Genomic DNA, 51,445 nt, shown 5'->3' on the forward strand with positions numbered 1-51,445 from the left:
CCTGTCCACCGACCCCGTCTACGGAGGCGGAGACAACCGCTACGGCTACCCCGGCGACCCCATCAACCAATACGACCTCAACGGACAAGCCTGGTGGAGCAAGCTCGGCAGGGCCCGTAACTGGAAGATCTGGGGACGTGTCCGAAACGGATGGAATCGTGGCTGGTCTGGTTTCAAGCGCGGTGCGCGATGGGCTGGCGGTGAAATTCGATGGCTCAAAAACAATCGCTGGAAGGCCGTCGACTACATGCGCGCATACACCGCGCGCGGAGCATTTCTCGGATCGGCCTACGGGGCGTACCGATGCAAGCGCGCCCACAGGTTCCCGAACTGCGGCTCCTACATCGGTACCTACGGAACGATGGGAGGGCTGATCGGGTTTGGTTACGGCCTCGGCAGGGGGCCCATCAAGGCTGGTCAACTCGCCTGGAAGCGCTGGAAGAAGTGGAGGAAGAGGTAGGTAGCGAAAATCAGCGGACTGAAGGGTAACTGCAATCACTCTTCATTCTGCTGAGGCAGGATTCTAGGCAACGTAGGGGCCCCTGTACGGGGCCCCTACTTGGGGAAGCAGAGGAAATCGATCGTGGCTCAATGGGAAATCGTCGCCGTCCTTTCCGGAGACGGGTCGAGCAATCGGGCAACTATTCGCTCGATCGAAAGCTTTGAAGGGGATGCCGCGTTTGCGGAAGGGCAACTCCTGAAGGTGGTGAATAATTATTCCGATGACACCTGGAAGGTGACCGGACGTAAGGTATTCAAGCACTCAGATCGGTCTTACTTTGTGCGAATTGATGGGTTGACATCGACCTATCGGTACTTGATTCAGCTTTTCGAACTGATCACTGATGGTGAGTCCCCAGGGTTCCCCGATAAGTCCGCATAGAGGAAGCGCCTCTATTGCGATCATTGTTTTAGAGCCGTTCGGCCAGCGCTGCTCCCTGGCTGGGCAGCGCCGTCCTGTTGCCACGTTTAGTGGCCTCTGAGTCGCGGGCCCCGGCCGGCCGATCTCGCCGGACTGATCGGCGTCCTCATTGCGGCCGACACGCTGACCTCGCCGGGGCCGCCCGTTGGCACGGCCGAATGCTCGCCCTAGATGATCTGCCAGGAGCGCAGACGCTCGGCGATAGCAAAGGAGTCCAAGCGCAGCAGGCGGACATCCATGATCAGGTCTCGCCAGAGCTCGAACTTGGTGTCCACGGTCAGGCCGTGCATCTTCAGGTACGCGAGGACGAGCGCGTGTCCGAGCAGTTCGTTTCGGTGGGGGAGCGGGCGGAGGACCACGCATTCCTCCAACAGGACAGCGGCCCGCCAGAAGGCGTCAGGGCGGTCCTGGTCGTACCGGGGCGGATCGACCTTGTGGCGAGCGGCCATACCAACCAGGATCGAGAAGTCGTTGACGGCTAGATCGCCGCCGAGATCCTCCTGACGCTCCAAGATCCAGCGATAGTCGATGTAGAACTCGGCAGGCACGGGTCAGGCCGCCCGCGGAGCATGCTGAGCCGGGGCAGGTCCACCGAAAGCCTCGTCGAAGGCAGCGACGGTCGCTGGGTCGGCGATCACACGGCGGAACTCCTCGGCGCCGATCGCAAGCGCGCGTTCACGCTCCTTCTCCTCGGCAACGCGGGCGAGGTAGTCGCCCAGCGGCACGCCAGCGTCGTCGGCCAGCGCCTGGAGGGCGGCCTTGGTACTGTCCGGGATCTCGATGTCGGCCATGCGTCGAGTATGCCCGCCGCCGCGCGCCAGGGGTATTCACCTCACATTGCGCGGTCTTGGCTGCTCGTTGAGGTGATCGGCAGGGCTGCACTGGGCGTATGGGGCCGGCTGCTGGCCTCCACCGTCGCTGCCCACGCGCGGCCGAGCGCCCTCCTCGCCTTCGTCTGCATAGACCAGCCCTGCTCGGATAGCAGCGATTGGCCACGCTCAGGTCCTGAGTCGGTCCTCTGCACGTCGAACCAGATCAGCCTCATGCTGTCCGCCAGGTCTGCCGCGTAGGCCGACGCCTCCTCGGCCCTGCTCCAGCCCATCCCGACGTTTCAGGAGTCGGTGATCGCGCTCCGAAGGTAGGCGTTGGGCCGCCCATCGAGCCGCTGCAGCAACGTCTCCGCGCGGGACTTGACGAGCCCCTGCCGGTAGCTGGGCGGCAGCTGAGCGTACACGGAGGCCGCCATGTCGGCGGCCTCCGTCGGGTCGCCGTCCATGCGTAGGCACGCGGCGATGTCCATGGCGATCAGGGCCCTCGTCATCACCGACGGCGAGGTGGTGAGGTCGAGCGCGTCGTCCTGCGCGTCGTAGGCGGCCGTGGTGTCGCCGAGGAGCGTGAATGCTTGGGACAGGTGCACGAAGTGCTTCTGCCCCGGGTAGCCGAACCACGTGTCGGCGGCCTCCTGGCCGTCGAGCCGGTCGGCGAGGTCCCGCACGTCGCGCACCGCGGCCTCGGCTCCCTCGGTGTCGCCGATCGCGGCGAGGGACCGGGCCGTGACGGCGGCCGACAGCGCGGCAGCGGCGGTCGGTGCCTCGCCGGCCTCCCGCCGGGCCTTGGCGGCGATCCTGGCGGCGACCTCGGGGGCCCCGTAGTTGAGCGGCACCATCGCGTGCCGGGCCAGGACCCAGGCGGTCATCCGGCGGTCGCCGGACTCGCGGGCGGCTTGCTCGGCAGTGTAGAACCAGCGGAACGCGTCGCGCTGGTCGCCCCGGTCGTGCTGGACGATCGCGACGAGCCCGGCGATCCCCGCCGTCGTACGGGCGAGGTCCGCGCGGTCTTTCGCCGGGTGGGGCCGGTTGAGGACCTGGCCGAGGAGGTCGAGGTCGCCGTGCATCTCGGCGAGCACGGCGTCAGGGGAACGGCCGTGGTAGCCGCCACGGTGCCGTTCGAACGCGGACTCCAGGTAGTCCAGGTCGCCGCTGCCTGCACCCTTCAGGCCGCCGTCGATGCCCTCGCGGGCCTGCGCAATGCCGGGCAGGACGGAAATTCCCGCCGCCACGGCGGCTACTTCTATGAAGCGCCTTCGGTTCACGTCCTCGTTCTCCTTGCCATGGCTACGCCGGTACTGCCGCGAGGCGAGTACGGCACGGCGTACGTCTTCGACCGTGATCCCGTAGGCGTTGGCGATCAGCTCCCAGGATTCCGAGGTGGGGATGCGTTTGTCGTTCTCCCACCGCTTCAGCCTCTCCGGGTCGAACCACCGGCCGCCCTGGGCGGCCTCCAACACTTGAGCCTGGTCTTGCTGGGTCCGGCCGGCGTCCTTCCGGAGCCTCCGGAGTAACGCGCCGATGCCGTCCGGGCACATCATGGTCCGCCCCTCCCGCACGAGTCGGTGGAGATTCCATCCTGGCCCTCCAACGTGGCCCCGTGCCAAGGAAATGGCCCCCTTCCTGGCCCCTCTCTTCTTGTGTGCCCCGGCCGTTGAATGGGCGAACGCCGCCGGGCCCGGGGGTTTCTGTTCCAGCTCCCGGCCCTGGCGGCAGCCATCCGTGCACCCTTGGAGGAGGAGAGCCATGCGCTTACACGTCCCCGGCCTGGATGCCATTCTTGGCTGGATCTGGGCGATCGGCACCGCGGTCGGGTTCGGAACCGTCGCGGCCGTCGCCGTCGACGGCCTGGACGAGCCCGCTGTGGCGGCGAGTGTTCCGGACGCCGACGTGAGCGGGTGGCAGGCGTGATGAGGCCCGATCCGGAGGCCGTGTTCGCGTACGCGGCCGGGCAGGTCGAGCAGGCCGCCCACGGCTTGTGGCCGCGCGCCAAGGTCGCCTTAGGCCCGGTGGTGCCGTCGGTGACGAGCTACGTTCAGCAGGTCGACGTCGACGGCCGCCCGCTGTTCGCGAAGCTGTCCGTCCTCGGCGTCTCCCTGGTGTCGCTGCTGCGCGGCGCCTGCGGCGAGTGGCCCGAGGTCCTGCAGAAGCAGGCCGTGTACGTCACCTCGCCCGGCGCGCTGCTGGAGCGTGAGCGCGACCAGCTCCGCACCCTGCGCGGCGTGGCGGGCCTCCGTGTCCCGGACGCCGCCGGCTACGAGCGGGGTGTGCTGTTCACCGAGCCCGCCCACGGGCCGACGCTGGCCGACCTCATCGGCAAGGAGCCGGACCGCACGGCTGACCTGCTCGGCCTGGTCGTCGACGAGGTCGCCCAGGGGCTCGGTCAGCGCGGGGTGGCGGCCCGCGTGGAGAGGACGGAGATCCGGGAGCGGTCGATCACCGCGACGTTCCTCAGGAAGTTCAACGGCCTCTCGGGCGGCACGTATTTGCGACAGACTGACCATGCCGTGACGCTGACGACGGTCGTCACGCGCCTGCGTCTGGCGCAACGCGTCGCTGCTCCTCCGACCAGGGCCGTCGTGTTCGGCGACTTGAAGCCCGAGCACGCGGTGTTCCCCGACGGTGACGGGCGTCCGGTGTTCCTCGACCCCGGCCTGATGCGCGGCCGGCCCGCCGGTGACCCGGCCAAGCTGGTTTCCCGCCTCGTGCTGAACCTGATCACCCAGCCTCCGGCCGCCCGGGACGTCCGCGCGGTGCTCGGCGGGGTGGCCGCGTTCGGCGCGGCGATGACGGCCCGCTCCGACAGGGCCGGGCGGGACGTGTGGCTGCGGCAGCTCACGGTGATGTGGCTGATGGACACCACGAACATCCTGTCCACCTACCTGTCGGCCCCGCCGGGCCTGCCGCTGGCCCCGCACGCGGCGGCCGCCGTCAGCCGGGCCCGCCAGGTGTGCGACATGCTCGACCGCTCGACGGCCGCGCTGACCTCCTACCGGGACGCCCGCAGTGTGTGGCGGCTGTGCCTGGACAACGCGGCGAAGGCGGCCCTGTCGTGACGACCATCGGACTCATCGGGGCCGGGGCCGTCGGGCAGACCGTCGGCACGATGCTCGCCGCCTCCGGCTGGTGCGACACGATCATGGTCGCCTCCGGCTCCGGCCGCACCGCGGCCTCCCTGGTCACCGATCTGGAGGACATGGGGCAGGTCACCGGCTCACCCCTCCGGGCGATCCACGCCGCCCCCTCGGTCATGGGCGGCTGCGACGCGATCGTGGTGTGCCCCCGCGCGGTGTTCACCAACACGCAGACCAGCGACGTGCGGATGGCCGGCCTGCACGCGAACGCGCCGCTGATCGCCGCCATCGCCCGCCGGTTCACCGGCTACCAAGGGGTGGTGGTCATGGTGACGAACCCGGTCGACGTCATGACCCGCCTGTTCGCCGAGGTATCCGGCTGCGGCCGCGTCTTCGGCGTCGGCTCCAACACCGACACCGCCCGCTACCGGCTCACCCTCGCCCGCCTCCTGAACGTCCCCGTGGCGGCCGTGCACGGCCATGTGGTCGGCGAGCACGGCGACAACGCGGTGATCTGTGCGTCCTCGACCACCGTCAACGGGCAGCCGGTCCCCGTGCCGCTGCAGCAGGTCCGCGACGAGCTGCGCGGCCGCCCCCGGCGCATTAACGAGGGCATCGGCAGGGTACGGACCGGCCCCGCCGGGGCCGCCTACGCCGCCCTCCGACACGCCCTCGGCTTGACCGATGGAGTGATCGAACTGTCCGCCCCGTGGCGGGGCGACTGGTACGGAATGCCGTTGCGGTTCGCCGCCGGCACCCCGACCGTGTGCCTTCCGCCGCTCGACTCCGGCGAGGCCGTGCACCTGCAGGCCGCCGCCGCCAAGCTCAACGCCGCGTACGACCAGATCAAGGAGACCCGATCCTGATGTCCGACCGCACCGCCACCCGCATCGCCACGGCCGACGGCCAAGCCGTCACCGTCACCAGCCGCTCGAAGGCCGTGACCGACTGGGCGGCCCGCTACTTCGGCTCGTGGTGGAACGCGGCCACCGCCGAGCCGCCCGTCTCCGGGCCGGTCGTGTCGGCGGACGTCGCCCCGGAGGAGTTCGTGCAGATCGCGGCCGACGTCTCCCAGCAGCAGCCGACCGAGGTCGAGTACGCCGGGGCCTTGATGCTCCACGCCCGCGCCGAGGACGGCACCGTGACGGCCGTGCAGCCCGACGGCGACCTCGCCTACCGGTGGGACCCCTCGGTCCGCCGCCTGCGGATCGCGGGCTCTGGGGAGACCGCCGTCGCGACGGCCGCGTCCCGCCTGGCCCGTGAGCTCGTACGCGGGATGCTCCTCGTCGAGGGCTGGCAGATCCTGCACGCCTCCGCCGTCACCCGCGACGACGGGGCGACCCTGCTGACGCTCGGCGACAAGGGCGCGGGCAAGACCACCACGGCGATCCTCCTCGCGCGGTTCGGGTGGCGTCTCCTCGCCAACGACCGCATCTTCGCCCGCGTCGAGAACGGCCGGGTGCGGGTCCTGCCGTGGCCGTCGGCCGCCGCGTTCGGCTTCGGCCTCCTCGACGCCCTCGGCCTCTTCGAGTCCGTAGCCGACCGCCTGCGAGCCGGGGAGATGATGCACCCCACCCAGGACCAGCGGGTCACCGACGCGCTCCTGGCGGGCCGCCGAGAGCCGCTGTGGCGGTCGAGCGGCAAGGAGATGAAGCCGCAGTTCTTCCCCGACCAGCTCGACACGTGGCTCGGGATGCGGCTCGCCACCGAAGGCACGGCGGCCGCCGTCCTGTTCCCGCAGATCGTGCCCGGCGCCGAGGCCCGCCTCGTCGACGAGCCCCGCGGCCTGACGGAGGCGGACTTCTTCACCGCCGGCACCGAGGACCGCTACCCCGACGTCTTTGGCCTCCTGCCACTCAGCGGCAGCCACCCCGTCCTCGTCGACCAGCTCTCCGCCCTGCCGCGCCAGTCCCTTGCTCTGAGCCACGACACAGCCGCCAGCGCGGCCCTGCTGGAGAAGACGGCCGCCAGCCTCCTGGACTGACGCGGCCCCCTTGAGCTCGCCGGTCTGCCACATGGACAGGTGACCGGCGAAAAGGGGCGGGTCCGGCGGAGATCCCCCGTTCTCCGAAGGGTTAGGCCCGCCCCGCCTGCACCACTCGAAACGATCGAGAGGAGCACCACCATGACCCTGCTGGCCATCGAGCCGGAGGCCGGTCAGGCCCCCGAGTTCCGCGACCCCCGCGCCTACGTCAAGCCGGAGGTGTGGGACCGCGAGATCGCCCTGCTCATGCGGGACTACCCCTTCGACGAGGTGATGGCGACCCGCCTGCTCCACGCGGCGGTGTCGTACTTCATCACCGCGATGGAGAAGTGGGGCGAGGGCCTGGAGATGTGCTGCGGGCGGATCGTCGACATCGCCTGCCACGTGTTCATCCTTGACACCCGCAACTACCGCGAGTTCTGCGCCGCGAACTTCGGCGGCAAGTTCCTGGAGCACATCCCGGAGATCGCGTTCAAGTACGACGGCTCGGTCGAGCGGACCGCGCAGATCATCGCCGGCAACGGCTTCGAGGTCGACTGGAAGCTGTGGGAGGCGGACTACGCCAAGTGCGGTCCGTGCTCCCCGGGCTCCAACTGCCATTGAGCCGTAAGGTCGGCACCCATCGCCCGGGGGCGCGTCACGCGCCTCCGGGCACCCCGTTCGAGCGGCACCGCTCGGATTGGCCCACGACACGCGGGAAGACGCGAGTAGCTTGGCGGGCTCCACCGTCCGGCACGCGTCCCCGGAGGACTCTTCATGCTCAGCGCCGCCCCGACCACCCCGGCCGAGTACTGGGACAAGTACAAGCCCTATCGAGGGGAGGGAGACCAGCCCCGGCCTGCGGCCGGGGCTTTCGACTGGACCGGCCTTCCCGGCCACGGCCCCGGAGCCGAACTCCTCGGCACCCCGGTCACGGCCCTGGACCTGGGGCCGGCCGAAGGCGAGAACGCCGCCTTCCTCGCCCGCGCCGGGGTCGAGGTAACCGCCGTCGATTTCTCCGCCGTCCAGGTCGAGCGGGCCCGCCGCTTCTGGGACGGCGAACCGCGGCTCACCTTCGTCCACGCCGAGGCGTGCGACTGGCTCGACCAGGAGGACCGCCGGTTCGACGCGATCTACTCGACCTGGGGAGCCGTCTGGTTCACCGACCCCGAGGAGCTGTTCCCCCGCATCACCGCCCGCCTCGCCCAGGGCGGCATGTTCGGCTTCTCCCACCGCGAACCAGTCATCGGCCAGTACGGGGCCCAGGAGATGGGCGGGAAGTGGCTGGAGGGGCGCGAGTCCGAGCTGAGGGTCCTGCGCTGGCAGTACACGGCCGAGCAGTGGACGGACCTGCTCAAGCGCCACGGCTTCACGTCGATCCGGGCCGAGGTCCTGCCGAACCCGGACCCGGCCGCGCTCGGCACGCTCCTCGTCACCGCACAGGCCCCCGGCAGTGACCAGCACCCACGAATGGCCGCGTGACCTCCGCCACGCCCCCTCGTCACCCTCCCGACCCGGCCGCCCAGCGGGTCGCAGTGCGTTCAGAGATGTACGCCGATGCCATCGTCGGAGCTGATCGGCCGGGCGGTCGCCCGGCCGGGTCACGCTCCGCACCCAACAGGCACATGGCTGCGGCGGGCGGTGGCCTGGTGTTGCCTGCGCCAGTTCGACCAGTGCAGCAGGCTGCCGCCCGGGAACGTGTTCGTCGGGGTCAGCAGGCCACCAAGCAGGTGGCGGATCTCTGGCACTGAGGTGCTAGGCGTCGAGCCCCAACGATCTGACCAGCTGGGTGAGTTCGGCGTAGAAGAGCTTGTCCGGCGAGGGCGTCTGGGCACGCAGGTGGCCGTAGACCTCCAGCGCGACCAGGCCGTGCAGGTGCCCCCAGATCCGCAGCGCCAGGGCCACCCCGGCCGGCGGTAGCGCAGGGAACGCCGGGCGGACCTTGTCGAGCAGGCCGGGGTCGAAGTCGTCCCAGCCGAAGTCGCTGTCCCCATACACCTGTTCGGCGCCGTCCCAGGCCGTGTCTGCCAGCGCGGCGATGCCGACACAGACCCGCCGGGCGGCGTCCGGCGCGGCGCCGCCGTCTGGGGCCTGGTAGCCAGGGACGGGGTCGCCGTAGATCAGCCGGAAGCCTTCGGGGTTTGCCAGCGTCCAGTCGCGGAAGGCGTGCGCCCAGGCCCGTATGCGCTCCGCCGGAGTGCCCTGGGCGGAGGCGGCCCAGGCAGCGTCGACGGCGTCGGCGAGCGCGGTGTAGACGTCCGCGATGAGGACGGTGACCAGGTCGTCGCGGGTGGCGAAGTAGCCGTAGATGGCGTTGGCGGTCATGCCCATCTCGCGGGCGATCGCTCGCAGAGTGATCGCGTCGGGGCCACCTGATCGCATCAACTCCAGTGCCGTGCGCTTGATCTCGGCGGTCGTCTCGGCGCGCAGTCGCTCGCGTCGTCCGGTGTTTGGGGTGCCTGCCACGGGCTCACTCTACAGCGTCACTGCACTGATTGCCGTGCAAAAACTTCACGCTGTATAGTTTTTATACGGCGTGAGGCTGCTTGGTCCCGCGCCACCATTCGGCATGACCACGGCATGAATCAAGGGGAGAACGCATGCAGATTGGCGTCATCGGAGCCACCGGCACCATCGGGAGCCGGGTCGTCACCGAGGCCCTCCAGCGCGGACACCACGTCACGGCGTTCAGCCGGGACGCTTCCGGGATCACCAGCCAGCGGGAGAACCTCCGCTGGGCAAGCGTCGACGTTCTGGACGCCGCGAGCATCGGCGCTGTCCTGCCTGGCTTGGACGTACTGATCAGTGGTTTCCAGCCCGGGAACGCGGCGAAGGACTTCGCCGACACCGTCCGGCGCTCGATCGAGGACCCTACCGTCTATGCGGTTGCCGCCCAGGCCTTGCTCAAGGCCCTGGAGAGCCACCCCCGCACCCGGCTGATCGTCATCGGCGGCGCCGGCAGCCTGGAGATCGAGCCGGGCGTCGTCCACGCCGACCACGAGGAACTCATCCACGCCTCTCTCGACGGACTCGGCCTGCCCCGCCAGTACGCCGTCGCCGTACGCGGCCACCGGGAGGCGCTGAACGTCCTGCGCGCCTCGAATCGGCTCTGGACCTACTTCAGCCCCGCCGAGCAGATCGCCCCCGGGGAGCGCACCGGCCGCTTCCGCATCGGCGGCGACCAGCCCGTCCTGGACGCCGACGGCCTGAGCCGGATCTCGGCGGAGGACGCCGCGGTCGCCCTGGTAGACGAGGCGGAGCTGCCTCGCTTCGTCCAGCGCCGGTTCACCGTCGGCTACTGAGCCGGCTGCTGCCCCGGTCCGAAGGGGCACGCCTGGTCCCCGACTTCGCGGCCTGCGCTGGAGCCTGGGTGAGAGCGGCAACAGCCACCGCGTGATCATCAAGGATTGTGTCGACTCCTAAGGATCATGCGGTGCCGCGGGGCACGGCATAGAGCAGCCCGCGGGCGACGTTCGACCAGTGTCCTTGGCCGGCCCGGCGAACTGATCGCATGAACCGAGACACCCTGCAACCAGCACGGTCCCAAGACAGCGGCGAATCTGCCCGCGCAGCCCGGGCCGAGGTGGAGGCAGGCGCGGACTTCGAGGTCTTCCTGAAACAAACGGCTTCGGCCGCGCAGGCTTCGCGCACTTTCGGCCCGCTGGTCCGGCCGGCCCGTCGTTGTGCAGCGGTTCATGCCCAACAACGGCTGGGACTACAAGCTCTGGGTGGTCAGCGGCCACGTCCGCCCAGGCCCGTGAAGACGCCAACCGGGTCATTCCGTTAGGAGTTCTAAGACGCCGATTCCTCTCGGGGGCTGTCCGGATCGTGAGGGCACGGTCTCACCCTCCGACCGCTTCACCCGCGTTGTCGGCATCTGCCTCTTGGGCTCGCCGCACCTGCAGGCCAGCCTGGAACGAAGCCCGCCTTGGCGGCCGTAACTCGAACGGATCTAGAGCTGCCACCGATCGGACTCGATCACGAGCGACCTCTCGTCTGACAACTTCGGAGGTTGCTGATCTCGATGGGAGAAGTGGGAGGGCTGGGACGTCAAGGAGGCGAAAGGCGCGCATCCCACGCGCTGCCTCCAGAGCGAAACCGGAGAACGACTCACATGACGTGGTCCATGGACTGGGCCGGCCTCGTCCCGGCCGCCGCGGCCGGTGTGCAGATCGCGGCCGTCGTGGTGCAGGTGTACTGGGACCGGCGGCAGCGCTCGGTGTCCACGGCGCCCCACCGCGAAGGCGACGCCTGCCCCGCATGTGCCGACGCCTCAGTGACCCGCGCGCCCGGAATCACCGTCCAGGTCGGCGTCGCCACGCCTGCGCCGGGCCCGTCTTCGGTGATCGTGCGCGTGAGCGAGAGCGGGAAGCTGCTGCCGCGGGTGAAGGAGCACGGTCGGTGGTAGCGGGTGAGGCTTCCCAGGAGTCGGAGCCAGACCTCGCCCAGCGCCTGGTCGACTGCTATGAGACCTTCCTGGCGGCGGAGACGCTGATCTTGCGCAAGAAGTTCGGCGGCAAGCTGACGCGGCACGTCTGCCGGGACGTGGCTCACGAGGCGTACATGAAGGTCGCGGCCAAGGTTCTGTCCGGTGAGCTCGGCCCGGACACCAACCTTCCCGCATATCTGCGGGCGGCCTCGAGGAATCTGGCGACGGACGTGGTGAAGGCTCAGAACCGCGTCGCACAGCTGGACGACGCGGAACTGCTGCCGGCCGTGCCTGGGCAGGGGCAGCCCTTCGAAGCCATCGAGCCGATGGAGGAGCTGGTCCTTCCTCAGATCGACGCCATGCCGCTGACGCGGCACCGCAAGGTCGTCCAGTTCCAGAGCCAGGGACTGAGCGATGCGCAAATCGCCGAGACCCTGGGCATAACTACCGATCGGGTCCAAAAGGACCGGCACATGGCCGTGTCCGAACTGCGCGACCGACTCAGCGCGCACATCCGAGACAGCCATCGAAAGAAGACGCAACGCGGGGGGAAGGACAGGTGACGGATGTGAGCCTCAACGAGGACAGCGGCGGACGCCCGGTGCTCGAAGGGCCGGCTGAGCTGCTGACGCTCGTGACCCGGCTCTCCGGGCCGCCGGACTTCTGGGACCGTCCCCAAGGCAACTTGGGTCCCCTGACGGACACGTACAAGCTCGACAGCGAGCAGCGGGCCCGCGCGAACTCGCTGTACCGGCTCGGCTCCAAGGCTCTCCTGCGAGGTGAGCTGGCAACCGCGGCCGACCTTCTCGGAGAGGCCGCCGCAGCCGGACACCCCGGTGCCCTCTTCCGCCTCGCTGTCGTCGTCCTCAGGGCGAGCGGCGAGTGGCGAGACGAGGCATGGTTCCTTGTCGAGGAGGCCGCCCGGCACGGCCACGGCGACGCCCTGCGCCTGCTCAACGGCACCGGCGCGCACCCCACGGGCGCAGAGGGCGGGGCGCCCGCGGAGGATCCGCTGTTCCTCGACGAGATCCGCCACCAGCTGTCCGCGACACATCGCCCGGCCGTGTCGGGCATCCCGCGCATTCCGGCGCCGCCCGGCCCCCAGCCCACCCCGCCGGACAAGCCCGGCCCCGAACAGCCCGACGTCGACGGCAGGCCTCCCAAGCCGGGACTGGTCCTCGTCCCAGCCCCCGTGCTGCCCACGACCTACGGGCCGACCCCGCGGCCACAGGCCGAGCCCGATCTGGAACGGCCACGACTGACCGCCCTGATCGGAGGGCTGGCCCTTGACGTGCCGGACCTTCAGCCGCCGTCCCCTTCTGCGGCCCCGGCGCGCGGCCTGAGCGGCAGCGAACCGCCCTGGTCGGCGAGCGCGCTACGGCCCGCGATCCTCACCGACATGGCCCGCCACAGCAATACCCCTGCTGTCGTTCCTGCCCGCTGGCAACTCACCCAGCGAGCCCGAGACATGCTGATGCTCATCCACACCTCGGACGGCATCGACACCAGAGCCCTCGCCCGCCGGGCCCGAATTCCATTGGACGTCGCCGCGAGGATGCTTCACTGGCTCGCCAAGGAGGGCTTCGTCCAATCCCGGGACACCGTGCACTTCCCTGGTCCCCTGATGATCCTCGCCACCGGCAACGACCCGGATCAGACCTTGCTCAAGGACACACTCGGCGCGCTGCGCGACGAACTGGATGCCGCTGTCTACATCAGCACCTACACCGACGGCGAGATCACCATCAGGCAATCCGCCTTCAGCACCACCGCTCCGCCCGTCGAAGAGTGGGCGCCGTTCAGCGACACAGCCCACGCGAGCGCGGTAGGCAAAAGCCTGCTGGCCCAGCTTGACTTCCACGGACGGATGGACCATCTCACCCGCTATCCCTCCGTCGCACTCACCGAACGGACGATCACCAGCCGCCGTGCTCTGATCGAGGAGCTCGACGCCCCCGGCCCGCACTCAGCCCAGTTCGACCTCCTGGAGTACTCGGAGTCGACGCTGTGCGTGGCCTACTCGCTCGGGCTGCCCGGCCGAGCCTCCAGCGTCGCCCTGTCCCTGCCGGCCGGACAGCACAAGCGTCTCGTCGCCGCCGCGCGCAGCCTCAGCCAGCGCGCCACCGGGATTCTCCTCGCCAACCTGCTCGCCGACGACATGCATCCCGCTGCGAGTCGCGAGGCGGCTCCCGAGTGCGCGACGGCACCTCCTCCGACCACATCAGTACGGTCTGCGGCATCCGACCATCCCCGAGCGGACAACACAGATGCCGCGCCAGCCGTGTCCGACCCCGTTCGTGCACCAGTGAAAGTCAGGGGCGCGGCGCTGTCCGAACTGAGCAGGAGGGCGGGGTAATGCATCCAGCGGCTCGGAGCGTTGCGGGCAAACCCCGGCCTTGGCGCCGCCGGCACGGGACGGGGCGAGCGGGCACGGGGACCCGCGAGGTGCCGCGGAGAGTACGACCTCGAGCGCGGCGTCTCAGCATGAGCAGCCGGGATGCTGCTTCACCCGTACGGATGCTTCTCACGACCTGGCGAACCAGCGAGCGCGGACTGCCGTCGTTGGGAGCATGCAGATCGATGAGGAGCACATCGGCGAACCAGGTCTGGTCGTCCTGGACATCATCGCCGCTGACGAGGGGACGGTGCGCGCGGTGATGGAAGGGCTCCAGCACAAGTGGGCCACCTCAGGCGTGACGCCGCTGTGGCGTGTGCCGGGCGAGGCCGGCGTGCGAGCGAGGGTGCACGCGGACATCCGGCGTCCGGGCTGACCTCTGATGCCAACTCGCTGGTGCTTCGCGTGACCCTCGCCAACGTCACACTTTCCACATATCCGGCAGGCCGCCGGTGCGACGATCGCACTCCTCCGCCGCCGCCCCCTTTTTCCGAAAGGTTCTTGATGAGCCGTACCGTACGCATCGCCGCAATCACGTCCGCCGCACTCGGCATGCTCGCCCTGGCCACACCGAGCCAGGCAGCCTCCACCACCGGCGCTCTGATGATCACCCAAGTGCGGCCGAACGCCGCGGGAGCCGACGTCAGCGGCACCACCCAGCTGAACCTGAACGGCGAGTACTTCGTCATCAAGAACGTCACCAGCCGCACAGTCAACACCAGCGGCTACATCCCGGACATCACCACCAACACCTACGGCCGTGCCCTGCCCACGTACTACCTGCCGGCCGGGGCCAAGGCCTACGTCCACACCGGCAGCGGCCGTAACTACCGCGACAGCAGCGGCAACCACCACATCTACCGCGGCTACGCCCGCCACGTCCTGCCGAACACCAGCACCACCAAGAACCCGGACCTGCGGCTGAAGAAGCCCGGCAGCCGCGACGACAACACCTCCACCGGGAGCATCAGCACCTGCAACTGGAACACAGCCACCAACGGAACCACCTACGGCTGCTGACACGACAGGGCCCGCCAACCAGAGCTGGTGGGCCCTGCACCTCCGGCAGCGGGCCCGCGCGGCGTACCCGGGGAGCCAGGGTGGAGCACTGATTCGCTCGTCTCATCGAGCCCTCCGGCGCCCAGCGGCGAGTAGCTCGCTCGCCCACCAGGTCCACCAGATCGCTCCAGACGCCGCAGAGACGACGCACCCTACATCGCCAATGGGGTGAATCTCAGCATGACTCCCCGAGTCCCTGTGCCCGGCTTCCTAGCGGCTGCGCTGGGAGAACGCCTCGGCAGAACGGTCACGGTCCAGGAAATCGTCATGTTCGACCCTCAACGCCACGAGAGACATGAGATTGGATTTCCCCCGCGACCCATCCATGCCATCCGCGTCGACGCGACCTACTGGAGAACCGTGGACCGCCGAAAGTTCCTCCGCAACGGCTTCGCCGCCTCCGCGTTCACGACGCCCGTCACCCGGTGGCTCACCCAGCCCGCCCATGCCACCCCTCTTCACCAGCAAATCCGCCGGGTCGGCCGCGCCGACCTCGACGAGCTATGGCAGGCCGCCGCCGAAGCGCAGAAGTGGGACTCCCGGTTCGGCGGCGGCAACTGGAAGTCCAGCTCCGTCACCGAGTGCCTGCGGCTGCGGGCCGCTCCCTTGCTGTCGGGCAGCTACTCGAAGGCGATCGGCAAGCAGCTGCTGGCGGCGACCGCCGAGCTGTCCCGGGTGGTGGGCTGGTCCGCCTTCGACATCGGCCAGCACGAAGCGGCACAGCAGCACTTCGTCCAGGCGCTGAGCCTGGCCCGGGCAGCCGGCGACGTGCAAGCCGGCGCGTACGTACTGACCACGATGTCGTTGCAGACCATGCTCCGCGGCTACCCGGAGCGCGCCGCGGACATGGCCGGAGGAGCCTACGAGCGTGCCCGCAAGACCGCGGCCCCGCGCGTTCTGGCCTTCGCCAAGCTGGCCGAAGCGCGCGCCCACGGGCGGGCTGGGGACTCCAAAGCGGCCGGCGCGGCACTCGCTTGCTCCGAGACCCTGCTCGACCAGGTCCGCCCCGATGCCGACCCGCAGTGGCTGTCGTACTTCACGCACGCCCGGCTCGCCGCCGACGCCACGGAGATTCACCGCGACCTTGGGCAACACCGTGCCGCGTTCGCGTGGAACGAGCAGGCCGAGGTCATGCCCTCGGACCGCTTCACCCGCGCTGTCGGCATCCGGCTCTCCGTCCTCGCCAGCAGCCACTTACAGGCCGGAGACCTGGAACGAAGCCTCGCCGTCGGCGAGCGCGCCCTCACCGTCCTGCGCGAGGTGTCCTCCACCCGGGCCCACGGCTACCTTCGCAGCTTCGCCGCGGCCCTCAAGCCCTGGCAGAAGGAACCCGCCATCTCCGCGTTCATCGGCCGCGCCCAGACCCTAGCCGCCTGAGCACCAGCAGCAGCGTCAGGCCGACCCGCCTCAGGAGGCGGATCACCTCCTCCACGGCGAGAGCCGCCGAGGGCCCGCTCCCGTGCTGCGGAAGCGGGCCCTCGGGTGTGGTGCCGGCGTCAGGCCACGTTGGCGGCCGTGCCCCATTCCGGGTCCCGGCGTCGCCGGTTCCAGCCGGGGTCCACGCCCCAGCCGCTGTCGTGGTTCGTCAGCTGGCTTTCAGGTAGGCGCCGGCGGGCCCGGCGAGCCGCCGTCCGTTGCCGTACTTGGTGTTGATGCGGTCGAGGACCGGCTCGAGCCGGAGCGCGTTCTCGCGGACGGGGTCGAGGGTGAGCTGTGTGCCGGGGCCTTCGTCGGCCGGGCGGAGGTCCTCGGCGATCAGGGTGAGGCGGCGGATCCGGCCGCGTTCGAACGCCATGGCGTCGAGGATCCGGAAAGCGGCGCTGCGCAGGTCTTCGGTGTGCGCGGACGGCGCGGGGAGCGCCCGGGTGCGTTCGACGGTGCCGCCGCCGGCGAGAGCGACGGCGAGGGTGAGGGCGCGGGCGGTCTGCTCGCGGCCGCGGATCCGGCCGGCGAGGGTGACGATCAGGTCGAGGAGCGCGGCGCGGACGCGGACCGGGTCGATGGTGTCGATGGTGAAGGAGTGGGAGGCGCTGGTCGACTGCGGCATCCGCGCGGCGGTGACGGTGCGCGGGTCGATTCCGCGGGCCCGGGCGCGCAGGGTTCGGCCGGCTTTGCCGCCGAGGAGGCGGCAGACGACGGACTCGTCCATCGCGGCGAGCGCGCCGACGGTGTGCAGGCCGTAGCGGCGCAGGGTGGCGGCCTGGGCCGGGCCGATGCCGTAGAGGGCGTCGACTGGGAGCGGGGCGAGGAAGGTCTCGACCGCGCGGTGGTTGGGCAGGTGAAGCACGCCGGCGGGGCCGGTGCGGGCGGAGGCGGTCGCGGCGGTCGCCCAGGTGTCGGCGACACCGATGTGCAGGTCGATGCCGTAGCGGGCGATCGCCTGGACGCGGGCGCGCTGGGCGAGCTCACCCGGGTCCAAGCCGAACAGCGCCGTAGTGCCGGTCAGCTGCGCGAGGCCGGCGAGCGGCGGCAGCGGCTGCACGAGCGGGGTGTATTCGCCGAGGAGCTCCAGGATCCGGCGGTGGTCGTCCGGGGCGGTGTCCGGCCGGCACCGCACATGCCAGATCACGCAGTCCCGGTCTTCGTGTGGGCGGCTCATGCCGCAGTCACCTCCCGGTGGGCCTGCACGGTGCGGGCGGCGCGCAACAGCTCCGCGCGGCCGCCGGCCGCCGAGCGCGCCCAATACGGGTGGAAGTACACCTCGGCCGACAGACGGATCAGGCGGCGGCGGAGCGCGGTCGTGCGGGCCGGGCCGGTGCGGGCGAGCTGCTCGTAGACGGCGATCCAGCAGGTCTGGGCGGTGACGAGGTCGGGTGGGAAGGAAGTGCGCGCCATGACATGATGGAAACACATGTTCGAATTCCGGCGCACGTCGTGCCGCGTCACAGGATGGGAACGCAAGTTCTACCCTGGCGCTGCCGACCACGCGCCCGCCCGAGGAAGCCGCCCGCCATGACCAGCCCCGTCGCCCCCGCCTCCCGGAACCTCCCGCCGCAGATGTGCCCGCCGGAATTCCTCGGCCAGTGCGCGATCTGCCAGGCCGACTGCCACCGCTACGGGCCGGGCGGCAACCCGCTCTGCCAGAAGCACCAGGCCCTCGCGCCGGCCCTGCAGAAGAAGCCCGCCGCCGAGGCCGCGCCGCTCACGCCGGCGTGAGCGCGCGGTGCTCGACCTGCCCGACAATCTCCCCCAGCTACGGATCCTGGAGCGGCTGGCACTGATCATCCTGCGCGACATCCAGCTGAAGATCACGGAGGTCGAGAAGCGCGACGCCGCGATGCGGCCCGTGCGCGTGCTGCCCGAAGGGCCGGGCTGGGTCATCTCCTACCTGCGCGAGCGCGGCCGCCGCGTCCCGGCCGCCGTCCACATCGGCGACTGCGCCATGGCGGGAAAGAACACCGACCGGATCAGCCAAGACGAGGCCCGCCGCCTGCTGGCCGAAGGCATCACCCGCGGGTGCGAGATCTGCCGGCCCGAGACCGAACTCGGAATCCTCGGCTGATGCGCGCCGCCTGGTGTGACTGAGCGCGATAGTTGGCCCTTGTGCACGCTGGTTGGCCCGTGTGCGTGCCAGGTGGCCTGCGAGCATGCGGCACGGACGCGCTGAGCGGGGGTTTCTATGTTGGGGATGGTTGCGGCGTGCGGCGCCCCTGGCTGCCGGGCGGCTTCGAGTGGTCCGGATTGCCCATGATCGAATCTCTGTGCATTCGATGGCGGCGGAATGGGACGGTGTGGTGTGGGGGACTGGCGGACCAATCCGACGTTCTCGATGTGCCGGGCTCTGGTAGCCGGGGCGGATCTGGCCTCGTTCGTGGGAGGCCCGTTCGACATCCGCGCTGTGGTGGCGGCGATCGAGCCTGGGAGCTTTGACGGGGCCGTCTTCGACGCCCTTCCCTGGGGGAACTTCCCTGACGGGGAGAGGGCCCGGGAGGCCGTGCGCCTGCTGCGGGCTGGAGACGGGTGCGCACGTAACGCGATGCGCGTGCTGTTTGGTATGTGCGCCGACGACAGCAGGGCCGCGGTCGCTCTTGCCGTACCGGTCCTGATCGGGATCGCAGCCGACCCCCACCACCCACACCGCGCCGCCGCCCTCGGCGGTCTCGCCGCCCCGGCCCGCGCCCGCTACTTCGGTGTCGCCTCCCGCGACGAACTCCTTCTCCACCGCTCCGGGTCCCAGCACGAGGCCCTCGACGACTACGGCGTCGAGGTGACCGGCTACCCGGCAGGCTGGTCGGTGGCCGCCGCCCGGGCCGCGATCACCGCGGGGACCTCCTTGCTCCTGCCTCTCCTGGAAGACTCCGACCCCACTATGCGCATCGACGCCTCCTACGCTCTCGCCACCGCGGCCGACGCCGGCCATACGGTCCGAGACGCGCTTGCCACCCGGTTCGCCGAGGAGCAGGACCCCATGGTCCTGGCCGCGTTGGTCCTCGCCACCGCAGAGACAACACGCGCCCACCCGCACCGGTCGGCCACCGCGTGGATCCGCGAGCTGTGGCAGAACCCGGCACAGCCCCCCGAAGTCCGCCTCGCTGCCGCGATCGGCTGGCTCTGCCTCACCGACGAACCCGCCCCCGGCACCCTGCACACAGCCGTCGATGTCCTAGCCACTGAAGAACGCGCCCGCACCATGGACGCCCTGCCCTGGATGGCCGCCGTTGGTGGCAACGAGCCGGGGCTCCTGCGCTGCGTCCGTCGCATGCTCCACCCGGATGAGCCCGACCCGTACAGCGACGACCCCTGGGCCTCCAAGCCCTGAGCGACGAGTGGCCGACGCCTCGTCGCCCGCGCGTCTGCTCGCTTTCTGTGCATCGAAGTTGTCCGTCGGGGCCAACTACCGCGCTCAGTCACACCTGGGTGCGCCGGGCTACTCCGAGGAGATACGGCGGGCGAGGTCTGAAGCCAGCTCGCCCGCGGCCCGGCCACGCGGGGTCAGGTCGAGCGTCTCCAGCAATCGCAGGTAGCCGACTGCCGCCCGGGCTTCGGTGGCAGTCAGCACGGGCAGCCGGGGGTCATCCGGGTAGTCGCCTGCGACCGGCTCAGCAGTATCCACACAGCGAGCAACTCCCGCGCGCCGGCCAGGACACGCCCCTGCCGTAAATGGGCCAGCGATCAGGCGGATTTCCGCCGCCGGGAGGCAGCGGTCTTCTTCGCCGCCGTCTTCTTAGCGGGCGCCCTCTTCGCCGCGGCGGTCTTCTTCGCCACGGCCTTCTTCGGCTTCGGCATCTCGTGCACGGTGGCCGGCCCGCCGGTCTCGCCACGGGACTCCTTCGCCTTCGCCACCGACGCCTCGAGCGCGGCCATCAGGTCGACGACCGGCGCGGCCTCCGGCTCCTCGCCCGCGACCGGCTTCGCCTCCCGATGCTCGGCCTTAGCGCTGATGACCTCGACCAGGGCCTCGGTGTAGTGGTCGGTCAGGAAGTCGCCGAGGTCGGCCAGGTGCTCCACGCTCATGGTCTCCATCAGCGCGAGCGCGCCTTCGATCTCGTGCTCGCTGATGTCGGTCTCGGGCGGGGCCAGCTCGGCGGGTGAGCGGATCTCGTCGCCCCAGTGCAGGCCCTGGATCACGAGCGCCTCGCCGAGCGGCCGCATCAGGCCCAGGCGCTCGCGGCCACGCAGCGCGTATTTCGCTACGGCCACCTTCTCGTTGCGGGCGAGGGCCTGACGCAGGAGGCTGTAGGGCTTGGCCGCCACGGGGCCGGAAGGGCGTGCGTAGTAGTCGCCGGCGCCGTAGGAGGTCGGGTCGATCGAGGCGGCGTCGACGAAGGCCACGATCTCGATGGCCTTGGCGGTCGGCAGCGGCATGTTGGCGAGGTCCTCGTCCGTGATCGGGACGAGGTCGTCCTTCGTGACCTCGTAGGCCTTGCCGATCTGGTCCTCGGTGAGGATCTCGCCGTCGATCTCGCAGCGCTTCTGGTAGCGGATCCGGCCGCCGTCCTCGAGGTGGATCTGCCGGAAGTGGACGTCGTGCGACTCGGTCGCCGGCTCCAGGCTGATGGGCACGGTGACCAGGCCGAACGAGATCGCGCCGTTCCACATGGGGCGGGGCATCGGGCTCCTCCAGGACGCCCCCCTGGGGTCTGACCTCAGGCTATGCAGACCCGCACCGTGATCGCACGCCCCACATCGCCCGTACGAGGCCAAGCGCGGGGCCGCGCGAGCAGCGGCGGCGCCTGCACCATCGCCGTCACCGGGCCGTCCGCGCCTCCCCGCGCGGCCGCCAGACCGGTTTCCGAGCACCTCGCCGTCCCGGGCCAGCTCGCGCTGTTCATGATGGACCGAGGCTTCTCACCACTGCTGCAGCGGCCCGCGCCCCTGCTGCGGAAGACCTGGGTGGCCGGCTTCACCGCTCGCGTCCGTGCCCGCGGCTGGACCCTACGAAGGACGCGGAGGCCTCTCCTTCGGCGGCAACATCATCGAAACCGGCACCGACTCCTACCGACTCGCCACCACCCGAGCACGCGCGAACCAGGCAGCCGGCTGACAAACACGCCGAGCAGCACCGCACAGGACGGTCAGCCAGAGAACAACCGCCGCACCTCTTCGAGACGCGCACGCTGATCATCGATCCAGCCAGTCGCCGGAAAGAGGGGCACGCTGACCGTCACCTGTGACGACGGACCGTCATGGACTGATACCGCGATCACACCAGGACTCACCGGCTTGATCTTGAACTGCACGGTCCGTCCCGAGTTCAGCCACGACACGAACCGATTCCCCGCAAGCGCTCCCAGAGCTTCTTCCCAGCCATCGAGGTCATCGGACGTCACATAGACAGGGAAGCTGCCCTTGACTGTCTCGGTCTCCACGACGAACTCACAGTCCAAGACATCCCCGCCTGGGGCCGGCCGCGCCAGCACCCGCAGCGAGACAACGTGACCGCTCGTCCCCGGCGGATCGGCCAGATAAATCAGCTCGCCCAGATCGTCTTCCGCCACAGCCCCTCCCACCGGCCTCGAACGGAAGCATCATTCCTGAGCCCGCTGACACACACGGCGCCGAGGTGGGTGTTACTGATTCTCACCAACATTCCGCAGCCAGTTGATCACCTTCTGCTGCCGAAACTCCACGACAAACGTTCTCCGTTGCCACCTACGAAGCCACAGCGGGCTGATCTTCTCTGTACTCCTCGACCGCTGTCAGGAAGCCAGTGCGCTGCCAACCTGGGCAAGACGTGCGGTCGACCAGGCAAAACGATTAGCGGGGTTACGGAAGGAGTAGCCGCCATCGTTGATCGGGTAGCCGGCCTCGGCTGTTGTCCAGTGCGTGGGGCCGCACGGCCCCTGATCCTCAAGAAGCGCCGCGGCAAGCCGTTCGGGCGCCTCAATGTGAGTGCAGGCGCGCAGCGCTGCGGTTAGGCGCTCGACAGCTCCGTCGGGCACGTTGTCGTCGCCGAACGCGGGTAGCAGAAGCAGCAGCCGGGCGTGGGGATCGGTGGTGCTGCCGCCGGGCAAGTGGTTGTCCGCAGCGGCAGTCAGCTCGGCCCAGGACAGGCCGGGGCCCATGAAGTGCCCGTCGTCTTGAGCCAGACGCTCGGCCGCATCCCAGTCCGGGTGGTGCACGAGATAGTCGATGCCTTCGTCCTCCTCGAAGGCGCGGTACACCACGTACAGGGAGTGGTCGCCGGGGAGCGGCACCGTGAAGACGGGCCAGGAGTCGCCTGCCAGCAGCTGGGACTGCAGGACTCCGGCGGCCCGGTCGTCCGTGTCGCGTACGAGCTCCTCGGCCGCCTCGCTTTCGGAGTAGAAGTTGTGCAGGTGGCCCATCCAGAACAGGTGCTCGTCCAGAAGGTCGGGCTGGTGGTGGAAGGGACCGCCGTCATAGCCCGGGATCCGGGCTGGGGCTCTCTGTGGGCTGTTCGTCACGGGGTCATCATGTCCCGGGCTGCCTTGCAGGCGTCAGCTGGGGCATCTCAGGCTTTTGCGGGACAGCCCTTAGGGCGCCCCTTGCGCCACGAGGTCGACAGTTCGAGCGAATTGTCGGTGCTACCCGAATCTCTGAGGGGCCCTGTTGGGATGCATGCCTTGTGGACCAAGGTGAAAGCGGCACCGGGGAGCAGAGCCCTCCCCGGGCCGGGCGACGTATCACGACGTGGCTGGGAGTAGCTGCGAGCCTCGCTGGCGTCGTGGGCGGAGTACTCCTTTTGTTCGACCGCTTTGGGCCTAAATCCCCCTTCACCTTGGAGGACTGGGCCGAAGAGGCTAATGGCATCTGCGATCAGAACTACAGCGCGGAAACGCAGGCGACCGCTCAGGCCACGGCTTCCCTGATCGCAGCAGAAACGGCGCCGACCACGATGCCGGCCGAGCAATTCCAGGGCTTGGTCTACAAGGCGGCGGGTGACGTGGGGCAGATCGCTGGAAGCCTTCGCAAGGTCAGGAACCAGTTCGACGACATCAAGCGGCCTGAGGGGCACGGCGATGACGTGGACCAGGCCCTGAAGAAACTCGATGAGCTGAGCCGGATTGACGCCGACTACGCAGATGCCATGAGACGTCTCACCACTGGTGAGCAGGTCCTCGTGACCGAGCAGGTGTGGTTGCGAAAGCGCAATGAGGTGGCGGCTGGTGTTCAAGAGGCGTTGACGAAGCTGGGTGCCACGCAGTGCTTTCGAAAGAGCGAGTGATCGGCAGGGTCAGCCCCCGGACGGCGCCAGCCCCTTCTGGCCGCTTGGGGCCCGAATGCCGCGGCCCTACGTGGCGCGTCGGCAGCCAGACACCCGACCTCTGTGCGGGCAGCGCGGGAACGAGCCCTCGCGATCATCCGCTGCGTCAGCAGCATCCCGAAGCTGGGTCAGTCGCGGTCCCGGCCGGGCCCCGGGCGGTGAGCGGCCATGCACTCCCGCATCCACGCAAGGACGAGGAACGCCGCCTCTTCGGCGCGGGCCTCATCCCGGCCGGCGCCATCGGCGAAAAACTGGAGCAGGATCCCTGCGGCGGGCCGGGCCACATCGCCCGAATCGCACGCCGCGCACAGCTCCAGGCGGAGCGGCCAGCTCTCGGCATCGCTCTCGGGCATGACCACGCTCATGATCAAGTCGCCGTGACACAGTGAGCACTGCGGCAGCCGTGTCATGATCCTCGCCCAGATCGGCCCCCTCAGGTCTCCCCAGGTTATGCACTCCGGCGGCGGGGACGCGCGAGCAGCGTGTCCACCGGGACGACCTGGACGTCCGAGACACCCGGCCGAGCCTCGTAGCCGGCCTTGTAGCGCTCGGCCGCGGTGGGGCTGAAGCTGCCGTCGTGCGACTCGGTCGCCAGCTCCCGGCTGATGGGCACGGTGGTGTTGACTGAACCAGTCAGCGGAAAAGGGCAGGTCAGGCGGCGTGCAGTACTCGGCGGGCAGCCAGGCGGAACGCGCTCTTGGCTAGATCGAAACGGCCCGCCGCTGCCACGGACTGAAGCGTGGCGCCCTGCTCCAGCGTCCCGCTGCGGGCCAGGAGGTCAACAGGGGAGCGGAAGTGCAGTTCTCGCGAGGCCTCCACAAACGTGTTCACTGCACGAGTCAGTGCTGCGTCATACGCGGCTGCCAAGTCGGCTGGTGGCATGGGGCGACCAGCGCGTTCCCATGCCACCTGCAGATTCCGTCCGGTGTGGTGGGCCCGAAGGCGGCCGACGGTCACCTCGTAGCGCCACTGGAACCAGTCGTCGCAGTCGCCTACCACCGATGACGACACGGCGCGGTATGCCGTTTCATTGGCCGCCAAGGCGGAGATCAGCCTTCCCGCCAGGGCCCGTTGGCGGTCGTCCCATGTCGGGTCACCTTCGTGCAGTCTGGCGAGGTCCTCGGTGACAACGGTGGTTATGTGGTGTGCGTACAGCACCGCGCCCATCGCAACCTTGACTTCTTTGGCTGCCTGTTCGACCTCGTCGGGACCCTCGACCACCACCTGGGCGAAGGCCGCGGTGGTCATCCGCCCATCGCCGCCCACCCACTCGGTGCCGTCCCGCCGAGCGCGAGCCGCCTCCCCCTCGAAAGCGAGGATCGCTTCTTGGAACCGGCTGTAGACATCTCGACGGGCCTGACGGGCCTGCTGGTCCATCACGGTACGGTGCTGACCTGCGGTAACGTGCTCGGCGGAAGCAAGAGCCGCGTCCGCCTGTGCGTGGGCCGCGCGAGCCTGCGTGCGGGCGGCGATGATCGGCCCGACCCACCCCACAATCACGCCGATCAAGGCGCCACCTGCCGCGATGAGCGCGGCCATCACTCCGGAATCCATCCACATCCCCTACGCCATTCCGTACCGCTGTTCCAATCAAGACACGAGGAAGCCGACGCCCGTTCAACCGGGCACGGCGAGACAGGCGCACAAGTCGCCGCCATTAGGACGGCCCCGCCGTTCAGGCGCCGCACCCACACTGGGGATGCCCGACAAGTAGAGGAGCAATCGCTTCCGCGGTCTCAAGTACCCCTGCAAACACACGCCTTCAGTGGCTCCACCACCGGCTGGACGATGGCGACGCCTCTTCTCGGACGGGATCTGCACCGCCAGCTCATGGGCCAGGTCGCCGGCGGCCCGGCCGCCCGCGGTGAGGCCCAGCTTCGACCGTGAGCGCCACCTACACCGGCAGCATCGCCCAGGCCACCGTCCCCATCGGGACGAAGACACATCCTGCACGTCCGCGACGGCCGGTTCCCTGAACAAATCAGGTAGGCCAGTGCGAGGCTGGCCGCCAGGCCGCGCTGGACTTGGACCTGGTGGTCACTTTGGTGATCGTACGGATCGCGGAGGTGAGGTCGGCCAGGCGCCACAGGCCCGGCGGCTCAGTAGGCTACGCGGCCCCGCGGCGGGGCCGCGCGAGCAGCGTCTCCACCGCGACGACCTGGACGTCCGAGACACCGGCCGAGCCTCGTAGTCGGCCACGTAGCGCTCGGCAGCCAGCGGGCTGAAGCTGACCACGGACTCCTGCCGGCCGTCCCGGCCTTCCTGTATCCACGTGATCTTGACGCTGCGCACTGCACTGCCCGGCCGGCCAGGCCATCTTTCGCACCTGCTCCAGCACCACGGCGTAGCGCGTGTCCCTGCGGGGCGCGGGCGCGGGAGGGCAAGTTGAAGTCGCTGATCGCGGTCACGCGGCGGGGTCGACTTCCGGGTGAGTGAAGGCCACCGGCTTGCCGAGTTTGCGGGCGTAGGCGATCTCGGCGCGGGTGGAGTCGCCGATGTAGTCTCCGACGACCAGGACGCGGTCCGCCAGGCGGATCTTCGCGCGGTGCAGCCCGTCCAGCAGCCGCTTGCCCTCCTCGGCGGCGGCCGCATCGGCCCACAGCGGGTCCTGGGTCTTCATGTCGCATGCCGGCTTGACAACGATGTGGCCGGTGAACGTCAGCTCCTTGTCGGCTTCGGCCATCTCCTTCATGAACCGGGTGCTGCCGCAGATCACGACGGTCTCCGGGATCTCAAGGTCGCGCTTCGCTGCGGCGAGCTTCTCCGCGGCGGTGAGGAGCTGAGGGCGGGACGACACGGCGATTCTCCTTCGTCAGGGAGGGCGATGCTGGTCTGTCCAACGAGCGGGGCAAGGGCGGGGCGCGGTGCCGCTCCGCGGGGGCGCGTCAGCAGCCCCTCCGTCCCGAAGCGGGCTGTGGAGGGGGCGGTGCGGCCGGGATGCTGTTCACAAGGCGGCTCCGGGAATAGTCGGGTCGGCTGCCAGAACTTTGCCCACAACGTCTGCGGTGGGCGTCCACAGGCCGAGCGCGCCGTCGGCCGGAACGGGCCGGGATAGCGGGCGGGCAGCGCGGAGGGTCCAGTGCCAGAAGCCGAGCATGCCCCACGGGGCGCAGCAGCCGTTCGGGTCGGCCTCGTGGCAGGAGTCGAGGACGGCGGTGCCGATGATGGCGCCGCGTACGTCCGGGGCATGGGGCAACTCGAGGTCGGCGGCGGTCACCTTGGAGGCGTGCAGCTCCTTGCCGGCATGGATGAGGATGGTGGTGCCCAGGTGCATGCCGGACACAGGCCGGCCGCGGTTCTCGGTCGCCTTCCCTCCCCAGACGATGGCGTCGGCATACGGCTGTCGGACAGTCAGGGCACGCATCAGTGAGTCAGTCCTCGAGCGTGCCCCTGGTACTCGCCAGCGGTCGGGACAGGACGGTGATTCAAGCCTCCTGGCCCTCACCCGCTCGCCGCCTCTCGCTGCCAGTGCCGCCGCTGATTGCCTCCACCGAAGCCGCCACCGCCTCCTGATTGCGCCGTGTTCCATGACTTCGCTTCCGCAGCGGAGCCATGCCCTGCCCAACGAGCCTGGGCTGCCGCCCGTTCCGGGCGAGATGCCGCCATGGATCAGGTGGTGTGGCTGTTGTGGCGGCCGGCGGCAGGGACCGTAGCCGTGGCCGGCAGCTTTATCGGTGTGTGGAACGGACGTCGGACGGTGGAAACGGCGGAGTGAGCTCGCTTCGGACCCTTGGGAGGGACGTTTCTCCGGTGAACCTCCTCACCCGCGCGGACGATCCGTGGCCGCTCATCGAGCACCGACGGGGCGGCAGCCGGTATCCGTACGGTCGTGATCAAGAACATGGTGCGCGGCCTCGCCGCGCTCTCTCTCGCCCTGGCGCCGCTCGCCGTCCCGCACACCGCGCTCGCCGCACCCTCGGCGCCCGGCGCCGCCGACGTGCTGACCCTCGCGGCCGCGATCCAACAGATCCCGGTCGTTGACGAATCCCGGGCCGGATACGAGCGGACGAAGTTCAAGCACTGGAACACCGGCCTGGACCCGGCCGACGGCTGCAACACCCGTAACGAGGTCCTGCTCGCCGAGGCGATCGAGTCCCCGGCGGTCGGTGCCGGCTGCAAACTGACCGGCGGACTGTGGATCTCGTACTACGACGGCCAGGAGGTCACCGACCCCGGCAAGCTCGACATCGACCACATGGTCCCGCTCGCCGAGGCCTGGGACTCCGGCGCCTCCGCCTGGACCGCGGCCCGCCGCGAGGCCTACGCCAACGACCAGGACGCCGCGACCTCCCTGGTCGCAGTCTCCGCACGGTCCAACCGCCAGAAAGCAGACCAGGACCCGCGCGAATGGATGCCGCCCGCCCCGGAGGCCACCTGCCGCTACGTCTCGGAATGGGTGGCCACGAAGCTCCGCTGGGGCCTCAGCGCCGATCAGGGCGAGGCCAACGCACTCGCCCTGTACGCCGACGGACCCTGCGAGGACACCATCGTCCACTACACGCTTGCCCCGTAGGGCTCGGGTTTCAGCGCGCGGCCACGACGGTGGTGGGCGAGTCCAGCCACACCGTGGCCGCGCCGCCGGCGCGGACGGTCAGCCCGTAGCGGCCGACGTCGGGCCGCCCGAGGAGCTGCTCCCATCGCGCGTACGCGGCGGTGATCTCGTCCCACAGCGCGCGCGGGCCGCTCTGGGTGACGGCGAACTCGGTTGCGGTGCGGCCGTCGTAGTCGACGGTCGCCCACGAGCTTGTGGTGTCGTCGCCGATCTCGAGGCGGGTGTGCGTGTGCTCGCCACTGGTGTCCCAGAAGAAGGAGGCGCCGGGCACGGCGAGGCCGATGTGGAACTCAGCGTCGAGGTCGCCGCCGGCGACCGCCCACGGCGAGAGCGTGGTCGAGGAGCGAGTGTCGGCCGCCGGGCTGTCCGGCGCCGCCCCGGCTGTGGCGGGCTCGCGCGTGGCCGGGCTCGTCATCGGCATGAACGAGGCGAAGGAGTGGAACCGGCCCTCAGCGCCGCCGCCCTGCCCCGCAGTCAGACGAAGCGTGCCGTAGCGGCACCATGCCGACGTCCACGGTGTCACGATCCATCCGCCGGGCCGGACCTGGGTGAGCCAGGCGGACGGCACGTGGTCGACGGAGAACGTCGCGAGCACGGCGTCGTACGGGCCGCCCGTCGCCCATCCGTCGGCGGCATCTCCACGGATGACGGCCGGCGCGTACCCGGCGGCTTTCAGGTTCTCCTCGGCCTGGGTGGCGAGCACTGGGTCGAGTTCGATGGTGGCGACGTTCTCGTCGCCGACGAGCGCGCACAACAGGGCGGCGTTGAACCCGGTGCCCGCACCGAGCTCCAGTACCCGCGGCGCGGCCGCCCCCTGCCCGGCCGGACGATCCCCAAGGCCGGTGAGGAGTAGGGTGCGGGCGACCATCGACGGCATCGACGCCGAAGATGACGGCAGTCCGCTGGTGAACTGCGTGACGAGCGGGGCGTCGCTGTAGGCCGCGGCCAGCCACCGCTCCGGCTCGTCTCGGCGGTCGAGGGGCGCGTAGCCACCTTCGCCGTTCCGCAGCCAGATCCGCTCCGGCAGAAACCGGTGCCGGCGCACCCGACGGAACGCCTCGACCAGCCCGGCAGGCAGCGGGCCGCCGAGCTGCTCGGCGATCGCGTCGAGCATGCCCTGCACGAGCTCGTCCTCGGCGCCCCCGGCTGGGCGCCCGACGATGGCCACCGAGACTACTTCTTCTTGCCGGGGTCAGTCGGCGGCGGGGGAGGCGGAGGGGGTGGCGGCGGTACGGGCCGGTTCGGCTGGTGCCCATCATCACCGATCGGCGAGCGGTGCTTCCCCTCCACGATCTCTGCCACAGCAGCCTCCTCGAGGTCTTGTCAGCCTCAACGGTAGGAGCGGAATCCGAGATACGGCAGGGCGCAGACCAGACGCCAGTCGCCTTCCGCGCACTCGGCGGGCGCCCCCGGCTGTTACGCGGGCCCACGCCGGCCGGCCGGTGCCGCGCTTCGGGCGGTGGGCGACGCCCCAGGCGGCAAGGTCGTTCGCTCCGGCGCCCCGGGTGACGTCATGCCTAGGGCGATTGCGAGGTTCCGTGAGCACCCGAACTACAAGCGTGACGGCCAGTACGCGACGGAAGAACGACACGACTTCGTGTTCCACGCGAACTGCGACACGAGCCGCGATATCAAGATCGCCTTCCTGCCGTTCCATCTCCTTAAGGACCCCCACAACCGCTGAGAGAGACCGGGGGCGAAGTGATGCGCCCCGAGCGGGCGGTTCCCGACCTCATTTCGCGACGACTCCGACTACCTGGTGACGTGGATGCGGGCTCGGCGGGTCTGGACTAGCTCGCGTCAGCCGGAACTGACCTTCTTGGTGCCGTCGACCAGCAAGAGGCGGAGGCGGCAAGTAGAGGCAGGCCGGCCATGAAGTGGACGATGTCGGCGTAGAGGCGTAGTCGCTGGCCCGGGCGAGCTCGTGGAGCCGGTCGATGACGGTGCGGACCTTGCCGCGCTCGCCGAGGCCGCCCCAGTCAGGACCTGGCGTCGCGCAGGACATCGGCGGTGCGGTCCTCGGCGGTCACCGCTTCAGGCACCGCGCCGAGGGCCTTCTCGTTGGCCCGCGCGCTCTCGATAACACCGTCCGTGCAGCGTCTCGGTGGTGGCCGCGCAGCGGTCGAGGACGGCCGGCAGCTCGTCGATCGGGGTGAGGTTCATGTCCGCGAGGAGCTGCTGGCGGGAGACGGAGTGCGGCAGGACGTGGCGGAGCCGGTCCACCGTCCAGGTGTCACGGGCCGTCACGCCTGTCTCCTGGATGGCGAACGAATTCTGGGGCTCAGTCGCTTGGGTCGCTCCGGTCGCTCTTGGAGTGCGGGTGAGCAGGAGTGCCAGCGACTGAGGCTCAGCGACCGGGGTGGCATCAGTAGCTGGTGAAAATCTACAGGTCAGAGGCGTCGTGCTCTAGAGGCCAGCGACTGAAGCGACTGAAGTTCCTCATATCAGCTCAGTAGCTTGCGTGCGTGTGCGTGATATATAGGAGTCTTGAGTCGCTTCAGTCGCTGATTCGCTGACTGAAAGTGACCTGACCTGCAGCTTCTCTTCGAACCTGAGTGCAGCGACCAACGCAGTTTGGTCGCTGCAGTCAGGCTCTCGGTCGCTTCGGAAGCGGGGTGGACGGCGCGCCCAGCCGAAAGGTCGGCCAGGCGGGAGTGTGTTCGCTAGTCTGTCTCCGTTGTTGAGTCGCTTGAGTCGCTGATGGGGGAACGCAATGCCTGCTGACCTGCGGGTTTCCTCCAGGGACTCGACAGTCGCTACATCCGCCCATGCTGAGCCTGGGTCGCTTTCGCTTGCCCGCTGGTGCGCCAGCCACGGCTGGCCTGTTCACCCGCTCGCGCCGGGCAAGAAGACGCCTGCGGCGAACTGTCGCTCTTGTCGCGAACTTGGCCATGATCGTCGGACGTGCCCATGCCGCGTGGCGGGCCGCTGGTGCCACGGCTTCCACGCCGCAACCCTGGACAGCAACCTCATTCAGGAGTGGTGGGGTTCCCGCCCGCAGATGGGTGTCGGGGTCGCCTCTGGGCCAGCAAACCTCGTTGTGATCGACATCGACGCGCATACGGCTCCGCCGCCGACGAGGAACCGGCTCTTGCCCGGCATCGATATCGCCGAGGACATCGACGTTTCGGCAATGACCACGGGCTTCCACACGTTGGCAGTCCTGGCTGCCCTGCGTGGCCACAACAGCCCTGCTGAGGACGCCACCACGCTGAGGGTCCGGACACCGTCTGGAGGGCTGCACGTCTGGTACCGGAGCGCTGATTCCCGTCGCTGGCAGTGTTCGTCGGGTTCGAGTCCGACGAGGGCGCTTGCCTGGCAGGTCGATGTCCGCGCTGACGGCGGCTACATCATTGCCCCTGGCACTACCACGGAAGCAGGCACCTACAGGCCGGTCGGCAGTGTGCTCACACCCGCTCCGCTGCCGGCCTGGCTCGCCCAGGAACTCCAGCGCACCCACCATCTGCCTGCCGCTCATGTGCCTGCCCCACGGCCGGTGCCCGGCCGCGCCCGACAGGCCGTCCTCGCCGCCCGCGGTGGCAGCCCGGCCGTGAATGTCCTCGCGACCGTGCTGGCCGAAGTGGCTGAGTGCGCGGGCAGCGCGGAAGGCACTGGGTTTTCCGAGAAACTCAACCGTGCCGCCTACACCGTCGGCGGACTTGTCGCCGGAGGCCACCTCACCGCCCAAGACGCGCAGAACGCGCTCATGGAGACCGCCCGCCAGGCCCGCCCCGGGCAGGAGCGCCGTGCCGAGGCAATCATTCGCAGCGGTATGACCGCAGGCGCTCGTCGCCCGCTGCACCCGGGGAGCCGCCCGTGACCAGCCCTGCTGGCGGTGAGCCGAACATGCTCTTCGACTTCGATCCGCGCGCGCTCGCCGAGCAGATCATCGCCAAGTCCACCACCACCCTGCCGCCGCAGGCCTCCGGGACGAGCCCAGTTCAGGCGCAGACGGGTGCGACCGCGCACGGCCTGATCCCGGACTCCCTGACCGACCGAGGCAACGCCAAGCTCTTCGTTCGGCTCTACCAGGCCGACTTCCGTCATGTCCCCGGCCTGGGCTGGTACCGCTGGGACACCACCCGCTGGCAGGTCGACGAGGACGACTCCGTCCTGTGGGCGGCGGGTGAGATCGGCGAGCACATCGCCACCACCGACCCCAGCGGCGAGCATCCTGTCGAGGCGTTGAGGAAGCACCGCCGCCGCGCGCTGAGCACCTCGGGCATCAACGCCCTGCTCACTCAGGCGAAGTCCGCACCGGGCATGGTCCTCAAGGCCGAACTCCTCGACGCCGACCCCTACGCCCTGTGCACGCCGGCGGGCATCGTCGACCTTCACACGGGCCTGCTGCGCACCCCGGACCCGAACAAGGACTTCCACTCCCGCTCGACCACGGCCGGCCCGGCCGCGATGCCCATCCCCAGGTTCCTGCGGTTCCTCGCCGATACCTTCGGCGAGGACGCCGAGGGCACGGAGATGATCCGGTTCCTGCAGCTGCTGCTCGGATACTCGATCACCGGAGACGTCGGCGGCCAGGTCATGCCGTTCCTGTTCGGCGCGGGCAAGAACGGCAAGTCTGTCCTCCTGGACGTGCTGATGAAGCTGCTGGGCGACTACGCCGACGCTGCCCCGCCTGGCTTCTTGATGGCCCGCCCCTATGAGGGACATCCCACCGATCTGGCCGAGCTGCACGGCCGGCGCGTCATCGTCTGCTCCGAGGTGAAGCCCGGCGACAAGTTCGACGAAGCCCGCGTCAAGCTGTTGACCGGCGGCGACCGCATCAAGGCCCGTCGAATGCGCCAGGACTTCTTCTCCTTCGCTCCCACCCACAAACTGTGGCTGTTGGGCAACCACCGGCCCGAGGTCGGCACCGGCGGCTTCGCCTTCTGGCGGCGCATGCGCCTGATCCCGTTCGAGCGGACGGTCTCCGACGACCGTAAGATCGACAATCTGGCCGACATCCTGGTCGCCGAGGAAGGCCCGGGCATCCTCAACTGGCTCATCGACGGTGCCCGCCGCTACCTGGGCGGTGAGAAGGATCTGACCGGCCCGGCCAAGGTCCGTATCGCCACCACCGCCTACGCCGAGACCGAGGACCACACCGGACGGTTCTTCGACGAGGCCTGTGTGCTCAACCCTGATGCGCGGACCGAGCAGAAGACCCTCTACGACGCCTACCGGGGCTGGTGTCTGGGTGAGGGTTGCATCCCGATGAACAACCGCACGTTCGCCGCCCGCGCGCGGGAGCTGCTGGGGTTGGCCTCCCCGAAGCAGATGATCTTGTCGAATTCGCGAAAGTACTACCCTGGCATCGGCCTGCTCGCCGACGAGGAGATGGCATGAGTTCCCTGATCAGCGAGGACGATCTCCAGCACGAGGCCGAACTCGTCTGGCTCGAGGACATCACCCGCCTCGACTACGTCCGCCAGAGCCTGGACCGTCTGCCCACCCGCACCGGCAAGCCCGCCTACCACCGCGACGGCCGCATGGTCGGCTACGCCACCTTGACCGCCGGCGCGAAGGCCTCGCGTGCGTCGGGTACGTTCCGGCGTCGGGTGTTTTGGCTCCTGCCGCACGACCGTGATGCCGAACCGAAGGGCCTGTATGCCGGCTCTGCTCCGGCGGAGGCCGTTGATCCCAAGACTCTGGCTCCTCGGACGAAGGGGCGTAAGACCGAACGCTCGGAGGGCGGCCCGCCGTCCAGCGCGATGCGGGAACTCGGGATAACCCTTCCGCTCTGATCCTCGGGCTCCCTGCTTGCAGCGACCGAAGCGACTCAAGCGACCGAACTTCCGACATCACCGAACCGCCTTGGAGCGGCCCGCCCCAGGCTCGCAAGCGCCCCGGCCCTGGCAGATGGAGACCGCTCTCCGCTGCGCGCCGCTTCGGGACCCTTCAGGAAGATACAAAACCGCAGCTAGGCTGTGTGCCAGCCCGTGCCGGTATGGAGTGTGCGGGTCAGGCCCGGTGCCCATGCGCTTTGGGGGCAGTACCACCGGGCCGCCCCATCTCCCCGCGGCAACGTTGACGACCGATCAGGCACCGGTCGTGCGCCAAGGAGCTGGCTGCAGCTCCTTGCCGTGGCGATTCCTGGGATGCGGCCGCCCGTGTCCGTCAATGACGTGGTTGTTCCGATCTCGGGGCATCGCATAGGTCATCCAGTGTGCGCAGGGTCTATTGCGTCGAGGACGCCTGGCAGGCGCGCGCAGCCCGCGGTGGTCAGCGCGGCGTGCAGTTCCAGGTGGCGACGGTCGGCCGGGGTCGAGTGGAGCGGATAGGCGGCTCGCTCTGGCTGGCGCGGTGCCGCCAGGTCCTCCCAGTCACGGACGACTTCGGTGCCGAAACCCGGCCTGTCTGCGGGAATGATGGTCCGGCGGTGCGAACGTCCGCGAGGCATGCGAAGTGCCGACGCCTTCGAGGCGTGGGCACTTCGCGAGCTGGCACGGGCCAACGTGCTGGCCATGTCCCTGGTTGGGGTCCGTAACGGGCAGGGCTGAGGGAGACGTGGCCAAGATCGCCAAGGTTACGTTGTTCCGCCCGACGGGGTCCGGGACGTCAATCCACAACTCAACGCCGACAGCTTCGACTCGCTCTACCCGAAGGACAAGGGCGGACGGCCCAGGACCTTAACCCTGTCCGACCGCCGGGAGATCAAGAGTCAGACGTGTACGGTCTTTGCCTCGCCCCAGCCCCACGTGCCGATGATGCTGCCCCCGCCGCCGTAGGCCCCGACTCGGAGGATGACCGTTCCGGAGCCGGTCAGCCCGCCTGCGCCGTTGACCGTCACTCTGGTTCTGCCGGGACCGGCCTTGCTGCCACACGGCGCGCTGATCGTCTTCCAGCTTTCCCCGCTGCTCTTGTACTGGAGGGCCATGAGCGGAGTCACGCCACTTCCCGAGCAGGTTCCCGCCAATGAGCCCTTGACCGTGTAGTGAAAGCTGGTGGGGGAATCCGCGGCCACGGTCACGGTGGCGTCCACCTCGTAGGTGTTCCCGGTCTCCCAGTTTTGATTGATGTACGTCAGTTTCACGGTCTCGGCGGCTGCTGCCGTCCCTGGCGTGTAGGCGCCGCCCAGGGCTGTGAGGGTGACTACGGTCGCCCAGGTCGCGGGGCGTCGCCATGGGCGACCGCGGCCGTTCGGGCGCGCCGTGGGAGTGCCTGGTGACGAAGTCAGCTGACGCATGGCGTCCTCCGATCGAGAGTGAGAGCCTTCATCCCCTCGTGGGGCTGCCTATCCCTTCCCTGTTACCGGCCGTTGACAGTGTCGCGGTGGCGCTATTCCCCCGATTGGTCAGGGCTGACGCCACCTGACCACCCGGCTGCCGCTCTCGATCGGGGGTTGTGTCCGGCAACGGCGACTCCCGGAACTGCTCGAGCAGCGGCAACGTGCCGTGGTCAGGCTGAGGCCGAGGTCGCAGGAGAGCGCCGGACCGCAATTCACTCCTTCTGGAAGACAACAGCGGCGTTGTGTCCACCGAAGCCCACCGAGTTCGACAGGACGGCACGCAGCGCCGCCGGGCGGGGCGACCCGGCAACCACGTCGAGGCCGATGGCTGGGTCGACGGTGTCGAGGTTGGCGGTGGGCGGGATGACGCCGTGGTGCAGGGAGAGCACGCTGCACACGGCCTCAATGGCGCCGGCCCCGCCGATGGCATGACCGAAGACGCTCTTGTTGGCGGTGACCGGCGGGGGCGTCCGGAAGAGGCTCCTCAGAGCGCGGGCTTCGGCCAGATCGTTGAGGATTGTGGAGGTGCCGTGGGCGTTGACGTGGTCGATATCTGCAGTGGAGAGCCCGGCGTCGGCCAGAGCGGCGGACATGGCACGGGCCGCTCCTTCGCCATCGGGGTGCGGCGCGACGCAGTGATGGGCGTCCCCAGCCAGACCCTGCCCGACAAGGGTCGCGTAGATGCGTGCGTGGCGCGCCCGTGCGTGCTCAGCCCGTTCCAGCACCAGTGCGCCGGCTCCTTCGGACAGCACGAAACCGTCGCGGTCCGCGTCGAAGGGGCGTGAGGCGGCGGCTGGGTCGTCAGCGCGGGTGGAGAGCGCGCCCATGCGCCAGAACGAGATCGAGCCCAGCTGACAACGCGCCGAGTCGGCGCCGCCGGCGACCACGATGTCGCAGGCACCGGACTCCAGGAGGAGCTTCGCCGTCGCCAGGGCGGCTGTCCCAGAGGCGCAGACGACGCTGGTACACATGGTGGGTCCCTGTGCGCCCAGGTCAAGGCTCACCTCGCCGGCGGCCATGCCGGGCTGACTGCGTGCCACGAGGCTGGGGGTGACGGCCCCGTACCGCCGTTCCATGATCTTGACGTACTCGGCCGGGTGCTCCATCGAACTCCCGCCGACGCCGATGACCACACCGACCCGGGTGGCCTCCCACTCGGTGGGGTGCAGACCGGCGTCCTGGACGGCTTCGCGGGCGGCGACCACGGCAAGTTGGATGAACCGGTCGGTGCGCCAGCGCAGGCCCCGGCCCAGCAGGGACGACAGTTCCTGGTCGGGGACGCGACAGGAGAAGTCGACGGGCAGGCCCGCCAGCTCGGGGTCCGTGGCTGCCGTGGACTGCCCGCTCAGCAGACGCTCCCAGGACTGTTTCACACCCACTCCGGCAGGGGTGGCGAGTCCGAGGCCGGTGACCGCGACCGCAGGACTCAACGTGCCACGCTCGCCGGCTCGCTCGCCGGATCCGTCACCATCTGTTCCGCCGGCACGCGGTCTGAGGGCGGGAACGTGTGGGGGCGAACAGCGGGGGAGGAGGCTGCGGCCTGCTCTTCCAGGAGGGAGGTGATGAGCTGCACGGCTTGCCTCAGCGTGGTCTCGCTGGTGAGCCCGAGGTCGTGGGAGATGCGCAGGCCTCGTTCGTCCTCGATGATCGCCAGGATCTCGGCCATGGCCAGTGAATCGAGTTCGAGTTCCTCGAACGTCGCGTCGGGATGCAAGGCTTCGGCATTCACCTCGAAGTGGTCGCGGAGCATGGCTTCGAGGTATGCGGCGAGAGGCTCAGCCGGCATGGCGCTTCTCCGTTCTGTGTTATGTGCTGGTCAGGCGCCGGCGCCGGCCGTGGAGCGCGCGCGTGCCGGCGACGAGAGTGCGGCTCGGAGGAACGCCGCGTCCGGCGCGGCGGGCCGCGCGATCCCGTCTCGTGCTTCGGCCCGGTCGAGCGCGGTGCGTTCGTACCGGCGGCGGTGAAGACCGAAGCGGTGTCCGCCGGGGTGCAGCGACACCAGGTGCTGTTCCAGGTCGCTGGGGGCAAAGCTGTGTTCGACGATTTCCGCGCGAACCCAGGGCGCCTGGGCGGCGATGGCCTCGACCCACATGCCTACTGGGGTGTCGACCGGATGGACGACATGGCATGTGACGGTTCCCGGGTCGGTGTCCTCACGCGCCAGGCGTACGACGGAATCCGCCGCGTAGTCCACCGGAGCGACGTTGTGCAGGCCGTCCGGCCGGCCGGGGAAGCGCAGAGGGATTCTCCCGTGCGCATCGGGTTGCGCTCCGAACCGTTCGGTGACGTACTGAGGCCCACGCGCGGCCAGGCGGCCCAGTGCCCAGCGTAGCCCGGCATGCGAGCCGCGCGGGCCCCGTGCCGCTGGCGGGCGGTCGGTCAACAAGGTACTGGGGCGCAGGACCAGCGCACGGCGTCCGTTCGTGGCCCAGGAGCGGACGAGGACCTCAGCCAGGTACTTGGATTCCTCGTAGGGAGTGACGAACCCGTAGGACGAGTCCAGGTCCTCCTCGGCCACGACTCCTTCCCGGCGGTCGCCCGCGACGAAGGCGGTACTGATGTGCACGAACCGTGGTACCCGGCTCCCGGCGGCGGCCAGCGCCAGCATGCGGCGAGTGCCTTCCACATTGACCCTGACCACCTGCTCCAGCGGGGCGTGCATATCAGTGGTGGCCGCGCAGTGCCACACCTCGTCCACTTCGCCGGCCAATTGATGGAACACGGCTGAATCCAGGCCCAGCAGGTCCTGCTCCAGGTCTGCCTGCACCAGGCGAAGCTGCCCGGCCGCCAGCGCCGCGGTAATCGCCTCGGAGGCATTGGCGAACTCCGCGGCACCGTGCAGACGACCGACGGCCTGCTGAGGTGTCCTGCGGGCGAGGGCGATTACCGTGTGTCCGTCGCCCAGGAGGCGGGGCAGCAGGTGACAGCCCAGAAAGCCGGTCGCGCCTGACAAGGCGATGGTCTTCATGAGCGCGAGCTACTCCTTAGCCGGTGCGGTGTCGCCGTGAGGCGGTCATGGGACCGCGCGCCGGGACGCGAGCGACCGGGAGCGGATGCCCGGGCACGTGTGACAGCGTGGTGGGAGGGTCCGGTCCATGCCAGCGACACACGCAGGACCTCACTCAGATGCCGGTCCGCTTCGGCGCGTTGCGCACGGCCTGGGACACGGCAGGGGCGAACACGAGCGTCGTCTTCGCGGCGCGGGCGCACTCGGCTCGGCGTTTCGCGGCAGACCTGGAGTCAGGGCGTTGGGAGGAGGGTGCTGGTCCACGAAGCCGAAGGATTCGGACAAGGCCATGGTGAGAGAGGCGGCCCGTGGTCTGTCTGTGACGGCATCGAGCTCCCGGCCGGGGTCCTGGTCGGTGAGGTTGACCGTGGGCGGGATCAGGAGGGCCAGCGAGCGGTGTGACGAATGCTCCAGCCGTCGTGCCAGGCGCCCGCCGTACAGGGCGAACGGGCCGAACTGCGTCCGGCACTCACAGCCTCCCACGGGGCGTCGGTGGATCCGGCTGGTGTGAACATGGCCAGTCCCGTGACGGCGACGTCGGTGGTGTTCGCCACGACCGGTCCCATCATTCAGCGCAGCGGTTGGCGGTAGGAGCGATGTTCCGGCAACTCTCGTGTTCTCTGCCTTGCCGCAGCGCCGGCGCCAACCGACTGGCACGATCCCTCCCGCAGGGCGACGTCCCCGCCGACGGAGTGTCGTTTGCCTGGGCGCCCGCCCGTACGGCTCAGAATCGACGCCATGGCGTACCGGTCCCGACGATGGTGCTGGACGATTCTGCTCGGCGCCCTGACGACGGTACTCGTCGCCGCCCTGCAGACCGGGCCGGCGTACACCGCTCTCGACGTCGGCGGCTCCCTTGCCGTCGGGACCGAGGCACAGCGCGCCGAACAGCGCGCCCGCGAGCAAGGAATCCCTTCCTCCGACCTCATTCTGGCGGTGTCCGGACCTCCCGGTGCCGCCCCTGCACCCGCCCTGCTGCGTGCAGGAGACCGTGCGGTGACCACCCTCCTCGACAGCGACCCGGCGGTGCGGGGCGTGCGGTCGTTCCATTCAACGGGCGACCCCTGGCTGCGCTCGCGCGACGGACGGACCATGCTCGTCTCCGTCGACCTGCTCGGTGACGAGAACCATCGCGTGCACGCAGCCGAGCACCTTGTGCCTCGGATCCGCTCAGCCGCTCCCGGGCTACGCGTGGAAGCCATGGGCGCGGCCTGGGTGGCGGCCGAGATCGAACACAGGAGCCAGAGCGACCTGCTGCGGGCAGAGGTCCTGGCCGCTCCGGTCATTCTGCTCGTGCTGCTGATCGCCTACGGTTCCCTGGTCTGTGCCCTGGTCCCGTTGCTGATCGCCGGTGCCGCGGTCACCTGTACCGTCCCCGTGCTCGCGCTGCTCTCCCGTGCCACAGACGTCTCGGTCTTCGCCGTGAACGCCGCCTCCGCCATCGGATTCGGCCTGGCCGTCGACTACACGCTGTTCCTGCTCGCCCGCTACCAGGAGGAGATCGCCCGCGGCGCACCTCGCCACGAAGCCATCCGCATCGCCCTGCGCACCAGTGGTCGCTCCGTCGTCTTCTCCTCCGTCGCCGTGGCGACGTGCCTGGGCACCACCCTTTGCGTCCCCCTGCCCCTGCTGCGGGGCCTGGCCCTGGCGGGCATCACCGTCTCCCTCATCTCGGCGGTCTCCGCCCTCGTGCTGCTGCCGTGCCTCGTGACCCTCCTCCGGCACCACCTGCACCGCCTCGACCCGTTCTGCCGACTGCGCAGATCGTCGCTCGGCCTCGACAGCCGGTTCTGGCGGACGATCGCACGCCACGTCACCCGCCGCCCCCTGCTCGCCGGCACGGCCGCCGCGAGCCTGCTGCTCATCATGGCCCTTCCGTTCAGCCAGGTCCGCCTGGGCCTCATCGACCATCAGTCCCTGCCGTCCACCGCGATGGCAGCCGCCACGACCACGCGAGTACAGGACGGCTTCGACCAACCACCCGACCGGCTGCTCACCGTCATGGCCGAACTCCCGCCCGGCAGGACCGGTCCCTCGCACGTGTGGGCGGAGTACCGCGCGAGGCTCACCTCCCTCCCGCATGTCAGTGCCGTGCGGATACTGCCGTTCCAGGCTGCGGCAAGGCCGAACGAGACCTTCTGGGTGGTCGCGTCCGACACGGAGCCCACCTCCCCTCAGGCGGTGGAACTCGTCCGTGCCCTGCGGGACACCCCGGGCAGCCGACTGGTCGGGGGTCGCGCCGCCCACATCACCGACACCGTGTCCGCGGTGCGTTCGGCCCTGCCCCACGTGGCCTGGCTTTTGCCCGCGGCCTTCGCTGTGCTCCTCGCGGCCTTCACCTGCAGCGTGATCGCGCCCCTCAAAGCGATCCTCGTGGCTGCAATCAGCCTCGGCGCGACCCTCGGAGCGGTTGTGGTGATCTTCCAGTACGGGCATGGCAGCACCCTGCTCGGCGGCTTCACCGTCACAGGAACTCTGGACACCTCACTGCTGCTGTTCACCCTCGCCATCGCTCTGGCTCTTTCGGTGGACTACGAAGTGTTCCTCCTCGGCCGGATCAAAGAGGAGTTCGAGAAGACCGGAGACAACACACTGGCCGTTGTCGAGGGAATCGCCCGAACCGGTCGGCTGATGACCTCAGCTGCCGTAGCCGTGGCCGTATCCATGACGGGTTTGGCGACCTCTCAGGTCACTGAGCTCAAGCTCGTCGGCATCGGCGTTGCAACCGCCGCCTTGGTCGACTCAGTACTCGTACGAGGTGTCCTCGTACCGGCCGTCATGGCCGGGCTGGGACCCGCCAACTGGTGGCATCCCGTCCGAGCGCGCCGGTCACAGCCTGCCCAGATGGCGGCCCGTGTCAGGCCGTCGCTCGAGGAGCCCTGACCTCGCACCTCACAGGGGCTCCCTGGACGAGCAGCTGCACGGCACGGCGATGGGTCCGCCACGACGGTCTCGCAATTCTGCCAAGATGCGCGAGTCGCCACTCGTGCAGGGACGTCACCGTCGCCGGCGCTTGGCCGAGAGTTCGGGCCTCCGGTGCAGGCTCGGTCTCCGCCTGAGCGGCCGCGCGGGCCTCCAGTGCGACCGCGTCCGCGGTCATCGCCCCGGCCCGCAGCGCGGCGGCAGGCCAGCGACGACATGTTCGTGCGTCATGCGGCGTCCGAGCAGCAGCACCTCGATGAGCGCGGGTTCGATGTTCATGAAACGACAGTGCCCCAGGTACGCCCCGCTGTCGCAGCGCCTCACCTCGGGAAGCCGCGATGAGATCCCAAGGGCTCTGTTCCGGCCCAACGGGCATCCGCCCACGGAGCCCATGCAAGAAACCGTTTGGCCGACCACGAAGATCACTGCTACCTTTCCCGAGGCCGTGCGAGAGAACGAGGAGGTGGTACCCGTGAACGCAGTAGCAACATGGGTGCTCCCTTCCGGGGTCACGGTCGGACGATAGGTCGTCCGGGAGCGCCGTTCCAGAGCACTCCCGAAAGGCACGACCATGCACGTCACTTCTGAGCAGCGCTTCGACGACGGTGTCCTCGAACGCGAATTCTCCCTCGGCGAGATCACCGGCTTCCTGTGGACGCCCGAGTCCACGTCCACGCCGGCGCCGCTGATCCTGATCAGCCCGCCGCCGCTCGGCCTGGGCAAGATGTACCCCCGGCTCGCAGGGCGGGCCCGGTACTACGTGGCGGACTACGGCTTCGCCGTGGCCACCGCCGAGCTTCCGGGCAGCGGTGACCGGCCCCGTCTGGCCGTCCTCGACCAGGCCCGCGCCGACCTGCGCCGCGCGATGGAGGTCGGCGAGCCGGTCACCGGCAAGATCGTCGACGCCCTCATCCTCCCGCTGGTCGAGAAGGCCGTCCCGGAATGGCAGGCCACCCTGGACGCCCTCCTTGCGCTGCCCGAGATCTGCGGCCCGGTCGGTTACGAAGGGGGCATCATCTCCATCGGTGTCCGGCTGGCGGCGGTCGAGCCGCGCATCGCGGCCGCCGGTCTCTTCGCCGGGAGCTTCGTGCCCACCGTCATGTTCGAGGAGGCCCGCGAGGTCACCGTTCCGCTGCAGGTCCTGCTGCAGTGGGACGACGAGGGAAACGATCGACAGGCGGCTTTGGCTCTGTTCGACGCCTTCGGCTCCAAGGAGAAGACCCTGCACGCCAACATGGGCGGGCACACCGGCGTCCCAGAGTACGAACTCGACGCCGGGGCCCGGTTCTTCGCCCGGCACTTGAAGTGAGACCGGGCCACAGGCCACCCGCAGACAACAAGCCGTGTCTGCCAGGACCTGCCCGTCGAGGACAGATCCTGGGCGCTCCTCTGCTACGTGCCATTGGTCCCTGCCAACCCGGCGGGGGCCGCCTGCAGCGCTCGGCACCATGAACTGTTCGATTTCTGCACAGCTTCGAGTGCCGCCCAAAGTCGCGTACACGTTTGTCGGTTCTTGTCAACAAAGCCAGGAAGTCGGGGCCGCGCTGGTAGCGGTGTGCGAGGACGGCCAGGGTGAGGTCGAAGCAGAAGATGACCATGTTGTTGATGCCGCGGCTGTCGTCGGCGTCGATGCGGGGCGTGATGCTGAGGCTGGTCCGGCCGGCCTCGATGGCGAGGTAGGTTTCGCGGCCCTCGGCATAGAGGCGCTGGGCGTACCGGGAGAACAGCAGGATCGCTTCGTCTGTTTGCTGCCGGCGTTCTCGGAGGTCGAGGTCGCCGGCCTGTTGCAGCTCGACGCTCTTGGCGGTGATCTGGCGGGCGCTGGCTTCGAGGGCTTGTGCTGCGTCGAAGCGGTGGCGAAGAGCACCGAGAGCGGCCTCCTCCCGGCCCAGGGCTGTCTGTAGGGCGGTCAGCGCTTCCATCGCTCCACCGGCGCAGGAGGCGGGCTTGGTCCTCGCCTAGGTCGGCGCGTTCCTGGCGTCGGGCGGCCTGGCGTTCGGTGAGTTCCTGGATCTCTTCCTCCAGGAACCTGCGCCGGTTGCGTATGACGGAGTGGTGGGATGCCTTGACGTCGTCGAAGCGGCGCCGGACCTGGTCGTTGAGGATGACCCCGAGCTCGCGGCCGACGGACGCGATGCTGAGGGCGATGACGATGACGTCCTCTCCTCGCGAGCGAAGGTGAGCCGTGCATGAGCTCCGGGCCCTCTTCGCCGACCCAGTCCTGTCCGCGTGGATCACTCGTGTCGGCACGACCGACCGGCACACCCATCACGGAACCGTCCCCTGCGAGCTCACGCGTTGGAGACCACGACCTGAACCAGCTACCTGGCCCGCATCCCGCTCGGCGTCACGTTAACCGGAGGGCCCGTTGTCGGACCCGGTCCGTACTCTTGGTTGAGGTACCTGAGACAGGAGGGCAATGTGGCCCGCAACGGGATCAACAAGCGCGAGATCGACAAGTGGGCCAGGGACTTGGTCAAGGAGACCAATAAGAGCCTTGAGCGCGCTCAACGACGGAACCCTCCTCGCGTCTCGGCGCAGATCGAAGCCACCTCCAGTGGGGTGCCCGGCGAGGTGACCGGCTACCTGGCCGGCCTGCTGCTGTGGCTGGACGATCGCGAGAAGCAGAACTCGTCGAGGTACACCGACGTCACCGCCTTCCCCGAAGAACTCGGGCTGGAGGACGAGGACCCGGCCATCCTGGCTCTCCAGCTCGACCAGCACGGCCTGGTAGAGATCCTCCGCGCCATGGGGACCACGACCCACGTCTGTCTCACCGACGCCGGCCGCGTCGCGGTGCGCGAACTCAATGACCTGCAGAAGGACCGCGCCGCCCGGATTCGCCACGCGATCGACGCACAGCTGCGGTGGCTGTTCGACACCGGCAGCGATCAGGCACCCGTCAACCCGGCCCTGTTCCTCGCGACACCCGGCTCCTACTTCGCGGGAACCGAGATCAGCAGGACCGACCTGCACCAGGCGCTCGCTTACCTCGCAGAGCACAACCTCATCGAACGCATCGACACCGACCCGCCCACGGTCGCCATCACACCCCAGGGCGTCAGCTGCGCTTTGGCAGGAGGAAGCGTGCAGGACCACGTGAACCAGCCCCGCCCCGGCACCACGTACAACAACTTCATGCCGAACGCCAAGGGCGTCATCATCGGCGAACAGCAGCACTTCACGCAGAACAACACCGACGGCGTCGACCCCACGTTGTTCGTCCAGCTCGCCGGGTACGTCGGCCAGGTTAGTCCCATCCTGGGCCTGTCCGAAGACGACCGCGTGGAGCTGGAGCGCGTCGCCCAGGACCTCCACACCGAGGCGACCTCCGGCAATCCCGAACCGGGCCGCCTGCGCCAGTTCGCCACCCAGCTCAAGGAGCACCTCCTGGCGGCCACCACCACCATGGCGGCAACCCAGGGCATCCAGATGGCCGAGCAGGCCCTCGCCACGCTCATGTAGAGGCCGCTCCAGCACCACCACGGGCCCCGGGGGGCATGACGCCCTCGGGGGCTTGTTGGTGGAGCTGACGGATATCGAGCAGACTGCCTTCGAGCTGTAAACCACCGTCAGCACGCCCCCGGGCGCCCGCGTCTCCGGCCGTGCCGCCGCGCTGGCGGTGGCCTCGTGCCCGTGCCGCTGGCCGGCCCCGCGCCGTTCCGCCGCCGCATGTCCGTCCGTGTGGCTGCTGGCGCGTTCGCGGCCGCCGTCCGTGCGGTCGCGGGCCCTTGTGCGGCCTGCGTCGCCCCTGTGCCGCCGCGCGGTCGAGGTCGCGGGTCCGTGCCCGGTCCGGTCCGCCCTGGGCCGGCCCGTGGTCTGCGCCGCGTCCGCTCCGCGCCGCCTTGGCCCCGCCCGCGCCCGCACTCCGCCCGCCGTGTCCGCGGCCTGTGGCGGCCCGGCTTCCGTGGTCGCCGCTGGGCGCGTTCCGCCGGCCGCGCCCGGCCTGCCCGCCTGGCCCGTTGTCTGGGCGGCCGTCGGCCCGACCGCGCCCGGCCTGCCCGCCCGGCCCGTTGTCTGCCCGAGCCTGGCGGCCTGCTGTGGTCGCCGCTGCGCGCCGTGCCGCGTCCGCGCTCCTCCGCTGCTCGCGAGGCCGCCGGCCAGGCCCTGCCCGCAGTTCGTGTCTGCGGCCGCGCCCGCGCCGCGGTTGGTCGCCGCTCTCGCGGCCGCTGTCCGCGCGCCGCCCGTCCGTTCGCCCGTTCGCGCCCGCCGCACCTCGCGGCCGCCGTTCTGCCCGCTGCGGTGCCCGGTGGCCGCCCCGCCTCGCGCCCTGCCCGCCGTACGCTCGCTGCCGTTGGCCTGTGTCCGCTCCCGCGCCGTCCGTCCGGCCCACGGCGGCCGGGTCGAGGGGCACAAGGTGCGGGAAAGGGACCTGGATCCAGGGGCCGCCCCCGCCAGGTGCAGACGTCAGCAGCACGGCCGTCGGGCTCACTCAGGGGCGCGTCAGCGGCATAGACCGCTGACGCGCCCCTGAAAAGCGGTGTTGCAGTTGTGGAGGTGGTTCAAGAAGCGATCAGAAGGTGAGGCTCCACGAGTCGATGTAGCCGGTATCACCGGTGTACACATCGCGGACCCGGAGCTTCCAGGTCCCGTTGGCGACCTCGCTCGACGCGTCGACCGTGTAGGTGGTCTGGACGTTGTCGGCGCTGTCCGACGAGGAGGACGCCTTCAGGTTGCGCACGGTGCCGTCGGGAGCGATCAGGTCGATGACCAGGTCGCCGCGGTACGTGTGCTTGATGTCCACGCCGACCTTGAGGGCGGCGGGGGCGTTGCCGGTGCGGCCGGTGACGGGGATCGAGGACGACACGGTGGTGTTGTCCAGGATCTTCACGTCAGAGGTGTTGGTGAACACGCCGGTGACGGCCTTCACGGTTGCGGCGGCGTCGGCGATGCCGGCGCCGCAGCCGCCGGTGCAGGTGCCGGGCAGGGCCCGGGCGTTGTCCTTGATCGCGGTCTCGATCTGGGCCGGGGTGAGGGTGCTCTTGGCCGACTTGAGGAGGGCGGCGAGGCCGGCGATGTGCGGCGCGGCCATGGAGGTGCCCTGGTAGGGCTTGTACGACTCGGTCGACTGGGTCGTCAGGCCCGAGTTCAGCGTGGAGTAGATCGCGTTCTCGGGGGTGGTTACGGTGCCGGGCGTGTCGGTGGCGTTGCGGGTCTCGCCGCCCGGGGCCGACACGTCGACGGTGGTGCCGTAGTTGGAGTAGTACGAGCGGGCTCCGGCGCGGTTCGTCGCCGCCGGTGATGACGTTCGAGCAGTTGGCCGGGGCCTGGGTGGAGGCGTTGACGTTGTAGTTGCCGGCCGACACGACCACGGTGGTACCGCGCTGGACCGCCGCGGTGATCGCGTTCTGGTAGGTGGTCGAGCAGGGGCTGTTGGGGGCGCCGAGGCTCAGGTTGATGACCTTGGCCGGCGTCTCGTTGTCGGGGACACGCCCGGAACGGTACCGCCGGAGGCCCAGGTGATGGCGTCGGCGATGTCGGAGGTTGAGCCGCCGCACTTGCCGAGGACACGGATCGGCTGGATCTTCGCGTTGTACGCGATGCCCGCGATGCCCTTGGTGTTGTTGGTGACCGCGGCGATGGTGCCGGCCACGTGGGTGCCGTGCCAGGAGGAGTCGGAAGCCTTGGAGTCCTCTCCGCACGAGCCGGCCAGGGTCCAGGTGCCCTCGTCCGTCGGGTCGTCGTCACGGCCGTCGTCGTCGCGGGCGTTGTCGGAATCGGAGATGAAGTCGTAGCCGGACACGATGTTGGACGCCAGGTCCGAGTGGGCGGCGTAGCCGGTGTCGATGACGGCGACGGTCACGCCGGAGTCGGTGGTCTTATCCCAGGCCGCCGGGACGTTCATGCCGCCGGTTTCCTCGAAGAGGTCCCACTGCTTGGCGTAGTCGGTGTCGTTCGGTGTGACGGCCATCGGGTAGGCGCGCGCGTCCGGCTCCACCGCGGCGACGGACGGGTCGGCGCGGAAGGCGGCCATGACCTCGTTCACGTCCTGCTCGGTGGCGCTGCCGCCCAGGTCGACCAGGGCGGCGCCGGTGGCGAGGCGGCGCTCGAAGGCGAGCTTCTCGCCGGTCTGCTCGCCTTTGGCGGCCGCATCCGACCTGGCGGCGGCGTTGGAGCCGGCTTCCGCCGTTTTGTCCTTGTAGGTCACGATGACCTTCTCGACCGGGACGGGCGGCACCGTGGCCGTGTCCCGAGAGGACAGAGCCGGCTTCGGCGCCGGAGCCGATGAGGCCGCGAGGGCCACGGTGGAGGTGGCGGCGGTGCCCAGAACTGCGGCGCCTCATCGGTGGGGATGTGCGCGACGAAGCCGATGACTGCGCGGGCGATGCCTTCCGCGGTGCACGGCCCGGCCACCGACCGTTGCGCAGGGCGGCCACGAGGACCCGCCCGACGGCCTCCAGAGTGAAGGAGTCGTCATACGGGTCTGGGACTGGGACGATGATCCGCTCGGCGACGTCGACGAGCAACGAGGGCAGCCGCGGATCGGCGTCGGCGAACTTGGCAGCCGGAAGCGATCCTCAGAGCCCCGCCCTGTGGACAGAGTCCGGTGCCCCGGGGGAGCCAGCGGGACCGTCCTACCAACTGTGACGGTCGGCGGTAGATAGCCGCCGATGGTTGGCGAGCGCTGCGGACATGTCGGCTACCGCAGGCCAAGCGCCGGCAAGCGGAGCGTGAGGCCGCCGAGCGGGAGGCGCAACGGCCGGTATGCACCGGCTGCGGAGCCAAGTTCACCGACGACCGCTGGGACCAGGTGCGCGGGCGGGACCGGTCCTGGGACAGCGACCGCCTGTGCGAACCGTGCGCGGACGCGGCGAGCGCTCGGGCCGAAGCCGAACGACTCGCTCGCCGTCGTGCGGCCTGCTACCCGCCTGTCCGACATGACACAGCCAGCTCTCACTCCAGGGGCCAGCCGGCCTCTTCTGTCGCCTTGGCCGCAGCCGTCTCCGCCCGGTTGGCTCCCGTGGCCGATTCGGTGTCGCGCCCGCTGTCAAGTGGAGCAGCCGGTTCGGCTCGCGGCTTCGGCCGCACAGGTGTCTCAGGCGGTGTCATCGGCTCGTGGGGTGAGTAGGGGGACGACGTCGGCGTCAGCGTGGACTCGTTGGGCGTATTCGATGCTGCGGGTCTGGTCGGAGGCGTAGTCCAGCCGCTCGCGCTGCTTGCGGAGCCGTTCCTCGCAGGCGTCGATGATGGCGCCCCAGGTGATGATGCGGATGGTGACGCGGCCGTCGTTCCTGACGTAGCCGTCGGGGTGCTGCCACTGCACGACGTCCTCGATGGAGTTGCCGACCAGCCAGAATTCCCATTGTGTCTGGTCGTCGTGGCGGTAGCGCTCGTCGGTGGTGACGGCGTAGGCGTAGCTGTTGATCTGGGCGACTTCCGCTTCCGACAGCACGGTGCGAGGCCGCTTCAGTTCGACGACCAGGTGCTGTTTGGTCCGGCCGGCCCCTGAGACGCAGGACAGCAGCAGATCGAGCCGGCCGCTTGTGCCGTGGTGGAGCTGGACGCGCTGCTGGGGCACCGTCCGGCTCTCCAAGCGTGGCAGGTGCCGGTTGAGAGCATTGGTCAGTCCGATCTCGGACACAGCGTGACCGTACTCATCCCCAAAGATCCACAGCTCCTTCTCCAGCATGCGGTGCAGCTGGTCCTTCTCCCGCAGTGTGTAGCGGGCTTCGAACTCGAACAGCAGCGTCCGCAGAGTGTTCAGGGCATCGATGCGGTCGATGGTCTCAGCGTTCGCGGCGATCAAGTTCGCCAATGGTGTGCGGTCCACCAGATCTTCCAGCCGCTCCTTCTGCGGCACCGACAGCCCGAACAGCTCATCGAGCACCTTCGGCATCGCCGTCGGCTGCCGGCGCAGCGCCTCGCGCAGCAGCACCATCTGCGTACGGCGTGCGGTCTTCGGACCCTTCAGCTGGCGGCTGACCAGCCCCGCCACCTCGTTGAACGTTTCCCGCTCCGCCACTTCCACCGGGCCTGCCGGATCGCCGCTGTAGGGGTAGATACCTTCGTCGATCCACTGCTGCACCAACTTGCGCGTCCGCTCGCGCTCCTGCTCGCGGAAGTAGACGCGCAGCCTGCTGCGCGCGGCCTTGACGGTACTGCCGAGCAGGGAGTCCGGCTGCTCGAACTCACCCTCGAGCAGATCGTGGTCGGTCAGGTTCGCAAACTTGTCCCACAGGACGTAGGCCGTGAAGTGAAAGTCCGGTGCCTGGATCTGCGCCAGCAGCGTCACCCGGTGCACGCCGACACTGTCGCAGACGAGCAGTTCTCGCCGCGGGGGCCTGGTCTTCCACTCCACGATGCGCAGCAAAGGGCCGGGACTTCCAGTGTCGATGCCGATGTCCAGCTCTTCCTCATAGGGCTGGCCTTGGATCACCTCGCTGGGATCAAGCGCAGTTCCGCACCACCACACAGTCGCGGTAGGGTACTTGATCAAGTACATGGCAAGCCGACTGGTCAGCTCCTCCCGGGCCTGGTCCGCAGTGAGCCGCTGCTTGCGCTGGGCCTCTCCAGTCACCCGCACCACGGTCCCCGGCGCCTTCGCCGACGCCGGCCCGCGTTCGTCCACATCGAAGTTGCTGTCCCCGTCCTGGAAGCGGATGGCAACTTCACTGCGGCCACCGGGGCTGTCCGACACTGACGTCCACGTCGCGGACGATCCCAGAGCCAGCACCCGAAAGCGCCCGTAACCATTACGACCGTGCAGCTGCCGGCCGCTCTCGGTTCCCGGAGCGGTGCGCTTCCATGACCCGCCCATCCCCTTAAACGCGGACTCCACAGAGGTAGCTGGGATTCCATGCCCGTTGTCGCGCACAACCACGGCATGGACCCCACCGAAGTCGTCAAGCTCCAGGTCGACGTACACCTCGGTGGCGTCAGCATCCAGGCTGTTCCACACCAGTTCTTCCACGGCACCCAGCGGATCCGTGCGTCGAGCTACCTTCTCGATGAAGTCGGGACGTACTTCTACAGGAATCCGCATGGGTGAAGCATGTCACCCACTCCCACCGGTCATCCACCGGCAAGACAAGTAAGGCAGCAAGCTTTGGAAACAACACGTCCGGATGCGGGGCGTTACCTTCGGCTCCGGACGTTCAACGATCGGCCGACACCAAGTCCGACCGCAAGAGCCAAAGCGATTTCGATACTGGTGAACCACCAGGTCAGAGCAACCGCCGTGGCCAAAGCGGCGAGCTCGAAGAGTTCCCCCTGCCGTATCTCCGCAGCGGGAACACCCCGCTCCCGACGCCCCTTGTCCATGCGCGACAGCTGAGCTGCGGCACAGACAGCGCACAGCGCTACAGGGAAGAAAGAGTTGAACTCCTCGTGGGTGATGGCACGAGCAGCGATAGGAGCAGTTCCATCGCAAGCGCCTCGGGTAACCGCAGGGTGCGCGATGAGGCATGGGCACTCGCAGTTCCCGATCGAGGTATCCGGCCACACCTCAACCCGTGACGGTTCCCAGCGCGTCTGCCGCTTCCCGCCTGGACCGGCATAGCCATCAAGGTCGCGCATCACGCCCCTCCCGCAGCCTTAGCGGCACTGTAGCCCTCACCGAAGCCGCTACGACAGGGCCTTACTACCAAGACAACGACCAGTACTTCGACCAGCCCAGCCAGGTCTGAGACGTCGGTATCACGCCCACTGCACGCCGAGTTTCCGGAGGGCGGCGAGTTGGTCGGCGTCCAGCCGGCCCCTCCTGGATTTCGTGTTCGAAATCCACGTCCAGCTTGACGGGCACCGGTTCCGTCTCGCCGTCACCGCGACCTCGACGACCGCGCCGCGCGGCACCGGCCGGTCGCCTTCTCGCTCGATCCACTGTGTGAGGGCCGTGAGGCCGCGTTGGAAGGCCTGCTGGGCCTTGTTCGGGCAACTTCGTCGCATGCATGGCCGCCGTAGCGGGAGACGGCGCCTGAGCGGGCTTGATGTCCAGCTTGGTCAGCCGCTCCTGTTGTTTGGGGAGGTGTTGTGTCCAGACAACTGGCTGCTTCTGCTGCTGAAGCCACTTGCCCAGGTCGTCGCCGTCCATGAGCACGCCGGGGGCGATCTCGGGGAGGCGGCCGTCGGTGTCGACGAAGTCGGCGGCGGTAGTGGCGTTATCAGTTGAGGGGCAGGGGCAGTTCCGGGTCGATCGCGGTCAGCTGCTGTCCGCGATCGAGTCCCCGCCCCTCGGGTCCTTGCCGAGGCCGCCTTTGCGTCGGAGGTTGGCCGTGTGCTGCCCGATCGGCGCCGGGCCGTCGCCGGCCGGGTCGTCCCACATCGCGTCCTGACGGTGCGCCAGGCGCCCGGTGGACCGCCGGTACAGCGGTTATCGGTGAGAACGATCGTACTCGCGGCGGGCTTTGCGCTGAGCCGGGACCGCGGGAAGGCCCTGGCTGCCGTCGAGCGGCGTGGGCTGCGGAGT

General features: G+C 69.4%; 48 protein-coding genes and 4 pseudogenes. 28 read left to right on the forward strand and 24 right to left on the reverse strand.

Annotation, left to right across the window (positions count from 1 at the left end; translation table 11 throughout):
* Both ACIGO8_RS33265 and ACIGO8_RS33270 read left to right on the forward strand, forming a co-directional pair.
* The coding region (locus ACIGO8_RS33265; protein ID WP_399738524.1) for a hypothetical protein at nt 1–460 on the forward strand (460 nt) is incomplete at its 5' end.
* A 123-nt stretch (nt 461–583) separates the two neighbouring features.
* The gene (locus tag ACIGO8_RS33270) at nt 584–883 is read left to right on the forward strand and encodes a hypothetical protein (RefSeq protein WP_399738527.1); all 300 of its coding nucleotides are present in this window, start codon (nt 584–586) and stop codon (nt 881–883) included.
* A gap of 206 nt (nt 884–1,089) precedes the next feature.
* Here the strand turns inward: ACIGO8_RS33270 and ACIGO8_RS33275 are convergent, their stop codons facing one another.
* The 3 genes from ACIGO8_RS33275 to ACIGO8_RS33285 all read right to left on the reverse strand — a co-directional run bounded on the left by ACIGO8_RS33275 (nt 1,090) and on the right by ACIGO8_RS33285 (nt 3,290).
* A complete protein-coding gene (locus ACIGO8_RS33275; RefSeq protein WP_399738530.1) occupies nt 1,090–1,470 on the reverse strand; it encodes a toxin Doc in 381 nt (126 codons plus the stop codon).
* Between the two features lie 3 nt (nt 1,471–1,473).
* On the reverse strand, nt 1,474–1,713 hold the full coding sequence (locus ACIGO8_RS33280) for an antitoxin MazE7 (protein WP_399738533.1): 240 nt from the start codon (nt 1,711–1,713) through the stop codon (nt 1,474–1,476).
* A 320-nt stretch (nt 1,714–2,033) separates the two neighbouring features.
* Nucleotides 2,034–3,290 (reverse strand): helix-turn-helix domain-containing protein, encoded by a 1,257-nt coding sequence (locus ACIGO8_RS33285; RefSeq protein ID WP_399738536.1) that lies wholly within the window; start codon nt 3,288–3,290, stop codon nt 2,034–2,036.
* Between the two features lie 205 nt (nt 3,291–3,495).
* Here ACIGO8_RS33285 and ACIGO8_RS33290 point away from each other — a divergent pair, with 205 nt between their 5' ends.
* From ACIGO8_RS33290 to ACIGO8_RS33315, 6 genes are all read left to right on the forward strand, one after another.
* On the forward strand, nt 3,496–3,660 hold the full coding sequence (locus ACIGO8_RS33290) for a hypothetical protein (protein WP_399738540.1): 165 nt from the start codon (nt 3,496–3,498) through the stop codon (nt 3,658–3,660).
* Complete coding sequence (locus ACIGO8_RS33295) at nt 3,660–4,805, forward strand: hypothetical protein (RefSeq protein ID WP_399738543.1); 1,146 nt, start codon at nt 3,660–3,662, stop codon at nt 4,803–4,805. The genes ACIGO8_RS33290 and ACIGO8_RS33295 overlap by 1 nt, the downstream gene beginning before the upstream one ends.
* Nucleotides 4,802–5,689, forward strand: a complete 888-nt coding sequence (locus ACIGO8_RS33300; RefSeq protein WP_399738545.1) for a 2-dehydropantoate 2-reductase N-terminal domain-containing protein — start codon at nt 4,802–4,804, stop codon at nt 5,687–5,689. Before ACIGO8_RS33295 ends, ACIGO8_RS33300 begins: the two co-directional genes overlap by 4 nt.
* Nucleotides 5,689–6,807: a hypothetical protein gene (locus ACIGO8_RS33305; RefSeq protein ID WP_399738548.1), complete on the forward strand. Its 1,119-nt coding sequence runs from the start codon at nt 5,689–5,691 to the stop codon at nt 6,805–6,807. Before ACIGO8_RS33300 ends, ACIGO8_RS33305 begins: the two co-directional genes overlap by 1 nt.
* A 141-nt stretch (nt 6,808–6,948) precedes the next feature.
* On the forward strand, nt 6,949–7,410 hold the full coding sequence (locus ACIGO8_RS33310; protein WP_399738551.1) for a hypothetical protein: 462 nt from the start codon (nt 6,949–6,951) through the stop codon (nt 7,408–7,410).
* 153 nt (nt 7,411–7,563) lie between these two features.
* Nucleotides 7,564–8,268, forward strand: coding sequence for a class I SAM-dependent methyltransferase (locus ACIGO8_RS33315; RefSeq protein ID WP_399738556.1), 705 nt, complete (start codon nt 7,564–7,566; stop codon nt 8,266–8,268).
* 273 nt (nt 8,269–8,541) lie between these two features.
* Here ACIGO8_RS33315 and ACIGO8_RS33320 read toward each other — a convergent pair whose 3' ends face one another.
* Nucleotides 8,542–9,252 (reverse strand): TetR/AcrR family transcriptional regulator, encoded by a 711-nt coding sequence (locus tag ACIGO8_RS33320; protein WP_399738559.1) that lies wholly within the window; start codon nt 9,250–9,252, stop codon nt 8,542–8,544.
* Nucleotides 9,253–9,386: 134 nt separating this feature from the next.
* Here ACIGO8_RS33320 and ACIGO8_RS33325 point away from each other — a divergent pair, with 134 nt between their 5' ends.
* From ACIGO8_RS33325 to ACIGO8_RS33355, 7 genes are all read left to right on the forward strand, one after another.
* Nucleotides 9,387–10,088, forward strand: coding sequence for an NAD(P)-dependent oxidoreductase (locus tag ACIGO8_RS33325; protein ID WP_399738562.1), 702 nt, complete (start codon nt 9,387–9,389; stop codon nt 10,086–10,088).
* Between the two features lie 812 nt (nt 10,089–10,900).
* Nucleotides 10,901–11,194 (forward strand): hypothetical protein, encoded by a 294-nt coding sequence (locus ACIGO8_RS33330; protein ID WP_399738565.1) that lies wholly within the window; start codon nt 10,901–10,903, stop codon nt 11,192–11,194.
* Nucleotides 11,188–11,778: an RNA polymerase sigma factor gene (locus ACIGO8_RS33335; RefSeq protein WP_399738568.1), complete on the forward strand. Its 591-nt coding sequence runs from the start codon at nt 11,188–11,190 to the stop codon at nt 11,776–11,778. The genes ACIGO8_RS33330 and ACIGO8_RS33335 overlap by 7 nt, the downstream gene beginning before the upstream one ends.
* Nucleotides 11,779–11,783: 5 nt before the next feature.
* A complete protein-coding gene (locus ACIGO8_RS33340) occupies nt 11,784–13,571 on the forward strand; it encodes an IclR family transcriptional regulator C-terminal domain-containing protein (protein WP_399738571.1) in 1,788 nt (595 codons plus the stop codon).
* A gap of 214 nt (nt 13,572–13,785) precedes the next feature.
* On the forward strand, nt 13,786–13,986 hold the full coding sequence (locus ACIGO8_RS33345) for a DUF6207 family protein (RefSeq protein ID WP_399738575.1): 201 nt from the start codon (nt 13,786–13,788) through the stop codon (nt 13,984–13,986).
* 128 nt (nt 13,987–14,114) lie between these two features.
* Complete coding sequence (locus ACIGO8_RS33350) at nt 14,115–14,630, forward strand: hypothetical protein (protein WP_399738578.1); 516 nt, start codon at nt 14,115–14,117, stop codon at nt 14,628–14,630.
* Between the two features lie 399 nt (nt 14,631–15,029).
* Entirely contained in the window at nt 15,030–16,046 is a 1,017-nt protein-coding gene (locus ACIGO8_RS33355) for a sporulation protein (RefSeq protein WP_399738581.1), read from the forward strand.
* A 208-nt stretch (nt 16,047–16,254) separates the two neighbouring features.
* Here the strand turns inward: ACIGO8_RS33355 and ACIGO8_RS33360 are convergent, their stop codons facing one another.
* Together ACIGO8_RS33360 and ACIGO8_RS33365 are read right to left on the reverse strand one after the other, a co-directional pair.
* Nucleotides 16,255–17,268 carry a hypothetical protein gene (locus ACIGO8_RS33360; RefSeq protein WP_399738584.1) on the reverse strand — a complete coding sequence of 338 codons (1,014 nt, stop codon included), beginning with the start codon at nt 17,266–17,268 and terminating at the stop codon, nt 16,255–16,257.
* Entirely contained in the window at nt 17,265–17,504 is a 240-nt protein-coding gene (locus ACIGO8_RS33365; protein WP_399738587.1) for a hypothetical protein, read from the reverse strand. Before ACIGO8_RS33365 ends, ACIGO8_RS33360 begins: the two co-directional genes overlap by 4 nt.
* A gap of 117 nt (nt 17,505–17,621) precedes the next feature.
* Here ACIGO8_RS33365 and ACIGO8_RS33370 point away from each other — a divergent pair, with 117 nt between their 5' ends.
* The 3 genes from ACIGO8_RS33370 (at nt 17,622) to ACIGO8_RS33380 (ending at nt 19,428) form a co-directional block, all read left to right on the forward strand.
* The gene (locus ACIGO8_RS33370) at nt 17,622–17,825 is read left to right on the forward strand and encodes a hypothetical protein (RefSeq protein ID WP_399738591.1); all 204 of its coding nucleotides are present in this window, start codon (nt 17,622–17,624) and stop codon (nt 17,823–17,825) included.
* Nucleotides 17,826–17,832: 7 nt separating this feature from the next.
* Nucleotides 17,833–18,171: a DUF6233 domain-containing protein gene (locus ACIGO8_RS33375; protein ID WP_399738594.1), complete on the forward strand. Its 339-nt coding sequence runs from the start codon at nt 17,833–17,835 to the stop codon at nt 18,169–18,171.
* A 480-nt stretch (nt 18,172–18,651) separates the two neighbouring features.
* Nucleotides 18,652–19,428 carry a hypothetical protein gene (locus tag ACIGO8_RS33380; protein ID WP_399738597.1) on the forward strand — a complete coding sequence of 259 codons (777 nt, stop codon included), beginning with the start codon at nt 18,652–18,654 and terminating at the stop codon, nt 19,426–19,428.
* 353 nt (nt 19,429–19,781) lie between these two features.
* On the opposite strand, the gene ACIGO8_RS33385 is transcribed toward ACIGO8_RS33380, so the two are convergent.
* Nucleotides 19,782–20,720 (reverse strand): Ku protein, encoded by a 939-nt coding sequence (locus ACIGO8_RS33385; protein ID WP_399738600.1) that lies wholly within the window; start codon nt 20,718–20,720, stop codon nt 19,782–19,784.
* A 343-nt stretch (nt 20,721–21,063) separates the two neighbouring features.
* On the opposite strand from ACIGO8_RS33385, the pseudogene ACIGO8_RS33390 reads away from it, so the two are divergent.
* Nucleotides 21,064–21,153, forward strand: a pseudogene (locus tag ACIGO8_RS33390) (AAA family ATPase); the annotation flags it as partial.
* 31 nt (nt 21,154–21,184) lie between these two features.
* On the opposite strand, the gene ACIGO8_RS33395 reads toward ACIGO8_RS33390, so the two are convergent.
* The gene (locus tag ACIGO8_RS33395; RefSeq protein WP_399738603.1) at nt 21,185–21,607 is read right to left on the reverse strand and encodes a DUF5959 family protein; all 423 of its coding nucleotides are present in this window, start codon (nt 21,605–21,607) and stop codon (nt 21,185–21,187) included.
* Between the two features lie 201 nt (nt 21,608–21,808).
* A complete protein-coding gene (locus ACIGO8_RS33400) occupies nt 21,809–22,534 on the reverse strand; it encodes a hypothetical protein (protein WP_399738607.1) in 726 nt (241 codons plus the stop codon).
* A 260-nt stretch (nt 22,535–22,794) separates the two neighbouring features.
* On the opposite strand from ACIGO8_RS33400, the gene ACIGO8_RS33405 reads away from it, so the two are divergent.
* Entirely contained in the window at nt 22,795–23,295 is a 501-nt protein-coding gene (locus ACIGO8_RS33405; protein ID WP_399738609.1) for a hypothetical protein, read from the forward strand.
* A 167-nt stretch (nt 23,296–23,462) separates the two neighbouring features.
* On the opposite strand, the gene ACIGO8_RS33410 is transcribed toward ACIGO8_RS33405, so the two are convergent.
* The 5 genes from ACIGO8_RS33410 to ACIGO8_RS33430 all read right to left on the reverse strand — a co-directional run bounded on the left by ACIGO8_RS33410 (nt 23,463) and on the right by ACIGO8_RS33430 (nt 26,698).
* Nucleotides 23,463–23,744: a DUF6300 family protein gene (locus tag ACIGO8_RS33410; protein WP_399738612.1), complete on the reverse strand. Its 282-nt coding sequence runs from the start codon at nt 23,742–23,744 to the stop codon at nt 23,463–23,465.
* A 38-nt stretch (nt 23,745–23,782) separates the two neighbouring features.
* Nucleotides 23,783–23,947: a hypothetical protein gene (locus ACIGO8_RS33415; protein ID WP_399738616.1), complete on the reverse strand. Its 165-nt coding sequence runs from the start codon at nt 23,945–23,947 to the stop codon at nt 23,783–23,785.
* 38 nt (nt 23,948–23,985) lie between these two features.
* A complete protein-coding gene (locus ACIGO8_RS33420) occupies nt 23,986–24,873 on the reverse strand; it encodes a hypothetical protein (RefSeq protein ID WP_399738619.1) in 888 nt (295 codons plus the stop codon).
* Nucleotides 24,874–25,738: 865 nt separating this feature from the next.
* Complete coding sequence (locus ACIGO8_RS33425) at nt 25,739–26,131, reverse strand: hypothetical protein (RefSeq protein WP_399738622.1); 393 nt, start codon at nt 26,129–26,131, stop codon at nt 25,739–25,741.
* Nucleotides 26,132–26,278: 147 nt separating this feature from the next.
* A complete protein-coding gene (locus ACIGO8_RS33430) occupies nt 26,279–26,698 on the reverse strand; it encodes a hypothetical protein (protein ID WP_399738625.1) in 420 nt (139 codons plus the stop codon).
* 465 nt (nt 26,699–27,163) lie between these two features.
* Between ACIGO8_RS33430 and ACIGO8_RS33435 the strand changes: the two genes are divergently transcribed.
* Nucleotides 27,164–27,847, forward strand: coding sequence for an HNH endonuclease family protein (locus ACIGO8_RS33435; RefSeq protein WP_399738628.1), 684 nt, complete (start codon nt 27,164–27,166; stop codon nt 27,845–27,847).
* A gap of 10 nt (nt 27,848–27,857) precedes the next feature.
* Here the strand turns inward: ACIGO8_RS33435 and ACIGO8_RS33440 are convergent, their stop codons facing one another.
* Entirely contained in the window at nt 27,858–29,054 is a 1,197-nt protein-coding gene (locus ACIGO8_RS33440; protein WP_399738631.1) for a methyltransferase domain-containing protein, read from the reverse strand.
* Nucleotides 29,055–29,920: 866 nt separating this feature from the next.
* Nucleotides 29,921–30,133 (reverse strand): hypothetical protein, encoded by a 213-nt coding sequence (locus ACIGO8_RS33445; RefSeq protein WP_399738634.1) that lies wholly within the window; start codon nt 30,131–30,133, stop codon nt 29,921–29,923.
* 466 nt (nt 30,134–30,599) lie between these two features.
* Here ACIGO8_RS33445 and ACIGO8_RS33450 point away from each other — a divergent pair, with 466 nt between their 5' ends.
* Genes ACIGO8_RS33450 through ACIGO8_RS33460 form a run of 3 tightly spaced genes read left to right on the forward strand, consistent with a single transcriptional unit; the run spans nt 30,600 to nt 33,627 of the window.
* Nucleotides 30,600–31,706 (forward strand): bifunctional DNA primase/polymerase, encoded by a 1,107-nt coding sequence (locus ACIGO8_RS33450; RefSeq protein ID WP_399738637.1) that lies wholly within the window; start codon nt 30,600–30,602, stop codon nt 31,704–31,706.
* 26 nt (nt 31,707–31,732) lie between these two features.
* On the forward strand, nt 31,733–33,229 hold the full coding sequence (locus ACIGO8_RS33455; RefSeq protein WP_399738669.1) for a phage/plasmid primase, P4 family: 1,497 nt from the start codon (nt 31,733–31,735) through the stop codon (nt 33,227–33,229).
* The gene (locus ACIGO8_RS33460) at nt 33,226–33,627 is read left to right on the forward strand and encodes a DUF6009 family protein (RefSeq protein ID WP_399738640.1); all 402 of its coding nucleotides are present in this window, start codon (nt 33,226–33,228) and stop codon (nt 33,625–33,627) included. The genes ACIGO8_RS33455 and ACIGO8_RS33460 overlap by 4 nt, the downstream gene beginning before the upstream one ends.
* A gap of 917 nt (nt 33,628–34,544) precedes the next feature.
* Here ACIGO8_RS33460 and ACIGO8_RS33465 read toward each other — a convergent pair.
* From ACIGO8_RS33465 to ACIGO8_RS33480, 4 genes are all read right to left on the reverse strand, one after another.
* A complete protein-coding gene (locus tag ACIGO8_RS33465) occupies nt 34,545–34,916 on the reverse strand; it encodes a hypothetical protein (RefSeq protein WP_399738643.1) in 372 nt (123 codons plus the stop codon).
* Nucleotides 34,917–35,323: 407 nt separating this feature from the next.
* Nucleotides 35,324–36,541, reverse strand: coding sequence for a beta-ketoacyl-[acyl-carrier-protein] synthase family protein (locus tag ACIGO8_RS33470; RefSeq protein ID WP_399738646.1), 1,218 nt, complete (start codon nt 36,539–36,541; stop codon nt 35,324–35,326).
* On the reverse strand, nt 36,538–36,897 hold the full coding sequence (locus ACIGO8_RS33475; RefSeq protein WP_399738648.1) for an acyl carrier protein: 360 nt from the start codon (nt 36,895–36,897) through the stop codon (nt 36,538–36,540). Before ACIGO8_RS33475 ends, ACIGO8_RS33470 begins: the two co-directional genes overlap by 4 nt.
* Nucleotides 36,898–36,927: 30 nt before the next feature.
* The gene (locus tag ACIGO8_RS33480) at nt 36,928–38,079 is read right to left on the reverse strand and encodes an SDR family oxidoreductase (RefSeq protein WP_399738651.1); all 1,152 of its coding nucleotides are present in this window, start codon (nt 38,077–38,079) and stop codon (nt 36,928–36,930) included.
* A 777-nt stretch (nt 38,080–38,856) separates the two neighbouring features.
* Here ACIGO8_RS33480 and ACIGO8_RS33485 point away from each other — a divergent pair.
* Nucleotides 38,857–41,001 carry an MMPL family transporter gene (locus ACIGO8_RS33485; protein WP_399738654.1) on the forward strand — a complete coding sequence of 715 codons (2,145 nt, stop codon included), beginning with the start codon at nt 38,857–38,859 and terminating at the stop codon, nt 40,999–41,001.
* Between the two features lie 610 nt (nt 41,002–41,611).
* On the forward strand, nt 41,612–42,349 hold the full coding sequence (locus ACIGO8_RS33490) for an alpha/beta hydrolase (RefSeq protein WP_399738657.1): 738 nt from the start codon (nt 41,612–41,614) through the stop codon (nt 42,347–42,349).
* A 277-nt stretch (nt 42,350–42,626) separates the two neighbouring features.
* Here ACIGO8_RS33490 and ACIGO8_RS33495 read toward each other — a convergent pair.
* Both ACIGO8_RS33495 and ACIGO8_RS33500 read right to left on the reverse strand, forming a co-directional pair.
* Nucleotides 42,627–42,962, reverse strand: a pseudogene (locus tag ACIGO8_RS33495) (DUF2326 domain-containing protein); the annotation flags it as partial.
* 58 nt (nt 42,963–43,020) lie between these two features.
* Nucleotides 43,021–43,305 (reverse strand): annotated as a pseudogene (locus ACIGO8_RS33500) (ABC-three component system protein); the annotation flags it as partial.
* Between the two features lie 156 nt (nt 43,306–43,461).
* Here ACIGO8_RS33500 and ACIGO8_RS33505 point away from each other — a divergent pair.
* Nucleotides 43,462–44,505 carry a hypothetical protein gene (locus ACIGO8_RS33505; protein ID WP_399738660.1) on the forward strand — a complete coding sequence of 348 codons (1,044 nt, stop codon included), beginning with the start codon at nt 43,462–43,464 and terminating at the stop codon, nt 44,503–44,505.
* A gap of 1,048 nt (nt 44,506–45,553) precedes the next feature.
* Here ACIGO8_RS33505 and ACIGO8_RS33510 read toward each other — a convergent pair.
* Both ACIGO8_RS33510 and ACIGO8_RS33515 read right to left on the reverse strand, forming a co-directional pair.
* A pseudogene (locus ACIGO8_RS33510) lies at nt 45,554–47,308 on the reverse strand (S8 family serine peptidase).
* 768 nt (nt 47,309–48,076) lie between these two features.
* Nucleotides 48,077–50,023: an ATP-binding protein gene (locus ACIGO8_RS33515; protein ID WP_399738663.1), complete on the reverse strand. Its 1,947-nt coding sequence runs from the start codon at nt 50,021–50,023 to the stop codon at nt 48,077–48,079.
* A 726-nt stretch (nt 50,024–50,749) separates the two neighbouring features.
* Here ACIGO8_RS33515 and ACIGO8_RS33520 point away from each other — a divergent pair.
* Nucleotides 50,750–51,148, forward strand: a complete 399-nt coding sequence (locus ACIGO8_RS33520) for a hypothetical protein (RefSeq protein WP_399738666.1) — start codon at nt 50,750–50,752, stop codon at nt 51,146–51,148.
* Nucleotides 51,149–51,445 lie beyond the last annotated feature (297 nt).

This window comes from Streptomyces sp. NPDC053493, from assembly GCF_044544825.1.
Lineage (GTDB): Bacteria > Actinomycetota > Actinomycetes > Streptomycetales > Streptomycetaceae > Streptomyces.

Coding starts and splice junctions, on each gene's coding strand:
- ACIGO8_RS33280 (WP_399738533.1), bottom strand. CDS start 1,713: ATGGCCGACATCGAGATCCCGGACAGTACCAAGGCCGCCCTCCAGGCG.
- ACIGO8_RS33285 (WP_399738536.1), bottom strand. CDS start 3,290: ATGATGTGCCCGGACGGCATCGGCGCGTTACTCCGGAGGCTCCGGAAG.
- ACIGO8_RS33290 (WP_399738540.1), top strand. CDS start 3,496: ATGCGCTTACACGTCCCCGGCCTGGATGCCATTCTTGGCTGGATCTGG.
- ACIGO8_RS33295 (WP_399738543.1), top strand. CDS start 3,660: ATGAGGCCCGATCCGGAGGCCGTGTTCGCGTACGCGGCCGGGCAGGTC.
- ACIGO8_RS33305 (WP_399738548.1), top strand. CDS start 5,689: ATGTCCGACCGCACCGCCACCCGCATCGCCACGGCCGACGGCCAAGCC.
- ACIGO8_RS33310 (WP_399738551.1), top strand. CDS start 6,949: ATGACCCTGCTGGCCATCGAGCCGGAGGCCGGTCAGGCCCCCGAGTTC.
- ACIGO8_RS33315 (WP_399738556.1), top strand. CDS start 7,564: ATGCTCAGCGCCGCCCCGACCACCCCGGCCGAGTACTGGGACAAGTAC.
- ACIGO8_RS33325 (WP_399738562.1), top strand. CDS start 9,387: ATGCAGATTGGCGTCATCGGAGCCACCGGCACCATCGGGAGCCGGGTC.
- ACIGO8_RS33330 (WP_399738565.1), top strand. CDS start 10,901: ATGACGTGGTCCATGGACTGGGCCGGCCTCGTCCCGGCCGCCGCGGCC.
- ACIGO8_RS33345 (WP_399738575.1), top strand. CDS start 13,786: ATGCAGATCGATGAGGAGCACATCGGCGAACCAGGTCTGGTCGTCCTG.
- ACIGO8_RS33350 (WP_399738578.1), top strand. CDS start 14,115: ATGAGCCGTACCGTACGCATCGCCGCAATCACGTCCGCCGCACTCGGC.
- ACIGO8_RS33360 (WP_399738584.1), bottom strand. CDS start 17,268: ATGAGCCGCCCACACGAAGACCGGGACTGCGTGATCTGGCATGTGCGG.
- ACIGO8_RS33365 (WP_399738587.1), bottom strand. CDS start 17,504: ATGGCGCGCACTTCCTTCCCACCCGACCTCGTCACCGCCCAGACCTGC.
- ACIGO8_RS33370 (WP_399738591.1), top strand. CDS start 17,622: ATGACCAGCCCCGTCGCCCCCGCCTCCCGGAACCTCCCGCCGCAGATG.
- ACIGO8_RS33385 (WP_399738600.1), bottom strand. CDS start 20,720: ATGCCCCGCCCCATGTGGAACGGCGCGATCTCGTTCGGCCTGGTCACC.
- ACIGO8_RS33410 (WP_399738612.1), bottom strand. CDS start 23,744: ATGACACGGCTGCCGCAGTGCTCACTGTGTCACGGCGACTTGATCATG.
- ACIGO8_RS33420 (WP_399738619.1), bottom strand. CDS start 24,873: ATGGCCGCGCTCATCGCGGCAGGTGGCGCCTTGATCGGCGTGATTGTG.
- ACIGO8_RS33430 (WP_399738625.1), bottom strand. CDS start 26,698: ATGCGTGCCCTGACTGTCCGACAGCCGTATGCCGACGCCATCGTCTGG.
- ACIGO8_RS33450 (WP_399738637.1), top strand. CDS start 30,600: ATGCCTGCTGACCTGCGGGTTTCCTCCAGGGACTCGACAGTCGCTACA.
- ACIGO8_RS33455 (WP_399738669.1), top strand. CDS start 31,733: ATGCTCTTCGACTTCGATCCGCGCGCGCTCGCCGAGCAGATCATCGCC.
- ACIGO8_RS33460 (WP_399738640.1), top strand. CDS start 33,226: ATGAGTTCCCTGATCAGCGAGGACGATCTCCAGCACGAGGCCGAACTC.
- ACIGO8_RS33475 (WP_399738648.1), bottom strand. CDS start 36,897: ATGCCGGCTGAGCCTCTCGCCGCATACCTCGAAGCCATGCTCCGCGAC.
- ACIGO8_RS33480 (WP_399738651.1), bottom strand. CDS start 38,079: ATGAAGACCATCGCCTTGTCAGGCGCGACCGGCTTTCTGGGCTGTCAC.
- ACIGO8_RS33485 (WP_399738654.1), top strand. CDS start 38,857: ATGGCGTACCGGTCCCGACGATGGTGCTGGACGATTCTGCTCGGCGCC.
- ACIGO8_RS33490 (WP_399738657.1), top strand. CDS start 41,612: ATGCACGTCACTTCTGAGCAGCGCTTCGACGACGGTGTCCTCGAACGC.
- ACIGO8_RS33515 (WP_399738663.1), bottom strand. CDS start 50,023: ATGCGGATTCCTGTAGAAGTACGTCCCGACTTCATCGAGAAGGTAGCT.